This window comes from Lysinibacillus sp. TE18511 (assembly GCF_054062295.1).
Genome location: NZ_JBSSFD010000003.1, coordinates 173,015 through 214,031, shown reverse-complemented (window position 1 = coordinate 214,031; position 41,017 = coordinate 173,015). Strand labels below are relative to the sequence as shown.

Sequence of the window (41,017 nt, the reverse complement as noted above, 5' to 3'; positions counted from 1 at the left end):
CTTTCGCACAGATAAAACATTGTTGCTGACGCTTCGCTTTCGCACAGATAAAACATTGTTGCTGACGCTTCGCTTTCGCACAGATAAAACATTGTCGCTGACGCTTCGCTTTCGCACAAAGCAAAGCTTCCTGGGGGCGTCCGATGAGCCACTGATCCCCAAGGAGTCGCCCAGTCTCTACTCCAATCAACCCATATCAATTTCGCCTTGGCGTAATTGCGTCCGGATTTTGAATTGTACCCAGGCCTGCAAATGTTTTATGTGCGAAAGCGTAGTGCTAACGTAGCGGCAGCAACAGATGTTTTTTGTGCGAAAGCGTAGTGCTAACGTAGCGGCAGCAACAGATGTTTTTTGCGCGAAAGCGTAGCGACAGCAGCACCGATGCAGGTCAGTTAGCCGTTTTCGCAGGATGCGAAGATTTTAGGCTGACATCCTAAATTCATTCCTTTGAAAATCCGTGACATCCGCCAGAGGCTTTATCTTCATTCAGTAGGGGGTATGGAACCTATTGACAGGGAACCACATCCGTATTTATCTCACTACCTTCAGAGGTGGGAGTCTTCTACTGAATGAAGATAAAAGGCATACGTTTTAACAAATGTCATCCACAACTTTCGGTGATGAGCACTAAATATTCCTTTTCTCAAAGAATATTACTATTTTAATTAACTTTTATAATGCATGTCCTGAACCACCATCAATATTGACAGAAGTGCCAGTCACATAGCTCGCAGCATCTGATACTAAAAATGTAATGACATTTGCCGCTTCTTGAGTATCCCCTACACGTCCAAGTGGAATCGTTTGACCAACTTTACGAGAATAATCCTCCCACGAAAGCTCTGGTTCATGTTCTTTCCATTTCTTCTCTATTTGATCACTTCGAATAAGCCCAATACAAACAGAATTCACACGAATATTATCTTTACCTAAGTCTTTGCTCATAGCTTTCGTTAATGCAAGCCCGGCAGCACGACTTACAGTAGTAGGGAGTGAGTTTGCAGGTGGTGTTTTAGCCATTACCGCAGTCACATTAACTATTGCACCGCCACCAACCTTACGTAAATGAGGTGCAGCATATTTTGAACAATTGACAGCCCCAAACACTTTTAAATCTAAATCAGCTTGCCATAGCTCACTACTAACCGCTTCAAAAGGATTAGCTGAAGATGTACCTGCATTATTAATAAGAATATCAAGGCGACCAAAATGCGCTACTGCTCGTTCAATTAAGTACTTACAATCTTTTTCCTTTGTAATATCAGTCGGTACAATTAATACGTCCTCGCCTGTTTCGTTTTTAATACAGCCAGCAGCCACTTGTAGCTGTTTTTCACCACGGGCACAAAGTACAACCTTTGCCCCCTCTTTCACAAGCTGCATCGCTGTATAATAACCAATTCCCTTACTTGAACCTGTAATAACTGCTACTTTCCCCTTTAAGCCTAGTTCCATTGATATCACCTCAGTTTTTTGTTCAACTTCTCTTTTTTCATAAACATCGTTATCATTTTCGGACATCTAACAGTCAATCAGAGATTTATTTGGCACTTCACAAGTTCTATCTGACACCTTCACTAAGTCTATCCAGCATTTAATAGATTCCTAACCAAATAATATTTTTCGAAATATTCATTCGATATAATTACTTTATCAAAATTACAAGTAATATACAAAAAAACGGCTACAAAGCAAATGCTTTATAGCCGTCTTCATGAACTTTATTATTTTTTTGCTACAATATGGATAGGATTGCCAAGTAATACTTCAGCAGCTTCCATTGTAATTTCACCTAAAGTTGGGTGAGCATGGATTGTTAACGCAATATCTTCCGCAGTCATGCCGCCTTCAATTGCTAAGCCCATTTCAGCGATCATATCTGATGCACCAGCACCTACAATTTGAGCACCGATTAATAAGCCATCTTCTTTACGAGCAACAAGCTTCACGAAACCTTCTGTTTGGTTTAATGCAAGTGCACGACCATTTGCTGCGAATGGGAATTTCGCTGCAGTGTATTCAATGCCTTCAGCTTTCGCTTCATCTTCGTTATAACCAACTGTTGCCATTTCTGGATCTGTGAAGCATACAGCAGGAATAGCTAAATAATCAACGATTGATTTTTCACCAGCGATTGCTTCAGCAGCAACTTTACCTTCGTAAGATGCTTTATGAGCAAGCTGAGGACCTGCTACAATATCACCAATTGCATAGATGTTTGGAATATTTGTACGACATTGTTTGTCAACATTGATTAGACCACGTTCACCGAATTCAACACCGATTTCAGCAAGGCCCATTTCATCTGTATTTGGACGACGACCTACAGTCACTAATACATAGTCAGCTTCAACTTTTTTCTCTTCTCCGCCAACTTCATAAGTTACTACTACGCCGTTTTCTGTTTCTTCAACGCCTTTTGCAGATGCGTTTACTTCCATTTCAACGCCTTTCTTTTTAAGGCCTTTTTTCACGATTTGTGTCATTTGCTTTTCAAAGCCAGCTAAGATATCTTTTCCGCCTTCGATAATTGTTACTTGTGAGCCAAGATTTGCATAAGCTGAGCCTAACTCTGTACCAATATAGCCTCCACCGATAACAACTAATTTACCAGGAACTTCTTGTAAAGAAAGTGCGCCAGTAGAGTTTAGTACGCGATCAGAGAATTTAAATGTTGGAATTTCAACTGGGCGTGAACCCGTTGCGATAATTACATTGTTAAATGTGTAAGTTTGAGCAGATTCACCATTGATGATACGCACTGAATGAGCGTCAACGAAATAAGCCTCACCTTGTACAATTTCAACTTTATTACCTTTAAGTAAGCCTTCAACACCGCCAGTTAATTTTTTAACAACGCTGTCTTTAAATGCTTGTGCTTTTGAGAAGTCTAATTTCACGTCAGAAGCGATGATACCCATGTCATCTGAATGTTTAGCATGCTCAAAACGGTGACCTACTGAAATTAATGCTTTTGATGGGATACAACCTACGTTTAAGCACACACCACCAAGTACATTTTTTTCAACGATTGTTACTTTTTGGCCAGTTTGAGCTGCACGGATTGCTGCTACATATCCTCCAGGACCTGAACCAATGACAAGAGTATCTGTTTCGATTGGAAAATCTCCTACTACCATTTTTGTTACGCCTCCATTAATAATAATTCTGGTTCACTTAACAAACGCTTTAAGTGATTTAAAGCATTTTGCGCAGTGGCTCCATCAATCATACGATGATCAAAGCTCAATGATAATGCTAACACAGGTGCGGCTACAATTTCACCATTTTTTATTACAGGTTTTTCTGAAATTCGACCAATACCTAAAATCGCTACTTCAGGGTGATTAATTACCGGAGTAAACCATTGTCCCCCTGCTGAGCCGATATTCGTAATCGACATCGATGCACCCTTCATTTCATGTGGTGCAAGCTTGCCTTCACGTGCTTTTGTCGCTAACTCATTAATTTCATTAGATACTGCAAACACAGATTTACGATCTGCGTGCTTAATAACAGGTACTAGTAAGCCTTTTTCTGTATCTGCTGCAATACCAATATTGTAGTAATGCTTCTGAATAATTTCTTGTGTTGCATCATCTAATGAGCGGTTAAATTCTGGGAATTCGCGCAAAGTTGAAATAAGCGCTTTAACTACGTATGGTAAGTACGTTAATTTGACACCCTTCTCAGCAGCGATATCTTTGAATTTTTTGCGATGTGCTACAAGAGCAGTTACATCGACTTCATCCATTAGTGTAACATGTGGAGCTGTTTGTTTCGAGTGAACCATTGCTTTTGCAATCGCTTTTCGAATACCAGACATTTTCTCACGTGTTTCTGGGAATTCTCCCTCAAGAACAACTGGTGCTGCTTGTGTAGTTGTTTCTTGTTGAACAGCTTCTTCGTTAGCAACTGGTGCTGCTTCAGCCTCTACAGCGCCTCCACCATTTAGGAAATTCTCAATATCCAGTTTTAAAATACGGCCATTTTTACCTGTACCTTTAACTTCACGAATATTGACATCATTGTCTCGTGCAAATTTACGTACTGAAGGCATTGCAATGATACGTTTTGTATCGACAACTACATCTTCAGTCTTTACTGCCGTTTTTTCTGGAGCTTTTTCTTCCTCGACAGGTGCTTTTGCTACTGCTTGGCCAGACTCAGCTGTTGCTTGAACTTGAGCTTCTGTTTTCGCTTCAGCATGCTCATCGCCTTTTAGCTTTAAGTCTTCATAGCCAGGTGCATCAAAGCGGATTAAGACATCACCAACAACGGCTACAGTGCCTTCTCCTACTAAAACTTCCTCTACTGTTCCTTCAACTGGAGAAGGTATTTCTACTACTGCTTTATCGTTTTGTACTTCACAAAGAATATCGTCTTCTTTTACTGTATCTCCAGCTTTAACGAACCATTTCACGATTTCGCCTTCGTGAATGCCCTCGCCAATATCCGGTAATCTGAATTCAAATGCCATGTGTACCCATCCTTTCTATTTACTGTTTTAGGAGCTACATTAAAGAAGCTACATTAGAATGTTAAAACTTTTTTCGCTGTTGCCATTACATCTTTATAGTTCGGTAACCAAACACCTTCAGCTTGTGGGAATGGGTACACAGTATCTGGTGCAGCCACACGAAGTACAGGTGCTTCTAAGCTTAAAATTGCACGCTCTGTAATTTCAGCCACTACATTTGCAGCAATACCTGCTTGTTTTTGAGCTTCTTGTACAACGATTGCACGACCTGTTTTTTCAACTGATGCAATAATTGTTTCAATATCAATCGGTTGAATTGTACGTAAATCAATAACTTCAACAGAGTGACCTTCTTTTTCTAGCTCTTCTGCAGCCTTTAAGCTTTCATGAACCATTAACCCATAGGCAACAATTGTTAAATCTTTACCTTCACGTTTTACATCCGCTTTACCTAGTGGAATTTCGTATGCTTCCTCAGGTACCTCTTCACGGAATGAACGGTATAATTTTAAATGCTCTAAGAAAATGACTGGATTATCATTTCGAATAGATGAAATCAGTAAACCTTTAGCATCGTATGGTGTTGAAGGTACAACAACCGTTAAACCTGGTTGTGCTGTCATTAAGCTCTCTAAGCTATCAGAGTGCATTTCTGGTGTATGCACACCACCACCAAATGGAGAACGGATTGTCACTGGTGCATTATAGACGCCACCGCTACGATAGCTCATACGTGCTAATTGACCACTAATTGAATCCATTACTTCAAAAACGAAGCCAAAGAACTGAATTTCAGGAACTGGACGGAAACCTTCTAGAGAAAGACCGACTGCTAAGCCACCAATACCTGATTCTGCTAATGGTGTATCGAATACACGGTCAACACCAAATTCTTTTTGTAGGCCTTCAGTTGCGCGGAATACCCCACCGTTGACACCTACATCTTCCCCGAATACAAGAACATTTTCATCATTCTTTAATTCCGTGCGAAGTGCATCTGTAATTGCTTGAATCATCGTCATTTGTGCCATAGGTTATTTCGACTCCTTCTCTTTGTAGATTTCATACTGTTCTTTTAAATTAGATGGCATTTCGCCTTTATACATGTTTTCCATTAACTCTGTTACTTTTTGTTTTGGAGCTGCATCGGCTTTTTTGATCGCCTCTTTAATTTCTTCTTTTGCACGCTCGATTACAGCCTCTTCTTTTTTCTCATCCCATAGACCTTTCGCCTCTAGGTATTTACGGAAGCGTACAAGCGGGTCTTTTTGTGCCCATTCGCTATCTGTATCAGATGTACGGTAACGCGTTGGATCATCACCTGCCATTGTATGAGGGCCATAGCGATAGCATAGTGTTTCAATTAAAGTTGGACCTTCGCCATTCACTGCGCGCTCACGTGCATCACGTGTTGCTACGTAAACTGCAAGTGCATCCATTCCATCTACTAAAATACTTGGTAAGCCTGCTGCTACACCTTTTTGAGCGATTGTTTTCGCCGCTGTTTGTAATTCACGAGGTGTTGAAATCGCATATTGGTTATTTTGTACAATGAAGATTGCTGGTGATTTAAACGCACCTGCAAAGTTAATGCCTTCATAGAAATCCCCTTGCGATGAACCACCATCACCTGTATAAGTTACAGCTACTGCTTTTTTACCACGTTTTTGAATACCAAGTGCTACGCCTGCTGCTTGCACATATTGAGCACCGATAATGATTTGAGGAGGTAATACATTTACGCCTTCCGGAACCTGATTCCCCAAGAAATGACCACGTGAGAATAAAAATGCTTTTTCTAAAGGTAAGCCATGCCATACGATTTGCGGTACATCACGGTAACCTGGTAAAATCCAATCTTCTTTCTCTAATGCAAATTGTGAAGCGAGTTGTGAAGCTTCCTGACCAGCTGTTGGTGCATAGAAGCCTAATCGACCTTGACGGTTAAGTGAAATAGAGCGTTGGTCTAAAATACGTGTATAAACCATACGCGTCATTAATTCAACTAGCTCCTCGTCAGATAATTTTGGATCTGCCCCGTCATTTATAATTTCGCCTTCTTCATTCAAAATTTGAAACATTTCAAACTTATCTTCGATTTCAGTTAGCGTTTGTTTAGCATCAAAAATATTGTTGTTTTTCTTGCTCATTTGTCACATCTCCCTTTCAACTGTATTAAAATAAATCACCTTTTTAACTAGTACAACTTATTCTTTGCACTCAGTATACTGAATAAAATACGGTCGGTCAATCATATATTACGCGTACAAATAAAGATTTTTTCTGAAATAACTATTTAAGACCCCTGTCTTATTCTGTATCACAAAATGACACCGACTGTATTATAACAATATAGTTAGAGCGCACAATTATTAGGTTTCCCTACTTGATCACCAATAGTAGAATGCCCCAGTTCTAGACAATCTAATAGCTATAGAAAAATTTTTTAAGTATATTCAAATAAGGTCTTTTTTCATGTGATTGTATTAATACGTGATGTATACTTATAAGTAAAGCACTACAAAGTTGAAAGGAAGATTCACATATGATTTTAATGGATGATATTATTCGCGAAGGTCATCCGACTTTACGCACTAAAGCCGAGGAGGTTAAATTCCCTCTAACTGATGAAGCAAGACAACTTGCAGAAAACATGCTTCAATATTTAATAAACAGCCAAGATCCTGAAATTGCAGATAAATATGATTTACGTAGCGGTATTGGATTAGCAGCCAATCAAATAAATAGTCTACATCGAATGTTTGCTCTTCATTTAAAAGATGAGAATGGCGAACAATTAAGTTTTGTAGCAATAAACCCTAAAGTTGTAAGTCACTCTGTTGAAAACACATACCTTACAGGAGGCGAGGGTTGCCTTTCTGTTGATCGCAATGTCTCAGGCTATGTACCACGTCATGCTCGCGTTACAGTTAAATTTAAAACAGTCGACGGTGAAGAGAAAAAAATGAGACTTAAAGGCTTGCCTGCAATAGCCTTCCAACACGAATTAGACCACCTTAACGGCATCATGTTTTACGATCGCATAAATGAAAAAAATCCATTTGCAGAAATTCCAGACTCTAAACCATACGAGCGTGACTAAGAGTACATAAAGAAAACACCCATGCGGTTCATTTTACATCGCAGGGTCTATTTTCTTTTCGCAACCCGTTGCGATTTTTCAGCCATCTCTTTTCACTCTCCATTTAATTAAAGACTATGAATAAAATTATTGACATCGAATAATTTACTATGTAATTAAAATAAGCAACTAGTTGTAGTTATTTTCTCCAACTAGTTGCTTTTTTATTTTCTTCAATCATTTATACCTCGACATAATTGCGTCCGGATTCGGCTTTGCGCTTGCGAAAGCGAAGCGATAACAAGATGATGTTAGTCAATCAGCCATTGCCACAGGACGTGACGTTCTTAGGCTGAGTCCCTCTATTTCAGCAGATGATTAAACAAACGCTGAAAGAAGTTAAATAATGTTTAATTGACGCATAATTTTTGCAATACCGCCCTCATCTACATGATCAGCTACATGAGTAGCAACAGCCTTCACTCTCTCATGCCCATTCCCCATTGCTATGCTGGTACCGACAGCCTGAAGCATCTCTATATCATTAATGCCATCTCCGAAAGCAATAGCATCTTCCAATGTAAGTCCCATTCTTTCAAGCACCTTTTCAATGCCAGCAGCCTTTGAGCCACCCTTTGGTAAAATGTCACAAGAATAGCGATGCCAGCGTACAAATTGTACGTTTGGAAATGCTTCACGATACAAAAGTTCATCTTTTTCTTCCATAAATATAAGTGTTTGATAGACATTGTTCTGCATATAATAAGATGAGTCTAGCTTTGGATACGGGTATTTTAATGTATTTAAGCTTTCTGCCACCTTATGATCATTTCCAACAGATGCAATCATTTGCTTGTCATCTAAAAATACTACCGGTTCATTTCGCGCTTCACCAAAAGCAATAATTTCGGCTAGCTCATCTTTTTTAATACCATTTGTATAGACAACCTCACCTTTATAAACGACATATTGTCCATTAAAGGTAATATACGTATTAATATCTAGCTCCTCTAATAAGGATTGAATCATAAAAGGTGCTCGTCCTGTTGCAATTGCAAGCTCGTATCCTTTACGACGAGCTTCAAAAAGCGCCTCTTTCGCAGAAGTTGGCAATATTTTTTCACTGTTATAAAGCGTTCCATCAACGTCAAAAAATAAAATTTTCTTCATCATAATAGTCCCTTTCGTATGTATTCTGCAAAGGTTAATAACTTTACACATGCATAATTTTTCGTTATAATGATCCTAAGGAGTGATGTGCCATGCTGAAGAAACTAAAACGTAAATTGTTGAAGCAACTTCGCGGCATACTCGGAAAAAAATCAATTGCCTAACATTTGCCCTTCATTATTTGAAGGGCTTTTCTTTATTTTAGAGTAACTGCGTGATAATATAAAGGAAATGCATTTATTTGGCTATGTGCAACCACTGTCTCAATGATTTATTCAATTATGCCTTGTCGTAGTGCAAATTTGAAACATTGAGATACAAGAACTTCAAACGCCTTATTTCTTCCTCAGTATACTAGAAATTCGCTGTTTTTTCTTGTAGTACGTGCGTGGTATTAGGCAAAGGTGCAATAAAATTGTACGCAATAAAAGGAGAGCAAACTATGATTTACAAAGTTTATTATCAAGAAGATGCAAATGAAATTCCAGTTCGCGAAAACACTAAAAGTCTATATCTTGAAGCTGCTTCAGAGCGCGAAGTACGTGAAAAGCTAAAAGACCGAAACTATAACATCGAGTTCATTCAACTGCTTGAAGGTAACTATTTAACTTACGAACAAGCAAGTCCGAACTTCATCTTGGAGGAAATTTAACAAACATGAAGTTTGTTAAAAATGACCAAGCAGCTGTTTTCGCACTCGGCGGACTGGGCGAAATCGGCAAAAATACTTACGGCGTTCAATTTCAAGATGAAATTATCTTAATCGATGCCGGCATCAAATTCCCAGAAGATGACTTACTCGGCATTGACTATGTTATTCCAGATTATACGTATTTAGTACGTAACGTCGACAAAATCAAAGGATTATTTATTACACACGGACATGAGGATCACATCGGTGGTATTCCTTATTTATTACGTCAAGTAAATGTCCCTGTCTACGGTGGTAAGCTGGCACTTGGCTTATTACGTAATAAATTAGACGAACACGGCTTGCTACGTACAACAAAACTTATCGAAATTAAAGAAGAGGATGTTATTAAATTCAGAAAAACGTCTGTTAGCTTCTTTAGAACAACTCATAGTATTCCAGACGCTTACGGAATTGTCGTAAAAACACCACCTGGTAACATCGTGCATACAGGTGACTTTAAATTCGACTTTACACCAGTAGGCGAGCCAGCTAACTTAACAAAAATGGCTGAAATCGGACGTGATGGCGTACTGTGCTTACTTTCAGATAGTACAAATGCTGAAAAGCCAAACTTCACAATGTCAGAACGTACAGTTGGAAAAAGTATCGATGAAATTTTCCGTAAGGTTGATAGTCGTATTATCTTTGCAACTTTCGCGTCAAACATTCACCGTTTACAACAAGCAACAGACGCTGCCATAAAATACGGACGAAAAATCGCTGTCTTTGGTCGTTCAATGGATAACGCCATTACGATTGGTCGTGAACTTGGCTATATTAATGCACCGAAGGATACATTTATTGATGCCCAAAGCATTAATCGACTTCCAGCAAACGAAGTGATGATATTATGTACAGGCTCTCAAGGTGAACCAATGGCCGCACTTTCTCGTATTGCCAATGGTACACATCGCCAAATTCAAATTCAGCCTGGTGACACAGTTATCTTTTCTTCTTCACCAGTACCCGGAAATACAGTAAGTGTAAACAAAATTATCAACTTACTTTTCCGCGCAGGTGCTGAAGTTATTCATGGTGCACTAAATAATATCCATACTTCTGGTCACGGTTCTCAGGAAGAACAAAAATTGATGCTACGCTTAATGAAGCCTAAATTCTTTATGCCAATTCACGGTGAGTACCGCATGCTAAAAATGCATACTCATCTAGCAGAAGATTGTGATGTTCCACTTGAAAATTCATTCGTCATGGAGAATGGCGACGTGCTAGCATTAAGTCCTAATGAAGCACATGTAGCTGGTCGCATCCCTTCAGGAGACGTTTATATTGACGGTAATGGTATTGGAGATATCGGCAACATCGTGCTTCGCGATCGACGCATTCTTTCTGAAGAAGGTTTAGTTATTGTTGTTGTCAGTGTTGATATGGAAAATCAGAAAATCGTTTCCGGCCCAGACATTATTTCACGAGGCTTCGTTTACATGCGTGAGTCTGGTACGATGATTAATGAAGCACAAAAAATGCTAAATCGTCATTTAAACGCAACAATTCAAAGCAAAACTCCTCAATGGACTGAGCTCAAGAATGAAATTACTGACGTATTAGGACCATATCTATTTGAAAAAACAAAACGTCGACCTATGATTTTACCGATTATTATGGAGGTTTAGCCTCATCACTAAGAAGCTACGTAAATTACGTAGCTTCTTTTTTAATTGGTTTTAATCCTATTAAGAATACAGTTTTCAAAAAGCGCGTGTTCCAACAATACCCAAAGCAAACAGCAACGTATTTTATTTTAAAAATTTTGAAACCTCTTAGTAAACTTTTTCGTACATTGTAATAACAAAACAAAAAGGAGCGTCCTTATGCTAAGTAAAATCCTTCAGTCTTTACTTAATGGTTCATCTAATCGCCGTCATCATTCATCCAGTAGCCGTCAAAAGTTTTCCAAGCGTCATAATTATTACGGCCATAAACATTATAAACGTAGCCATCGCAAAAGCTCACGTAGCTTCTTTAGTTCAATGAGTTTCTTCAGTAGCTAATGTGGTGGAATCAATTATCCGAAAAACGTTTCGATCAAGAAGTTCAACAGTATATAACAGCGCAGCAAAATTTCTCTTTCGTTAAACTTCTCGGTTTCGGTTCGTACGGTCGGACATATTTAATAGAGGAAAAATCCACGAAAAAGCTTTTTGTTTTAAAATGCCTACGATTAAAACATCGACGCCATCAAAAAACGAAAAGTAAGTTTATGCAGGAAATCGAAATTCTTCAACGTTTATCAATGCCTAGTATTCCGTCTATTCAATCGACAGGTACTATTCAAGATATACCTTTTTTTATCATGGATTATATCAATGGCCAAACATTTGAACAGCTCATTTTTGATGAAGGCCAAACATTTACAATCTCTCAATCACTTTTTATCACCAAACAATTATTACAACAAATAGTTGTTTTACATGAAAATAGCATAGTACATCGAGATTTACGCATCCCCAATATTTTATTTGCCAATCAACAATTGTATATCATTGATTTCGGCCTTGCTACCTTTAAAAAAAATGTAGATTTCTCTTTAATCGATAACCCAAAGCAAGCTGAAAATCATATTAGTGATTTATATTTTGTTGGTCATTTTTTATTATTTTTACTGTACTCAAGCTACAAGCCTTCCACTAGCAAAGAAAAGCCTTGGCAAGAAGAATTAGCTCTACCGAATGACATCACGAATTTCCTTGAACGATTATTATGGATTCAAAAACCTTTTAACAGTTCAATGGAAGCCCTACAGTTACTCCCAATCAAAAAATGAATTGTTCACCCTGTTCGTGAACAATTCATTCCCTTTAGTTAAATCTTAAAATAATTTTTTAACACATAAGCAACCCATCTATGCTCTGGCTGTAAGCGTATATTTTCGATTAAACCTTTTACAATCGGTTTGCTATAGGTTAGATCGTCAATTTGAGATTTTATCAATTCAAGAGACTCGCGTTCAATAGACTCCTCTAAGCCAATTAGATGTTGTTCGATTAATTCTAACAAAGATTCCTTTGTCACTTCTTCATTACATGGTTTTGCTGTCAATTGAACAAGCTCTTCCGTGATAAACGGAATCGTTGTATGCCGTGCAATAATGTCCGTCTTTTCCGCTAAAGATTTAGCCAATTGATCTAAATCTAATGGTATATCAGAAAAACTAAAAAGTTCTGCATAACTCTTCATAAATCCTTTAATGCAGTACATAACATCATATTTTGTCTTGTGGAGTTCATCCCGATAAAGCTGTTCAAGCATATAGATGATCGACTTTGACATCTCGGCATCATAAGCACTTATTTTTTGAAACAATTCTTTTTTTGTAAGAAGGACTTTCTCATTAAAAAAAACGCGGGCAGATGCAGAATGGTTTTTAATTGCTTGAAAAATACTTTTGTAAAACTCAACTAATATAACATCTTTACTAAGCGAACCTCTGACTACTTGGTCAACATCGGTAACGAATTGCTGTAGATAATACTCTACCATCGAAACAAGAAGCTCGTCCTTTGTTTTAAAAGATAAATAAAATGCTCCTTTTGAAATTCCACATCGTTCTGTAATTTGCTGTACAGATGTAGATTCAAAGCCTTGTTCTGAGAATAACTCTAATGCTTTCTCCATAATTAGTTGCTTTTTTAACATACTTTTAATTCTCTCCTAATGTATTTCATTGACAAATGACCAATTAGTCATTAGTATAAATAATTGAAATTAGTAAGTCAATAAAGGGTAGGTGTAAAGGTGAAAGGTTTAGTTAATTTCGTATTGAAAAACAAATTGGCAGTGTGGCTATTAACAATTATCATCACTGTCTCTGGTATTTATTCAGGCACAAAAATGAAAATGGAATCTATACCTGATATTTCCATACCTTATTTAATTGTTATGGGTGTTTACCCTGGTGCAACCCCTGAACAGGTGATGAATGAACTTTCCATTCCATTTGAAAAATCAATTGAAAGTTTAGAAGATGTTAAGGCCGTTTACTCAACATCCTCTTCTAACGTAGCACAAGTTCAAGTTGAATACGACTACGGCATTGATATGGATGAGAAAAAGCGCCAATTAGAGTCCGCTTTAGATAATATAACATTACCTGAAGGTGCTCAAAAGCCTACAATTATGGCGATTAGCATGAATATGATGCCTGTTGTGGCATTATCAGTAAGTAGCTCTGAGGAAGATATTGTTGAATTAACTTCAACAGTAGAAGACATTTTACTTCCTAAAATTGAAAAAATTGATGGTGTTGCTTCTGCAACGATCAATGGTCAGCACATTAATGAAGTGTCATTTAAATATGACGAAAAGAAAATGGCTGCTCTTGGCTTAACAGAGGAATCTGTCAAGCAAATGATTCAAGCAAGCGATATGTCACTGTCACTTGGTTTATATCAATTTACTGTCGGTGAACAAGCGGTTTCGGTAGACGGGAAAGTTAAATCTGTAGATGAATTAAAAGACTTATTAATCCCAGTCACGCCTTCAGCTACAAACCCTTCCCCATTCGTTCGCTTAGGTGATATCGCAACGATTGAAGTAGAAGGTAAAGTACAATCTGTGTCACGTACAAATGGTAAAGATGCGATTGCCATTCAAATCGTTAAAGACCAAGATGCCAATACGGTAACAGTCGTGAATGCAGTAAAAGACTTAATTAAAGAAGAAGAAAAATTAATAGACGGTTTAAAAGTAGATATTTCACTTGACCAAGGTGCTCCGATTGAAGATTCAGTCTTCACAATGATTGAAAAAGCAGTATTCGGTGGTGCCATTGCCGTACTAATTATTTTACTATTCTTACGTGATTTCAAATCAACAATTATTTCGATTATCTCAATCCCAGTTTCAATATTCATGGCCTTGCTACTTTTAAACTGGATGGATATCACATTAAACATTATGACCCTCGGTGCGATTACCGTGGCGATTGGTCGTGTAATTGATGACTCCATTGTAGTTGTTGAAAATATATATCGACGCATCCATTTAAAAGAAGAAAAACTAACAGGTCGCGCCCTTATTCGCGAAGCCACAATTGAAATGTTCAAACCAATCCTTTCTTCTACATTAGTAACTGTAGCAGTTTTCGCTCCATTAATTTTTGTTAGTGGTATGGTTGGTGAACTATTCATGCCATTTGCATTAACGATGTCATTTGCTCTAGGCGCTTCCTTGATCGTGGCGATTACAATTGTTCCTGCTTTATCTCACTTCTTATTCCGTAAAAAATTATACGGTGAGAAAAAAGAAAGTCAGCATAAAGAAGTTGGTAAACTAGCTACTTGGTATAAAGGTGTACTAGAAAAGACATTAAACCATAAAATCATTACATCCGTAATAGCGATTGTAATGCTTGTTGGTTCTCTTGCTTTAACACCACTCATTGGCTTCAGTTTCATGGGCTCTCAAGAAGAAAAGGTTATGTACTTATCGTATACACCTGCTACAGGCGAGCTAATGAAAGATACAGAAACAAATGTTGCACAAGTAGAAAAAGAATTAATGAAACGCGAAGACATAGATATTTTACAAGTCTCTATCAATGATCCTAAGAATGTTGATCCTTCTGCAATGATGATGGGCGGCGGCGCTGGCGGTGCATTAATGTACCTCATCTTTGATCCAGATATGGAGGACTTCCCTAAGGCAAAAAAAGAAGTAGAAGACTATATAGCTAACATTGGTCAATCAGGAGAATGGAAATCTCAAAACTTCTCGTCAACCTCTACATCTTCAAATGAAGTAAGCTACTCATTATATAGCGAGGACTTAGATAAGCTTAGTGATGCAGTGAAACAAGTCGAAGGTGCATTAAAAGAAGTTGATGGCTTAGAAGACATAAAATCTAATAATGAAGATCCATATGTTGAGCATATTTTAAAAGTAGATCAAAAGAATGTTCTACAATATGGTTTAACTACCGCTCAAATCGTAATGGCCTTGAACGCAAATACATCATCAGAAGTTTTAACATCAGTCAAGTATGACGGTGAAGATATTGATGTCATTGTACAACGTGAAGCAAAGGCAGCAGCTACATCTCTTGATGATGTATTAGCTACTGAAATCAAGACAGCTTTAGGCACAACAATGACAATCGGTGAATTAGTAAAGGTAGAAGAAGGCACTACGCTTAACTCTTTAGCTCGCTCTAAAGGCGAATATTACGCAACCGTTTCTGGTACGATTACCGAAGACGATATTTCAAAAGCAACTTCTGCTGCTGATAAAAAGATGGATAAATTAGATTTACCTAAAGGTGTAACGACTGGGGTTTCAGGTGTGGCTGCAGATATGCAAGAAACATTTACACAGCTTGGAATTGCTATGTTAGCTGCAATCGCTATCGTTTACTTCATTCTAGTCGTAACATTCGGTGAAGGTTTAGCACCATTCGCCATTCTGTTCTCACTACCATTCGCAGTAATTGGTGCATTTGTTGGCTTGTTCGTCACAGGTCAAACAATTTCTGTTTCTGTTATGATGGGACTATTAATGCTGATTGGTATCGTTGTGACAAATGCCATCGTATTAGTAGACCGCATTATCCATATGGAACGCGACGGACTCGTTATGCGCGAGGCTATTTTAGAAGCAGGTGCCACTCGTTTACGCCCTATTCTAATGACGGCCATTGCAACAATCGGTGCGATGATCCCAATGGCACTCGGCGGTGGTGGCAGTGGTCTAATTTCAAAAGACCTAGCGATTACCGTAATCGGTGGTTTACTATCTTCAACATTGTTAACATTAGTAGTTGTACCAATCGTCTATGAAATGTTATCTAAAATGTTAAAGAAAAACCGAAAAGATTATGAAGAAAATTAATAATTACATGTAAAATAAGGGCTCTCCTTTGAAGGGGGCCCTTTTTTCTATATTTCGATGGAGCACGATCGTCATTTATACAAACTACATTATTTATAATTTTTATGACTCATCACCGTAACGTGGGTTGATTTCCGTTACGACTGGGCGTTTTGTTGCTGACGCTTCGCTTTCGCACAGAGCAAAGCTTCCTGGGGGCGTCCGATGAGCCGCTTGGGCCTACACGATGTAGGTCACGAAGGCGTTATCACAGGACGTGATGCTTTTAGCCTTCGTTCCTCTATCGCTAATCCCCAAGGAGTCGCCCAGTCTCCACTCCAATCAACTTATCCACATGACATACGTTTTATCAAAATGTCATCCAAACATTCGGTGATAAGTACTCATTTTTAATGCTACAATAATATAAAAATTCACGAATAATAGCTAAATAGATAGCCCCTTCTAAATATCTCACCTATCACTAGAGCAAACTTTTTTAACAATGTAAGTCCATAATAGTGCATTGCTTTGAATTTCCGCACTTTTTCATCATCTCAATAAAACCTTAACATATCCACATATTTCACCAAACAACGAAGCGTATGTTTAAAATCATCGAATTTATAAGTGAACGCTTTTGAATATAGATTACAAACTACTAAACGAGCTTCTCCCCTCTCACTATCAAATAAAAAGCTTAACAATAATTTACAAATATTGTTATAATAATATACACTAAAATGCTTTCACAAATAAAGGGGGAGTTTTATGAGCGACAACGTTTTTAAACAAACCATACCTGTTTTAAAAACTGCAAGACTAACATTAAGGCCGATTTCATTAAATGATTTAGAGGCAATGTTTAATTATGCTTCCAGCGAAAATGTAGCACGCTTTGTTACATGGGAGCCACATAAAAGTTTTGCCGATACAAAAGAGTTTATTGAATTAATTTTAAACGGGTATAAACAAGGCAAACACCTATTATGGGGCATTGAATATGAGCAGAAATTGATTGGCACGATCGACTTTGTTTCAATGAATGACCTGCATAAATTTGCGGAGATTGGCTACGTTCTTTCTGAAGAATATTGGAATCAAGGAATTACGACTGAGGCAGCAAAAAAATTAATTGACTATGGATTTAACGAATTAAAGTTAGCTCGAATCCAAGCACGGTGCTTTGAGGAAAATATCGGTTCCCAAAAAGTAATGGAAAAATCGGGTATGCTTTATGAGGGTCTGTTACGAAAAAGTATGTTTGTTAAGGGTAATCATCAAAATGTGAAAATGTATGCTATTATTGACAATGATTATTTTACAAAGATTGAGCCTTGCTGAAAATCCAACAAGGCTCTACTTATTTAGTTTACAATCAAGCCTCGTACAATAGTTATTTTCGCAATTGTATAAGTAGTACTTTTAATTCGACTTGTGATTCTTAAACGTTCAATAATTTTGACATGTAATACTCATCCATATATTCACCATCAACATATAGTGAATGTCTTTTAGTCCCTTCAACTTCAAATCCCATTTTTTTATATAAGGCTATGCCTGCAATATTATTCACCATTACTGTAAGTTCCAAGCGATGCATGCCCTTCTCTTTTGCCCAATTGTCTAAGTGGCCAAATAATGCAGTGCCAATTTTTCTTCCTCTAAAATCACTGTGGATACCTACGACAATATAGGCTCGATGTGAAAGTCTAGATGGTGTACTCCCTTGAACAATTAAATAACCGACCACTGTCTGATCTATTTCAGCTATAAATAATGCTGAATGATTGTTTTTGTAAATATTCTCAATAAATCTAGTAAATTGTTCAGCTTCTAACTGTCGTTCGCCTGGCGCGAATAACATAAAATTAGACTCTTCCGCATTTTTGATAACAGCCACGATCTGTTCAGCATCTTCTATTTTTGCTTCCCTTATAAACATTTTTATCGCACCCTTTCTATCTAAAATTTAGTGACATGTATCATGAAATCTTTCGTGTTCATTTGAATTGTTCCACCAATAGGGAATGTAAAGATCGGCTGTGTATGTCCAAAATCCACATCATAGATAACTGGAATTCTTCTTAAAGTTGGATGTTTATCTAACATAAAATGTAGTTGTTCCTCTGTCATTTTAGAAGCTCTTTGAAAGCGCCCTATCGCAATACCTTTAATATTAGTAGTAGCTTGTAATAATGAGGTAAAATCACGAGCAAATATTTCTGGAGTAACTAGTTCATCATCCTCTAAAAATAAAATACTATTCGATAAATCAGGCATATACGGGGTACCTTGAAGTAGATTTAATGTACATAAATTTCCGCCAAATAATTGCCCACTTGCTTCTCCTTCAGAATATACCTTCCAGCTAGCCGCTTCAAAATGACGATTATGTTGATCTAAATACCATGCATCATCGCTCCAAATGCTTGATGCTTTAATCGTATATGGCTTATTTTCCATTAAGCATTTTTGAAAATATGATAGCTGATAGTCTTGTGCTTGTTCCATAAGAAAGCTAGAAAAATGTGGCCCCGAATACGTAACAAATCCACATTTTTTTGTAATAGCGGTTGCTAAAGCTGTAATATCACTGAAACCACAAAGTATTTTTGGGTTATTTGCTATCATTTCATAATTTAGATAGGGTAATATTTCACTAGAATTGAAACCACCAATAACCGTTAAGACAGCCTTCACATGATTATCTTGGAAGGCATCATGAATATCAGAAACTCGATGCTCAATTGAGGAAGATTGTTGAAGATCACATTCAAAAATATGACGCCCATAGGATACAGTAAAGCCTAACTCTTCAAGTATTTTCTTTGTTTGTTCAACGCCTTCTTCTGTTATGATTGCTGCACTACGACTAGGTGCGATAACACGTATCTCATCGCCTACTATTAATTTATTCGGAATATGCAAACTTGCTCCCTCCCCCTAATTAGTTTCTTGGACACTCTCTGAAAAGTAACTTATTCCCGCATTCATCTCTCCACCTATAGGGGTGGGAGACTTCTGCTGAAAGAAGTTTGAATTTTCTCTATTATCACAAAGCTATTATGGAAAATCAAATGTAAAATTACATTTTTTAGCTAATTATCATAACGTGTGGATCGGAATACCACATTCATTTGTCGTTTATCGGGGTTGTTGTTTGAGGTTTTATCAGCGATTCTGGCTCTTTTATCAGCGATGTTTGAGGTTTTATCAGCGATTCTAGCTCTTTTATCAGCGATGTTTGAGGTTTTATCAGCGATTCTGGCTCTTTTATCAGCGTTTCAGCGTTCCTCCCAAGCGGAGCGAGACATCCTGGCAACTTATTTTCTCTTTTTGCCAATTAATCGCGTGATTTGTGCCATTGTAAACGGCAATGAAGATTTCTTTCTGATACGCTATATACTTCAGCACCCAAAAATCTGCATATTTTAATTGTTCATGACCGAATCTTTCCTGTATTTTTGCATACCTAATTTTTCAAGCAAACGACAAGAAGCAATATTGAGAGATTTATCGAAACAATTTTGAGATTTATCGAGACTTTTTAAGATTTATCGATACTTTTCAGTCATTTATCGATACTTTTCAGCGCTTTATCGCTCAACTTTTTAAAAATATCGACATCAAGAAAAAAACGTACCCTTTATTCAATACTCATAGGTACGCTCATTCTCTATATATAATATCGATGGATAGGACGTCCCACACTTCCATATTGTATATCCACCTTTAATAAACTTTGTTTTTCTAAAAAATCCAAGTAACGTCGAGCTGTTACACGGGCCGTTCCAATGAAGTTGGACACTTCTTCCGCTGATACTGCCTCGTTCCTTTCTTGAATATAGGCAAGTACCTTGTCTAAGGTTGCACGGTTAAAACCCTTTGGTAGCACGTCAATTAGTATTGCTCCAGTTACTGGAGGAGCAGCTACTTGCACAGGAATACGTTGCTGCATTAGATGATCAACATCATGTTGAGTTAAATCTTGCATGCCACTTATTTTCTTTTTATACGCCTGATAATCCTTTAAAGTTTGCTCAATTCGTTCAAACGTAAATGGCTTCATAATATAATCGTAGACACCTAAGTGTAAAATCCGTTGCACAGTTGGCATATCGTTCGCTGCAGTGACAGCAATAACATCAACAGGAAGATGTTCTTCGCGTATTTTCCCAAGCGTAATAATGCCATCCTGCTCAGGCATAAAAACATCCATAAAGACAAGCTCAGGTTTTAATTGCTTAATCTTCTCAATCCCCTCAATCCCATTGCTAGCATAGCCTATTAATGAAAATCCATTAATTTGTTCAATAAATTGCCTGTTCACTTCTCGTACCATCGGATCATCTTCAATTAATAACACTTTAAATACATCCATCTATTCTCCTCCTAACTCAAATAAGATTAAGAAACTTGTCCCTTTCATAAATTCACTTACTACCTCGATATCGCCATCGCCTTTCCTAACAATTTCATGTATTAAATGCAAGCCAATTCCGCGATTCTCACTTGCCTTCGTAGAAAATCCATTTTCAAACATACGCGCTTGCACCTCTTCAGACATCCCAATTCCATTATCAGAAACAGCAATTGCTAACACATTGTCATGCTCATCTACAGAAATCGCTACATATTTATCCTCCTTGGAAAGAACATTTAGCGCTTCAAAAGCATTTTCAATTAAATTCCCTAACAGGACAACAAAATCGTGATGATCTAATAGAGGTGGAAAACGTTTAAAATGACTTTTTCGATCAATTTCTACTTGTATACCTAATTCCTTGCCATAACTAACTTTACTTAGCAATAATCCTGAAATATTTTCATTATGAAAGCGTTCATTCAAAAACTTCGTTAACGAGGCTTCATTTTCGGTAGTAGCTGTAACATATTCAAGTGCTTGCTTCGTATGTCCCAATTGTAGAAGCCCTGCAATCGTATGAAGTTTATTTTTATGCTCATGTGTTTGTACGCGCAGTGCTTGAACAAAAGCTTTAACACCTGTTACCTCTTCCGCCAGCTTTTTCACTGCTGTTAAATCTTTAAACATGGCAACGGCACCGACTAGCTCACCATTTACAATAATCGGAACTCGATTACTCAAAATACTATGATGATTTATGTATAACTCTTGATTGTATACAGGCGTTGCCGTTTCAACAATTTCAGGCAATCGTGTGTCAGGCAAAACATCGTAAATCTTTTCACCGATACACTCCTCTATCTTTCTAGTAACACCTAATATATCAGCTGCTTTTTCATTAAAAATTGTAATATTCATTTCCTTATCAACCGCTATAATGCCTTCATGCATAGCATTGAACGTTTCTGTTCGTTCTACATACATTTTGGCAATCTCATGAGGTTCAAGCCCAAACATCTGCTTTTTAATATGTCGACCAAGTGTGTATGCCCCCCAAATACTAAAAACAAGTGATATGAGAATAGTAATAACGATGTCACGTTCATAATTTTGCAATATTTCTTTAAAAGTTGGCAGTGAGTACCCTACAACAACAATGCCAACTTGTTCTTTTTTATCATCAATGATAGGGACAAAAGCCCGAATCATGACACCGGCTTCTCCTTGCGCCTTCGATACATAATAATGCTCACTAAAGGCAGCGTTTAAATCCTGTGATTCACTACGTTTCCCTATTTCTTTACGGACTGGGTGTGATAGTTTAATACGATCCATATTCATCACAACAATATACTCTGCTTTATTAACAACACGAATACCATCTACAATTTTATTGACATTTTTCGCCGCTTCTTTAATATTGTCATTTTTCAAATGTATACTAATCTCTGGCACATTCGATACAGTCCCTGCAACGAGCATAGCACGCTGACCATAATCCTTTTCTTGCTCAGTTAATAGATTACCAAGCACAAAAATGCCACCAAGTAAAAAGGAGAATGCAATGATTAAAAATGTCACTAACAGTATTTTGCCGTTTACGGGCATTTTCATCATTTAAAGATTCATTCCTTTCCCATCTGCATTTGCACTAAAATACACACTTCTACTAATGATTGATATGCTTTTAAGATTATCTTCAAAAAATTCTTTTGACAACACTTTTAGTTGACATAAGTAAGAGAAAATCATGAACTTAATGAACAATATTACAAAAAAGTGCTATAAAACGGAATTTTCAATCATTTATTATTTTTGTATTATAACAATAATAAATTGTTTTAATAGTACCATAACAGTAAAAATAATTGAGAACACTACATTTCTTTTAATTTACTGAAAAAATATACTTAATGAACGATATGTTTCTTATTTTCTAAATCTCTTTTTTTAAAAAGGATTCGCTATGATAATTCTAGTGAAAACGATATCAAAAAGAAAATTTAGAAACGAGGTAGCATAAAATGAAATTACTGAAAAATTTGACTGTTCAGGTTATAGCTGCGATCATTTTAGGGATTATTGTCGGAGCTATCTTCCCTGAGTTTGGTGCAAGTCTTAAAATTTTAGCAGACTTATTCATTAAATTAATTAAAATGTTAATCGCTCCAATCATCTTCTTAACGGTTGTAATCGGAATCGGGAGTATGGGAGATATGAAAAAGGTAGGGAAAATCGGAGGTAAGGCGCTGCTGTACTTCGAGATTGTCTCTACTATTGCCTTAGCGATCGGGATTGCTGTTGCAATGATTGTTAGCCCAGGTACAGGATTAGATACATCAGGTGCTGCCGAAACTGACATTTCAAAATATACTACGGCTGCCTCAGAGACTGAGCAAGGCTTAGGTGCTTTCATCTCTAGCATTATTCCTGAAAACGTAGTAGGTGCGCTTGCAACAGGACAATTACTTCCAGTGTTATTCTCTGCAATATTGTTCGGTTTAGCGGCTGCTTCTATTGGTGCACCTGCAAAACCTGTCATTACATTTTTTGAACAAGTGGCAGAAATTTTCTTCAAAATCGTAAGTATGGTAATGAAAATATCACCAATTGGTGCATTTGGTGCAATGGCCTATACGATTGGTAATTTTGGGTTGAAATCGTTAAGCAACTTAGGTCTATTAATGGCGGCGGTATATATTACAATGTTCTTATTCGTAGTCATTGTTTTAGGCACAATTGCAAAATTCTTCGGCTTTAACATTTTCAAATTCATCGCTTATATTAAAGAGGAAATTTTCTTAGTAATCGGTACATCATCATCTGAATCTGCTTTACCTTCGATGATGCGTAAGTTGGAAAATTTCGGTTGTTCAAAGCAAGTAGTTGGATTAGTAGTACCAACAGGTTATTCCTTCAATCTTGATGGCACTTCCATCTATCTATCAATGGCTGCACTATTCATTGCACAAGCATACGGAATGGAATTGACATGGGTTCAAATCATTACACTTCTTGGGATTTTAATGATTACATCTAAAGGTGCAGCTGGTGTAACAGGATCTGGTTTTATCACATTAGCAGCGACACTTGCTGCCTTCCCAATAATTCCAGTAGAAGGGATTGCGCTACTAATTGGTGTTGATCGCTTCATGTCCGAAGCACGTGCCGTAACAAACTTAATTGGTAACGGTGTAGCTTGTGTAGTCGTTTCAAAATCCGAAAAAGAGTTTGACGTAGAAATGCAAGAACGTGCACTTCAAGGAAAAACTACTATTGTTTCCTAGGCGCCTCCCCACTTGTGCCAGTGGGATCAAGGCGACCTCAAGGATGTAGCGTTTGAAGCCTAGACGATGCTCTAGGTCATCAACAGGTAAAAAATCTATAGTTCCCTTCACAATAAGAAAAGGTAGTGAAGACAGCTTGGTTGCTGTATCACTACCCTTTTTTATTTTCCATATTGTTCAAGCAAGCGCTGCGTATTTGCTGATTGTTCAAGTGCTTTTTTCTCTTTTGTCCAGTATATTAAATATTGCTGATCTCCAACATTAAAAACCATCTGTTGTAATTCTTCACTTAGCTCCGAGCTAATCGCTACCTTTAAAATATCCACCTCATATAAAGGCTCACCTTTAATTTCGTAGACGATATGATAGACTGGCTTTTCTTCAAATATCGCTCTTTCTTTTTGGCTTAGTTTTTTGACATGGCTTAGAGGATTTTTTTCACTATAAGCTGTTGCATCTTGATCTGTCGTCCTATATAAGGATTGCTCTCCTTTTAATAGCTCAATGGCATCAATTTCTGTTGCCTGATCTAAAATATGTGAAATAGCCTCTTCCTCATTTTTCTCACGAAACTGCAAAGTAAAAGCCCCAATAAGTATAATCGCAGCAAATATGACTAATTTCCATCTTCGTTTATTCATTTTTCATTACCCATTCAATACCTTTTTGACAAAGCGATTAATATCTACATCAGCACCAATGACAAGCATAATATCTCCTAGCAAAATTTTATCACTCGCCTGCGGAGATACGATAATATCTGCACCACGCTTAATGCCTACAATATTAATCCCGTACTTTGCACGAATATCTAAATCCATAACCGAGTAACCTGCAATCGTATCGTTGGCCTTAATCTCCATAATTGAATGTTCATCTGAAAGCTCTAAATAATCAAGCACTGTATTGGACAACATATTATTGGCAATACGTATCCCCATATCACGCTCAGGATGAACGACAAAATCGGCACCTATTTTGCGTAGTACTTTTTCATGGTAGTCATTCTGAGCTTTTACAGTTATCTGCTGAACACCGATTTCTTTTAAAATTATGGTCGTCAAAATACTAGCCTGAATATTTTCACCAATCGCTACGATAACGTGCTCAAAATTACGAATACCTAATGAATTTAAAACCGATTCATCCGTCGAATCTGCGATAACGGCCTGTGTGGCAATAGAAGCAAACTCGTCCACCCGCTCTGAGGAATGATCGATCGCCATAACTTGTGCGCCTTGACTCATTAATTCGCGAACAATGCTTCCTCCGAAACGTCCAAGTCCAATGACAGCAAACTCTTTTTTCATCATTAAAAACCCCTCCGAAAATTACTATACCATTATTGTAACTTATTCTCTGCTATATGTATCGTCAAAGCCAACGACTATTCGTCAAGAAATGACATCTTTAAAGGGATGCTCGGGTTGATTCACTTTTCGCTCAGGTGACATCTGGATCCGAGCAGCTTGGTCCCTTTTTCGCTCAGATCACGTTTGGATCCGAGCGGGTCACATCACAACCGTAATGGTAAGTGAATTTGTATTTTCACATAAAAAAGACGAGGAATTATTGATCCCCGCCTTTTAATCATATTATTTAAGCGTTGCGCATTTCATCTAAAACGCGATTCACACGCTTTTCAAGCATTTTCATACCGCTACCACCAGCTTGCATGTGACGAAGCTGACCATCTTTATCGAAGACAAAATACGCAGGTACGTATTGATTTTCAAATGCATCTGTTAGCTTCAATTCGCTATCGACAAAGATTGGTTGTACGATATCATGCTCAGCTGCTACAGATTTGATTGTCTCTAAATCTGTATCTTCCTCAGAGCGTGGCATATGCACAGCGATAACATTTAACTCGTCTTTATATTGATCACGGAAATTGTTCACATCTGGCATTGCTTCTTTACATAAATGGCAACTAACTGACCAAAAATGAATTAAAGTTGGTTTTTCGCCTACAACGTCCGCTTTTGTTACTTCACCGTTTAGCCAAGTAGTTGCACCTACAAGTTCTGGCATTTGTTCACGAAGTTTCATAAAACATTCTCCTTTTTCCTTTTTCTAGGACTATCATCAAAACGTGTGGTTGATTTCCGTTCCGGCTGGGCGCTTTGTAGCTGTCGCTTTGCTTTCGCTACATGAAAACATTTGTTGCTGCCGCTACGTTAGCACTACGCTTTCGCACAGAGCAAAGCTTCCTGGGGGCGTCCGATGAGCCGCTTTTGTTGTTGCTGCCGCTTCGCTTTCGCACAGATAAAACATTGTTGCTGCCGCTTCGCTTTCGCACAGATAAAACATTGTTGCTGTCGCTACGTTAGCACTGCGCTTTCGCACAGAAAACATCCGCTTCGCTGCAGGGTCTCGGGCCAACAGATGTTTTTTGCGCGAAAGCGTAGCGGCAGCAGCACCGATGTTGGTCACGAAGGCGTTATCACAGGACGTGATGGTTTTAGCCTTCGTTCCCCTATCGCTAATCCCCAAGGAGTCGCCCAGCCTCCACTCCAATCAACTTATTTACATAGTAGACGTTTTAACAAAAGTCATCCACAATTTTTGGTGATGAACCTTTTTCTATATCAAGTTTAAAAAATCCCCACAAACTTGCTGTGGGGACTCTTTATTTTTGAATGATCAATTTCGCCAAGCCTCGAATTCAGTTCAATGCCTGACATAAAAACTCTACTTAAATTATAGAGTTGCTTGACCTGGACGCCAGTTTGCTGGGCAAAGACCACCAGTTTGTAAAGCTTGAAGTACACGTAAAGTTTCGTCTACATCACGGCCGATGTTGTTATCGAATACAGTTTGGTATTTTAATTCGCCTTCTGGGTTGATGATGAATAAGCCGCGTAGTGCGATACCTTCTTCTTCAATTAATACACCATAATCTTTTGAAATTTGGTGATTTGTATCTGCTGCTAATGGATATTTTAACTCACCAAGACCATTTTTAGTGCGGTCAGTGTTAATCCAAGCTAAGTGTGTGTGGATTGTATCAGTAGAAACACCGATTACTTCTGCATCTAAGTCTTCGAACTCATCGTAACGATCGCTCATTGCAGTGATTTCTGTTGGACATACGAAAGTGAAGTCCATTGGATAGAAGAATAAAACTGTCCATTTGTCTTGTGCTTTCATGTCTTCTAATGATACTTTGCCAAAAGATTTGTCTGGAAGTACTGCTTCCATTGTAAAGTTAGGTGCTTGTTTACCTACCATGCGTTCTGCCATAATAAATCCCTCCGATTAAATATGTAGTGTATATATTCCATCCGCACCAGCGAACTCGTCTTCTACGATAGCAGAGTAATCGTAGTTTTTCAAACAAGTAAGCTTCACTAAAGTACAAGTTTGAAATTATCTGACAAATTTTCGTCAATTTCCCAAGTGGAATGGCTACTACAGCCTATTTATTAGCTATTATTAACAATTTTATTCTAGAATCAACAAAATTTTTGTACGCGTCATTTATGTATAATTTCTAACAATTTTATCTACTTTTTTTCATAAAAAACAATTGCAAATTCGTCATTATTATGTATAATTGTAATGGTTTTAGTAAACTAAAAGTTTCGTTAAAGTAAACTTCATATTTCAAAAGTTTATGATTGCTAAACTTCTTCTAGGAGGGAAAAGATGCAAATAGGAGCAAAAATTAAAGCGCTTCGTTTAAAAAAAGGTCTTACCCAAGAGGAACTTGGAGAACGTACAGATTTAAGTAAGGGGTATATTTCACAATTAGAACGTGATCTTAATTCTCCTTCCATTGAAACGCTATTTTCAATATTAGAGGTTTTAGGGTCAACACCAAAGGAATTTTTCGATGATGAAGCACCTGAACAAAAGGTTGTATATACAGAAGAAGATCAATCCACTTATACGGACGAAGAAAAAAAATATGAAATCCAATGGCTTATTCCGACATCAAACGAAAAAGAGATGGAGCCAATATTCTTGACACTTGCTGCTGATGGCGAGTTCAAACAGTTTGAGCCATCGCTCTCAGAAACATTTATTTATGTTGTGAAAGGGCGCATTCGACTCGTTTTGGGGAATGAACAGTATATAGCAAGCGAAGGCAATGCTCTCTATTTTGATGCGGCAGATCATCACCAAATTTTTAACGCACATGCTGCAGAAACAAAAATTTTACTTGTCGCAACGGATTCATATTTATAGCTTAAGGAGGCGCATCTATGACAACGAATTCAATTATCCGCTTTGAAAATGTTTCAAAGTCCTATAATGACGGCACGGTCGTCTTAAAAAACATTAACTTGGAGCTAGAAAAAGGGAAATTCTACACATTACTAGGTCCTTCTGGTTGTGGTAAAACAACAATTTTACGTATTATTGCTGGTTTTACAGAACCGACAACAGGAGATATCTATTTTCACGATAAAAAAATCAACTTAGTGCCAGCAAATGAGCGCCAAGTAAACACAGTTTTTCAGGATTATGCACTGTTTCCTCATCTAGATGTTTTTGAAAATGTCGCATTTGGACTTCGCATTAAAAAACTTCCTGAAAGTGAAATTAAAGATCGTGTTGCTGAGGCATTAAAATTCGTAAACCTAGCAGGCTATGGTAATCGTGAAATTTCTGAGATGTCTGGTGGTCAACGTCAACGTGTTGCTATTGCTCGTGCGATTGTCAATGATCCTGAAGTAATTTTACTAGATGAGCCTCTTTCCGCATTAGATTTAAAGCTACGTACAGAAATGCAGTATGAGCTACGAGAATTACAGCAACGACTTGGGAAAACATTTGTGTTTGTTACACATGACCAAGAAGAAGCGCTTGCCATGAGTGATGAGATATTTGTCTTAAGCGAAGGTGAAATTCAACAATCAGGTACACCAGTAGATATTTATGATGAGCCAATTAACCGCTTCGTTGCTGATTTTATTGGAGAATCAAATATTGTTCCTGGCGTCATGATTGAAGATTTTAAAGTAGAATTTGCCGGTAAAGTTTTTGAATGTGTCGACCAAGGGATGAAGCCAAACGAAAAAATTGATATTGTCATTCGCCCAGAGGATTTAGAAATGACAACAATCGAAAAAGGCAAACTTGTTGTAAAAGTTGATACTCAATTGTTCCGCGGGGTGCATTATGAATTATCCACGTACGACAAAGAAGGAAATGAGTGGCTCGTGCATTCATTGAAAAAAGCTGAAGTAGGGACAGAAATTGGCTTAGACTTTGATCCAGAAGCCATTCATGTTATGCGTTTAAATGAGACAGAAGAAGAGTTCGATAAACGTTTAGAAGCGTATGGAGACGACGAAGATGCAAACTAAGACATCTAAATCAGCTTTATTTCCATATGTTTTATGGATTGCATTGTTTGTTATCGCCCCGATTGCACTTGTTGTTTACTATTCCCTACTAGATATACATGGCAATTTCACGCTCGATAACTATAAAGCGTTCTTTACTTCTGTTTATTTAAAAATGACATTAAGCTCATTCTGGTATGCGTTTTTAATTACGTTCTTTACATTACTTATTTCGTATCCAACAGCCTATTTTTTAACTAAAACAAAACATAAGCAGCTTTGGCTTTTACTAATTATTATTCCTTCTTGGATTAATCTTTTGTTAAAAACATATGCTTTTATCGGGATTTTCGGCTTGTACGGCCCGATCAATGCATTTATCAAAGTGTTTGGTTTTGATCCGAAGCAAATGTTATTTACTGACATTAGTTTTGTGTTTGTATCCGTTTATATTTTTATTCCATTTATGATTTTACCGATTTTCAACTCATTAGATCGTTTAAATCCAACTCTTGTCTACGCGGCACGTGATTTAGGAGCATCTGCCTTTACTACATTCCGTCGCGTTGTGTTGCCTCTAACAATGGACGGTGTAAAATCAGGTATTCAAGTTGTATTTATCCCTGCATTATCACTCTTCATGATTACTCGTTTAATTGCAGGAAACCGTGTCATTACACTTGGTACAGCTATTGAACAACAATTCCTTGTTACCCAAAACTGGGGAATGGGTTCAACAATTGCCGTTTTCTTAATTTTATTCATGGTAATTATTATGTTAATTACGGGGCAAAAGGATAAAGGAGGTCGCGTACGATGAAAAAACTATCAGCATCAGCAAAAGTGTATTTAGCGATTGTTTTTATCGTCTTGTATGCACCTATCTTCTATTTAATCTTTTATTCATTTAATAGTGGCGGATCAATGAATAATTTTGAGTCCTTTACGTTAGAACATTATAAAGCTGTCTTTGAGGATTCTCGTCTACTCGTTATTCTAATTAATACAGTGATTGTGGCATTACTTTCGGCATTGATCTCTACAATCATTGGGACGCTAGGAGCCATTGGCATTGTCACTGTTAAGAATTCAAGAATGCGTAATACATTACTTTCTTTAAACAATGTATTAATTGTTAGCCCAGACGTCATTATTGGTGCAAGCTTTTTAATTTTATTTACAATGATTGGTGTTAAACTAGGCTTTGCTTCTGTGTTATTAGCACATGTAGCATTTAGTGTTCCAATTGTTGTATTGATGGTCTTACCTAAACTGTTAGAAATGAATAAATCATTAATCGACGCTGCATTAGATTTAGGGGCGACGAAAAAAGATGTCATGATGCGTGTTATTTTACCGTATATTAAGCCTGGTATTTTTGCAGGGTTCTTCCTTGCCTTAACGTATTCTCTAGATGATTTCGCGGTAACGTTTTTCGTGACAGGTAACGGTTTCAGCACATTATCTGTTGAAATTTACTCTATGGCTCGCGCCGGCATTTCCTTAACTATTAATGCACTTTCTGGTTTAGTATTCTTTGTTACGGTGATCGTCGTAATTGGCTATTATTTCATCACAAGCCGCACTAGTAAAAGAACGGAGGGCCAACAATGAAGCAATTAATTCAAGCTACTATCGCTATACTTGTCGTTTCCGCCCTTTTATTTTACGCTGCTGATGCCTTGAGTGCTGGTGGTGGAAAAAGTGGGAAAAATACATTAACGATCTTTAACTGGGGAGAATATATTGATCCTGATTTGCTAAAGCAATTTGAAAAAGAAACAGGTATTCATGTCATTTACGAGACGTTTGATTCCAATGAAGCGATGATGACAAAAATTAAACAAGGTGGTACGGCTTACGATATTGCAATACCTTCTGAATATATGATTGAAAAAATGAAGGAAGAAAACTTACTTATTCCTTTAGATAAAACAAAAATCCCGAATATAAAAAATATCGATCCTTATTTTTTAGACTTACCATTTGATGAAGACAACACATATTCCGTACCATATTTCTGGGGCACAGTTGGCGTTGTCTATAATCCTAAGCTTGTTGGCAATCTGGACTTCTCATCTTGGGATGACTTATGGGACCCTTCGTTAAAACGTAAAGTCTTTTTAGTAGACGGCGCACGTGAGGTAATCGGTATGGGCTTAAACAATCTTGGTTACTCACTTAACACTTTAAATGACCATGAGCTACGTGAAGCTACTGATAAACTCATTACGTTAGCACCAAATGTCAAAGCCATTATCGGGGATGAAATTACACCGCTAATGATTAAAAATGAAGCAGTTGTGGCACTCACTTGGTCTGGTCAAGCAGCTGACATGATGTCCGAGAACGAAGAGCTAAACTTTGCTGTACCAGAAGAAGGTTCGAACTTATGGTTTGATAATATGGTCATTCCAAAAACTTCGAAAAATATAGATGGTGCACATGCCTTCATTAACTTTATGCTGAAAGCCGAAACAGGCGCTAAAAATGCTGATTTCGTAGGCTACTCTACTCCAAATATTGCAGCAATGAAATTAATGGATCCGGAAGTTGTATCTGATGAGCGTTTCTATCCTTCTGAAGAACAACGTAAAACATTAGAAGTTTATAAAAACTTAGGCCCTGATTATTTAGGTAAATACAATGAACTGTTTTTAGAATTTAAAATGAGTATTCGATAACCTCTATCAATTATGCCTCGGCATAATTGCGTCAGGAATCGACTTTGTGCTTAGGCCTGCACGAGGGCCGACACGATGTCGGTCATTTCGGTAATGCCACAGGACGTGGCGTTTTTACCGATGCAAGTCAGTGTTAAAGCTGTTCTCACGTTACTAACGTCGAGAACAGCTTTTTGCTAGTTTAGATGAGAATAAATGCCCGACAGTTTTGCCGAAAAGTTCGCTATTCCCCCATCAGTGTTTGCTTCAAGGCTTGGCAGTCAGTTGACTTTGAACGGTCAGGAAACTACAAATACCTTCCAAGGCTAAAGCAGTGAGGGTGATCAGTAGCCAATTCCCTTATTTCAGACTTCTAGTCAATAGCAAAGGTACAAGCCTTGTGGTAGACTGTAGTATATTTGATTAAAGAAGGGGGTATTCGATGACCCAGCAGAAGTCCAATAAGGCGGCTTTGTATATTTTAATGTTTAATATGTTTATCGCAATGGGGAGTATTGGAATTATTATTCCTGTTATGCCTGAGTATTTAAAACTATTTGGTGCCGCCGGACAAATTCTTGGCATGTTGATTGCAACGTTCGCCTTGGCTCAATTCGTATTTTCTCCAATTGCTGGGAATCTTTCGGATCAATATGGACGGAAAAATCTCATTATTTTCGGTCTTATAGTTACAGGACTTGCCCAAATTGGTTTCGGGCTTTCTACAGATGTGTGGATGCTCTTCTTGGCACGCTTTTTAGGTGGCGTTGGCTCTGCATTTGTTGCCCCACCTATCATGGCTTTTGTGGCAGATGTTACAACGTATGAAGAACGTGGTAAAGGAATGGGCATGCTAGGTGCATCAATGTCTCTAGGCTTTATGATTGGACCAGGTATCGGTGGATTCCTATCAAAAGTTAGTTTACATTTCCCATTCTATACTGCTGGAGTTGCAGCGATCTTAGCAGCTATTTTATCGTTGTTTTTATTACCTTCCAAGAAACCAAATACAGCGCAAAAAATGCAGAAGCAAGACAACCTTGCAAAGCAAATGGTTCGTTCAGTTCAAATGCCTTACTTTGTAATGCTCGTTATCATGCTTGTATTCTCATTCGGAATTGCTAACTTCCAAACAACATTATCGTTATTTGTTACAGAAAAGTTCAATTACACACCTACTGATATCGCTATTATCTTAGTTGTAGGTGGTGCTTTTGGTGTTGTTGTACAAATGTTTGTGATTACACCACTGTTTAATCGCTTCGGCGAAATGAAAGTAGTGTTAGTCAATTTATTTATTGCCGCCGTATCAATTTTCTTAATTTTGTTTGTGTCTGGCTTTGCGCTTATTTTAGTTGTAGCGACAATCTTCTCTACAGCTACGACATTGATTCGCCCAGCTGTCAACACATTGATTTCGAAGCTTGCTGAGACGGAACAAGGCTTTGCGGCTGGTCTGAACAATGCATATATGAGCCTTGGTAATATGATTGGTCCTGCATTAGCAGGTATATTATTCGATTGGAATATGAACAGTCCTTATATTTTCGGAGCTATTATTTTAATGGCTTGCTTCTTCCTTGCCCTTATTTGGACGATGAAAAAAGCACCACACCTGTTGCATCCTGATACAAAATAGGCAGAAAAATCATTGACTATTTTTGGTAGAATGCTACATTATTATGTAATAAGATAGAATTAAATTAAATTTTTTTATTACCACTAGGGGAGTCTTTAAAAGGCTGAGACGTATATTATCATATACGGACCCTTTGAACCTGATCTAGTTCACACTAGCGGAGGGAAGTGGCGACACTTGCTTTTTAATATGTAAATGCAAGGCCGCTTCCTATTGTTTTTTAGGAAGCGGCTTTTTTTGTAAGTTTACTTTAAGAATGCTCGCCAATCTAGCAACATTATTTCCAAGGTTACTGGTGGGACTCATGGTTTTAGCGGCGATGTTCTCTTGGTTACCGGCGCATCTCGCGGTTTTAGCGGCGCCATTCTCTTGATTACCGGCGCAACTCGCGGTTTTAGCGGCGCCATTCTCTTGATTACCGGCGCAACTCGCGGTTTTAGCGGCGCTGTTCTCTTGGTTACCGGCGCATCTCGCGGTTTTAGCGGCGCTGTTCTCGGTTTTACCGGCTCAACTCACAGTTTTAGCGGCGCTGTTCTCGGTTTTACCGGCGGGACTTCAAATTTACTGGTATTAACAATTAAATTCATATTTCAAAGGAGTAGAAATTATGTCAATCCGAAAATTAACAATCATGGCCTTATTAGTAGCAATTGCCGTAGCAGGTTCTACCTTCGTTTCAATACCAACTGGAATTGCGCGTGCCTATCCAGTACAGCATGCCATTAATGTTATTGGCGCTATCATTCTTGGACCAGTGCCAACCGTTATGGTCGCCTTTATCACAGCAATTATTCGTATTTTAACAGGCACAGGTTCATTATTAGCTATACCTGGCAGCGTCATTGGTGCTTTGTGTGCAGCTCTTGCCTATAAATACAGCGGCAAGATGTGGCTAGCTGGTGTCGGTGAAATATTCGGGACAGGAATTATTGCCTCACTCATTGCAGTGCCCTACGCACATTTATTAATGGGGACATCCGTGGCAGCATTATTTTTTATGCCAGCCTTTCTAACATCAAGTACGATTGGTGCTATCTTAGGCCTTGTCGTAGCTAGCAATTTGCGTAAGACTATATTTGTAACTAACCTTAACACTCTGCTTAAATAATATTTATGGCAATTTAAAAACGTTACTTCCTTAATGGCAATTAATTAAGAAAGTAACGTTTTAATTCAACTAAATTCACCCATACTTTAGCGGCAATCCCATTTCATGAGCAATTAATAAAAAGTCTTTTTTACTTATTTCAAAATGACCAAATCTGAATTTATAACCATATTTCGATTTATCTTCTACAAATTCTAAATAATCTAAGATCCTTTTTATTGGAACAGACTTTGCATCTTTATAAAAGTCTATATCTCTTCTAAAAGGAATAAAATTTTCTGTCATTTGGAACTCGTATATTCGCTCGTCTTTTATTCTTCCAATTGCGGTAAAGGCTCTTACAGGTTCATTACCATCTAAACTGTTTTTAGGAGAATAATATATAATCCAGTCTCCTTTTTTCATTCGTTTCAAAGGTCTTTCTTTACCATGGCACAACTGGCCGAATCCTCCCTCAACCCCTTTTTGCACATGATTAAGAGATACCACGCCAATCCAATATTTCGGTTCTCTTTCAGTCGTAGGATATAGTGACATAGCTTCCACCTCCTTTTATTTTGGCGAACGATTTTCATATACTTTTTTCAATATGTGTTTCAATTGCTCTTGTTCTTCCAATAAAAGTACGTCTAAAACATCATTCTCAGAAATTGAAAGGATCTTCAATAATTCTTCTGCCACATTTTCTCCCTGTTCTGTAAGGCATATTAGATTCTCTCTTCTATTTTCTTGATTTTTCTCTCTATAAACATATTTTCTTTCTTCTAGATCATCGATAAAAAAGCGGACACTGTTTTTATCTATTTTTAAAATCTGCCCTATTTGAATTTGGCTAAGTTTTTTTTCTTTTACAAGAATCATTATTCCAACTTCTCTGGATTTCAATTGATATTTTTCGCTAATATATGTCTCGAGATTTTCCTCTAGAGCCTCCGCTAACTTAAAACTTAGAAAACCAAAAGAATTCATAATATTGGTCATGTTAACTCCTCCAAAATATATAATAGTATTTAAAAATAATAGTAATATTTTATTACTATTATTAATTATTACATTAAATCCCATTAATAACAAGATTAATTTCGCTTTTCATGATTTTACAAGCAAAAAAAACGACAGCTCATTGCTAAAAAAAGCAACGAACCATCGTTTTAAATTATTAAGGTCGTTTTTTCATGCCCTTTAATAGCTGGGCAACGTTTGTGTCTTCTGCCTGTATTGTTTTTTCTTCTACAGTCTGCTCTTTCTTCCTTGGCCTTGTTAGGAAGCTCCATCCAAAGCGTCGAATGGTAATATCGATGAAGAATAGTAGCATACCTGCTAATAGAAGCCATGTTGCAATATTTTGACGTTCCGCACCTTTTTTACTAAACTCACGGAATACTTCGTTTGGCTCTTTCAAAATGGAGCCGCCTGTTTGCTTCGTCAATTCTTCTACTAGCTTATCATTCACTGGACGTAATTCATATTCAGCACTATAAGGAACACTTAAGCCAGCCTGGTAAATAGTCTTTTCTTCATCTGCAATACGGAAGAAAATCAGACCTGGTTCTGCTTGTACGACTGCTCGAACTTGTGATGCTGAAATTGTTTCAAGCTGTGTTTCAAGTTCTTCACCAGCTTCATTAACAGCAACAATATCTAAAAACGCCGCTTCATTTGTTGGATCCGTGATAACAAACGAGCCGTCTGACTCAAGGCGAACATCATAGGCAACATCGTTATAGCTTGGTAGCATTTGTGAAATAAGCGTTTGCCAAAATGTGCCCCAATTCTGCCATCTTGCCCAGTCTCCTGTCCATTTTCCTGTCGAATCAGAAGTAAAGGCAAATGTTTTGCCAAGACCATATTGCCACTGTGCTAGCACTGGATCTTCCTTCTCACTTTCCGCAATAACAGTAGCTCCCTGTTTTGCTGTCGTACCAATATAAGCATTCATTTGAGGTACACCATTCGTAAATAACGTATTCCATCCAGATGCATTAAATATAGTTGGATAGAATGGGTTATCCTCAATATATGTGCGTGAAATCATTGCCGTTTCACGAGATAAAATAGATGGAATCGTTTGCTCATCAACAACATCGTAGAAACGTCCACTTCCCATCTCACTAAGTGCTTCCAGTAAATTTGCATCTGCATCCTGACCAATTGCCACCGTCGATAGCGTAATGCCTTTCTCTTTGCCTTCTGCAATTAAATCCTCATAATTCCCCGACTGTGACTGACCATCCGTTAAGAGAATAATATGCTTACGTTGCAGCTTTAAATCAGCTAGGTTTTCATAGGCTTTAGCAAGTGATCCATATATTTCTGTACCACCACCTGGCGTTACAGCTAAAATCGTGTCCACAGCTTCTTCCTTTTTGCCAAGTGGTCCTGTCTCAATAATTTCCCAAGGTCGGTCATCAAAAGCAATAAACCCGAGCGTATCCTCATCTCGTAGCATTTCGACTGAGCGAGCGGCCGCCTCCTTAGCAAGCTCTAACTTCGCTCCAGACATACTTCCTGAGCGATCAAGTACAATCACAAGCCCTAATGACGGTAATTGCTCCTTACCTTTAATCTCCATTTCCACAGGTAGCAAAGTTTCGATTGGCGTTTTAAAATAGCCGCCCAAGCCAAAGCTATTTTCACCACCGACCATTGTAAAGCCGACACCAAAGTTTTTTACCGCTTGTTCAATGACATTCATTTTCGCCTCGCCTACTAAATGCCCTGGCACATTATCAAAAATGATGGCATTGTATTGTAAATAACTAGAAAGTTCATTTGGCAAACTTTTAGCATCTACAACATCATAGTCGATTGATTGGTTGCCAAGTGCTGCAGCGATTGGTGAAGCTGTGTCATAACCATTGACAATTAATAAATGTGGTTCACTTTGCACCATCGTGACACTTGTTAATTTATTATTTTCAAAAATCGCATCTTGATCAACTTGAACCATTGCCTCATATTTCACAAGTCCTTCTGCAGTTGCCGCATGTTTATACGTAAACACATTGGAACCTTCCGCAAGCTCCACTGCCTCACGATGAATAAGCTCATCATTTTCGTATAATAATAGCTCACCTTGCCCCGCCGCAGTAGCATTAATTTCAGTGACTAACTGCTGCTGCTCACCTACATAAGAAACTTGTGGGGTTACAAAACTTTTAAGTGATACATCGTTCATAACAGATTTATTAAACGGCACTACATCGACACTTATATTTGACCCTTTGAACTTTGATGCAAACTCTAGGGCATCTCCTTTTGTTTCATTACCATCAGTTAAGAGTACAAGTCGTGTTGCCTTTTTCGGATCTACTATACCCGAAGCGAGCTGCAGACTTTGTTCAATATTTGTTTGATCGGTCGCCTTTATGGCTGTAAACTTCGGCACTTCCTTTAAAGAATTAGATAAAATGGCTTCTGTTTGCAGTGTCGATGAAAAAGAATAAATCCCTGCAAGTTGTTCATCTTTTTTCGACTGCAAACTTTCGTCTATAAATTGAACCATTTCATCTTCTGTACCATTCATCGAAGCAGAACGGTCAACTAAATATACGATTTGTTCTTCCTTTACAGGTAATAAAATATAAGGTCCAGCAAGCGCAAAGACTAAGCAGAATATCGCCACAATACGAATACCTAGTACGACAATATGACTCTTTTTGAGTCGCTGACGCTCACGCCAATAGGTCCATCCAAAATACATAAGCAATGGAAGTAAAAGCAACAATACTAATGGCATATCAATTCGTAAATCCACGACGTCGTTGCACCTCCCACTCTAAAACAAGTAATACTAAAATAATAAGGATAAGCCAAGGCACCAACGAAGTTTTCGATATTTCTTCCTTACCATTGTCCTGAAGCTCTCCAAGCGTATAGCTTGTCCCTTTTTCAATGACACGTTCTTGAGCTTGAAGCTGTACGATGAAGCGCTTTTCTTCATTATTTGAGCGTGCGGTATAGATTCCCGGCTTTATTGGAGCTGTTAATAAACCATTTGTAATAGACGATAAAAACTCATCATCCTGCGAATAAACACTCCAATCACCTTGCGCTAAAGCAACTGCTCGTTGCTCATTTGGTGCAAAAATACCGAGTGAACCAATTGATTCTGAAAGCTGCTGTTCAGCACTCCATAAAAATAATGGGAAAGAGGGATGTAGCGGCCAATCTGTATCAGCAATATCCGCTAAAATAACAATATCTCCTTCTGGTGAACGTTGTATAAATGGCTGATCACCCACTGATGCAATCGTTTTATAGCCATCGAATCCTGGATATACAGCACTAATATAAATATCTTTTAGCTCACTAAAAGCAAACAATGCATCACTTGTTATTGTTACTTCTCCGTTTGCTTCAACCTTTTTAACATCATCACGTCCAAATAATACAATCGGCTTATCCATCTTTTCGAGTAGCGCCGTTTGATTTGTCACAACTGTGGCATCTTGATTGTCCGCTACTTGTAAAGACGGAACAATTTTCACACCGCTATTAATCGTTTGAAAACCTTTTTGAATGAGTTGATGCATACTTTGATCGACAACTACTTTTGAAGTGGCTGTTTGTAGCAATACAGTTTGTGAATTATCGACTACGTAATCATCATTAGCAGTTATCTTGGCAGTTAAAGTATTTTCTAATGGTAAGTCTTTAAATGTTTTCGTTACAGCTTCATTCGGTGGTAATGTAACACTTTCTGTAGTTATCTCATTCCCCTTCACAGTCTGTAGGGAAAGTGTCACCTTTTGCTCTCGATCAGTATCATTTTGTAACTGCACAAGCGCCATCGTAGATTGACCATCTGTAGTAGCAGCAAACCGTGTAATTGCGATATTTGTTAAATCCTTAGCAGACCCTTTTACTAACCACTTCACCGTATCCTTTTCCATCGGTAAATGCTTTTTATCAAGTGCATCTGTAAAAACGTAAATAGATGTTGGTGTATCACCAACAAAAGCCTGTGCCACATCAAGAGCCTTATTCATCTGATCCGTTTCATAGGTTACTTGCAACTCTTGAATAGCTTTTTCAATAACTTTGGTATTCGTTTCTTGCTGTAAAATAGCTTTCGGTGTATTCCCTGTTGTGATGAGCGTTACAGGTCTTCCATCAAGCTGATTGACCAAAGAGAGCATTTCCTTCTTATGTGTGTCAAATGTTGACTGCTCTGTCCCCGCTAGCATCGTAGCAGACGTGTCCACAATGAAAATCGTTTGTGCTCCAGCAATGGTTGATTTTTTCACATAAGGATTCATTAGTGCAAGTACAAGTAAAATCAGTGCAAGCAGTTGCAAATAAAGCAGTGCATTTTTTTGTAAATGCTTTAAGTATGGTGATACACGTGTTTCTTGCATAATTTCCGACCAAAATAATGTCGAGGACACAGTTTGATCGGTATATTTTTTTCGAAAGAAATAATATAGTAGGACAATGACCGGGATGATGGCCGTCCAGCTAAAAAGTATTTGACTAAAGCCCAATACGGCTCACCTCACCTAATCCAATGTGCTTTTAATAATTGTTGAAAGATGGCATGCTGCAATCCATCTTCTACTTTAAGCTGTAATTTTCGAACACCGAAGCGCCGACAGATCGCCTCAAATTCCTCTTCATGTAATAAACGTCTTGCCAGGTATGTGTCCAGAACCTTTGAAGACATCGTAACATTCACATCTCTGCCAGTTTCACGATCGAGTAAGCGTACATCCCCAGTATATTCGGGTGATATTTCTTCCTGCGTAGCAATTTGCAAAATGCGCACATCCCCAGCAAATCGTGGTAGCCTTTTCAAGAGTTGCTCCCACTCCTCAATCGGCTCAAGCCCATCAGTGATAATAAATAGCACTGTACTATCCTTAGGCAATACTTTTAAAGCACCCTGTGCGAAGCTACTTGTATAAGCCGCTTCCTCAATCTCTGTTACCACCTGTAAAAAGGCACGACGATACATAGCACCTTTACGGCGAAATGGTGGCTTGACGTCATCCTGTATAAAAGAAAACGATAAACGATCATCGCGACCAAGCACCATTAGGCCAAGTGAGGCAACAATTTGCCGGGCGAAAGTCCATTTCGTTTGTTCACCCATAGATTTAGTCGTGTCTAGCAGAATGTGTACACGCATCTCTTGTTCATCTAAAAAACGTTTAATGAAGTACTTATCCGTTCTTGCAAAGACGTTCCAATCGACCTGACGCACATCATCACCTAAATGATATTCTCGGAAATCTGAGAAATCGAGCGATGCCCCGAAGCGTTGCGAACGGTGCGAGCCCTTATGCTGCCCACGTAATTTGGAGGCCGTCGCCACTTGGAAGCGACTGATTTTCGCTAACCAATCCTCGGGCAATAATAATTTTTGCGTCACCTGCTAACACCTTGTTGTACCTTATCTAAAATT

General features: G+C 37.9%; 38 protein-coding genes and 1 riboswitch (1 of these 39 only partly in view). Of the genes, 15 read left to right on the top strand and 23 right to left on the bottom strand.

Features of this window, described 5'->3' with window-relative positions:
• The 6 genes from ACVWXS_RS03775 to pdhA form a co-directional block, all read right to left on the bottom strand.
• Nucleotides 1-200 (bottom strand): hypothetical protein (locus ACVWXS_RS03775; protein ID WP_456956150.1); only part of this gene is annotated, 200 nt, incomplete at its 3' end.
• 472 nt (nt 201-672) lie between these two features.
• Entirely contained in the window at nt 673-1,455 is a 783-nt protein-coding gene (locus tag ACVWXS_RS03770) for an SDR family NAD(P)-dependent oxidoreductase (protein ID WP_456956171.1), read from the bottom strand.
• Nucleotides 1,456-1,724: 269 nt separating this feature from the next.
• On the bottom strand, nt 1,725-3,140 hold the full coding sequence (gene lpdA, locus ACVWXS_RS03765) for a dihydrolipoyl dehydrogenase (RefSeq protein WP_053483451.1): 1,416 nt from the start codon (nt 3,138-3,140) through the stop codon (nt 1,725-1,727).
• A 5-nt stretch (nt 3,141-3,145) separates the two neighbouring features.
• Nucleotides 3,146-4,480, bottom strand: coding sequence for a dihydrolipoamide acetyltransferase family protein (locus ACVWXS_RS03760; protein WP_368636871.1), 1,335 nt, complete (start codon nt 4,478-4,480; stop codon nt 3,146-3,148).
• Between the two features lie 53 nt (nt 4,481-4,533).
• Nucleotides 4,534-5,511: an alpha-ketoacid dehydrogenase subunit beta gene (locus ACVWXS_RS03755; protein ID WP_368636872.1), complete on the bottom strand. Its 978-nt coding sequence runs from the start codon at nt 5,509-5,511 to the stop codon at nt 4,534-4,536.
• Nucleotides 5,512-5,514: 3 nt separating this feature from the next.
• Nucleotides 5,515-6,630, bottom strand: a complete 1,116-nt coding sequence (gene pdhA / locus ACVWXS_RS03750; protein WP_368636873.1) for a pyruvate dehydrogenase (acetyl-transferring) E1 component subunit alpha — start codon at nt 6,628-6,630, stop codon at nt 5,515-5,517.
• A 395-nt stretch (nt 6,631-7,025) separates the two neighbouring features.
• On the opposite strand from pdhA, the gene def reads away from it, so the two are divergent.
• On the top strand, nt 7,026-7,583 hold the full coding sequence (gene def, locus ACVWXS_RS03745) for a peptide deformylase (protein WP_423492208.1): 558 nt from the start codon (nt 7,026-7,028) through the stop codon (nt 7,581-7,583).
• Nucleotides 7,584-7,961: 378 nt separating this feature from the next.
• Here the strand turns inward: def and ACVWXS_RS03740 are convergent, their stop codons facing one another.
• Nucleotides 7,962-8,732, bottom strand: coding sequence for a Cof-type HAD-IIB family hydrolase (locus ACVWXS_RS03740; protein ID WP_456956146.1), 771 nt, complete (start codon nt 8,730-8,732; stop codon nt 7,962-7,964).
• Between the two features lie 442 nt (nt 8,733-9,174).
• Here ACVWXS_RS03740 and ACVWXS_RS03735 point away from each other — a divergent pair, with 442 nt between their 5' ends.
• From ACVWXS_RS03735 to ACVWXS_RS03725, 3 genes are all read left to right on the top strand, one after another.
• Nucleotides 9,175-9,384 (top strand): DNA-dependent RNA polymerase subunit epsilon, encoded by a 210-nt coding sequence (locus ACVWXS_RS03735; protein ID WP_068983311.1) that lies wholly within the window; start codon nt 9,175-9,177, stop codon nt 9,382-9,384.
• Nucleotides 9,385-9,389: 5 nt separating this feature from the next.
• Nucleotides 9,390-11,057 carry a ribonuclease J1 gene (gene rnjA, locus ACVWXS_RS03730; RefSeq protein ID WP_456956144.1) on the top strand — a complete coding sequence of 556 codons (1,668 nt, stop codon included), beginning with the start codon at nt 9,390-9,392 and terminating at the stop codon, nt 11,055-11,057.
• Nucleotides 11,058-11,434: 377 nt separating this feature from the next.
• Nucleotides 11,435-12,208 carry a protein kinase domain-containing protein gene (locus ACVWXS_RS03725; RefSeq protein WP_456956142.1) on the top strand — a complete coding sequence of 258 codons (774 nt, stop codon included), beginning with the start codon at nt 11,435-11,437 and terminating at the stop codon, nt 12,206-12,208.
• A gap of 38 nt (nt 12,209-12,246) precedes the next feature.
• Here ACVWXS_RS03725 and ACVWXS_RS03720 read toward each other — a convergent pair whose 3' ends face one another.
• Nucleotides 12,247-13,080: a TetR/AcrR family transcriptional regulator gene (locus ACVWXS_RS03720; RefSeq protein ID WP_456956140.1), complete on the bottom strand. Its 834-nt coding sequence runs from the start codon at nt 13,078-13,080 to the stop codon at nt 12,247-12,249.
• 99 nt (nt 13,081-13,179) lie between these two features.
• On the opposite strand from ACVWXS_RS03720, the gene ACVWXS_RS03715 reads away from it, so the two are divergent.
• Together ACVWXS_RS03715 and ACVWXS_RS03710 are read left to right on the top strand one after the other, a co-directional pair.
• Nucleotides 13,180-16,269, top strand: coding sequence for an efflux RND transporter permease subunit (locus ACVWXS_RS03715; protein ID WP_456956138.1), 3,090 nt, complete (start codon nt 13,180-13,182; stop codon nt 16,267-16,269).
• Nucleotides 16,270-17,019: 750 nt separating this feature from the next.
• The gene (locus ACVWXS_RS03710) at nt 17,020-17,592 is read left to right on the top strand and encodes a GNAT family N-acetyltransferase (RefSeq protein WP_456956136.1); all 573 of its coding nucleotides are present in this window, start codon (nt 17,020-17,022) and stop codon (nt 17,590-17,592) included.
• Between the two features lie 100 nt (nt 17,593-17,692).
• On the opposite strand, the gene ACVWXS_RS03705 is transcribed toward ACVWXS_RS03710, so the two are convergent.
• Nucleotides 17,693-18,193, bottom strand: coding sequence for an N-acetyltransferase family protein (locus ACVWXS_RS03705; protein ID WP_456956134.1), 501 nt, complete (start codon nt 18,191-18,193; stop codon nt 17,693-17,695).
• Nucleotides 18,194-18,213: 20 nt separating this feature from the next.
• The gene (locus ACVWXS_RS03700; RefSeq protein ID WP_456956132.1) at nt 18,214-19,179 is read right to left on the bottom strand and encodes a S66 family peptidase; all 966 of its coding nucleotides are present in this window, start codon (nt 19,177-19,179) and stop codon (nt 18,214-18,216) included.
• Nucleotides 19,180-19,407: 228 nt separating this feature from the next.
• Here ACVWXS_RS03700 and ACVWXS_RS03695 point away from each other — a divergent pair, with 228 nt between their 5' ends.
• On the top strand, nt 19,408-19,686 hold the full coding sequence (locus ACVWXS_RS03695; RefSeq protein ID WP_456956130.1) for a hypothetical protein: 279 nt from the start codon (nt 19,408-19,410) through the stop codon (nt 19,684-19,686).
• A gap of 241 nt (nt 19,687-19,927) precedes the next feature.
• Here ACVWXS_RS03695 and ACVWXS_RS03690 read toward each other — a convergent pair whose 3' ends face one another.
• Nucleotides 19,928-20,632: a response regulator gene (locus ACVWXS_RS03690; RefSeq protein WP_456956128.1), complete on the bottom strand. Its 705-nt coding sequence runs from the start codon at nt 20,630-20,632 to the stop codon at nt 19,928-19,930.
• Nucleotides 20,633-22,234 carry an ATP-binding protein gene (locus tag ACVWXS_RS03685; RefSeq protein WP_456956126.1) on the bottom strand — a complete coding sequence of 534 codons (1,602 nt, stop codon included), beginning with the start codon at nt 22,232-22,234 and terminating at the stop codon, nt 20,633-20,635.
• A gap of 407 nt (nt 22,235-22,641) precedes the next feature.
• Here ACVWXS_RS03685 and ACVWXS_RS03680 point away from each other — a divergent pair, with 407 nt between their 5' ends.
• Complete coding sequence (locus ACVWXS_RS03680; protein WP_368636885.1) at nt 22,642-23,904, top strand: dicarboxylate/amino acid:cation symporter; 1,263 nt, start codon at nt 22,642-22,644, stop codon at nt 23,902-23,904.
• A gap of 161 nt (nt 23,905-24,065) precedes the next feature.
• On the opposite strand, the gene ACVWXS_RS03675 is transcribed toward ACVWXS_RS03680, so the two are convergent.
• The 5 genes from ACVWXS_RS03675 to ACVWXS_RS03655 form a co-directional block, all read right to left on the bottom strand.
• The gene (locus ACVWXS_RS03675) at nt 24,066-24,545 is read right to left on the bottom strand and encodes a hypothetical protein (protein WP_456956123.1); all 480 of its coding nucleotides are present in this window, start codon (nt 24,543-24,545) and stop codon (nt 24,066-24,068) included.
• A 6-nt stretch (nt 24,546-24,551) separates the two neighbouring features.
• The gene (locus ACVWXS_RS03670) at nt 24,552-25,214 is read right to left on the bottom strand and encodes a potassium channel family protein (protein ID WP_068983505.1); all 663 of its coding nucleotides are present in this window, start codon (nt 25,212-25,214) and stop codon (nt 24,552-24,554) included.
• A gap of 289 nt (nt 25,215-25,503) precedes the next feature.
• Nucleotides 25,504-25,956 (bottom strand): TlpA family protein disulfide reductase, encoded by a 453-nt coding sequence (locus ACVWXS_RS03665; protein WP_368636887.1) that lies wholly within the window; start codon nt 25,954-25,956, stop codon nt 25,504-25,506.
• A 123-nt stretch (nt 25,957-26,079) separates the two neighbouring features.
• Entirely contained in the window at nt 26,080-26,424 is a 345-nt protein-coding gene (locus ACVWXS_RS03660) for a hypothetical protein (protein WP_456956121.1), read from the bottom strand.
• 183 nt (nt 26,425-26,607) lie between these two features.
• Entirely contained in the window at nt 26,608-27,150 is a 543-nt protein-coding gene (locus ACVWXS_RS03655; protein ID WP_368636888.1) for a peroxiredoxin, read from the bottom strand.
• Between the two features lie 405 nt (nt 27,151-27,555).
• Here ACVWXS_RS03655 and ACVWXS_RS03650 point away from each other — a divergent pair, with 405 nt between their 5' ends.
• The 7 genes from ACVWXS_RS03650 (at nt 27,556) to thiW (ending at nt 34,611) form a co-directional block, all read left to right on the top strand.
• A complete protein-coding gene (locus ACVWXS_RS03650; protein WP_368636889.1) occupies nt 27,556-28,098 on the top strand; it encodes a helix-turn-helix domain-containing protein in 543 nt (180 codons plus the stop codon).
• Between the two features lie 17 nt (nt 28,099-28,115).
• Nucleotides 28,116-29,222: an ABC transporter ATP-binding protein gene (locus ACVWXS_RS03645; RefSeq protein WP_402983943.1), complete on the top strand. Its 1,107-nt coding sequence runs from the start codon at nt 28,116-28,118 to the stop codon at nt 29,220-29,222.
• Nucleotides 29,212-30,021 (top strand): ABC transporter permease, encoded by an 810-nt coding sequence (locus tag ACVWXS_RS03640; RefSeq protein WP_456956118.1) that lies wholly within the window; start codon nt 29,212-29,214, stop codon nt 30,019-30,021. Before ACVWXS_RS03645 ends, ACVWXS_RS03640 begins: the two co-directional genes overlap by 11 nt.
• Complete coding sequence (locus ACVWXS_RS03635; RefSeq protein WP_368636891.1) at nt 30,018-30,815, top strand: ABC transporter permease; 798 nt, start codon at nt 30,018-30,020, stop codon at nt 30,813-30,815. Before ACVWXS_RS03640 ends, ACVWXS_RS03635 begins: the two co-directional genes overlap by 4 nt.
• Nucleotides 30,812-31,885 (top strand): ABC transporter substrate-binding protein, encoded by a 1,074-nt coding sequence (locus tag ACVWXS_RS03630; RefSeq protein WP_423492340.1) that lies wholly within the window; start codon nt 30,812-30,814, stop codon nt 31,883-31,885. Before ACVWXS_RS03635 ends, ACVWXS_RS03630 begins: the two co-directional genes overlap by 4 nt.
• Before the next feature lie 421 nt (nt 31,886-32,306).
• A complete protein-coding gene (locus tag ACVWXS_RS03625; protein WP_456956115.1) occupies nt 32,307-33,503 on the top strand; it encodes an MFS transporter in 1,197 nt (398 codons plus the stop codon).
• 75 nt (nt 33,504-33,578) lie between these two features.
• Nucleotides 33,579-33,686: riboswitch (TPP riboswitch) on the top strand.
• Between the two features lie 424 nt (nt 33,687-34,110).
• Nucleotides 34,111-34,611: an energy coupling factor transporter S component ThiW gene (gene thiW, locus ACVWXS_RS03620; RefSeq protein WP_456956113.1), complete on the top strand. Its 501-nt coding sequence runs from the start codon at nt 34,111-34,113 to the stop codon at nt 34,609-34,611.
• 75 nt (nt 34,612-34,686) lie between these two features.
• Here the strand turns inward: thiW and ACVWXS_RS03615 are convergent, their stop codons facing one another.
• From ACVWXS_RS03615 to ACVWXS_RS03590, 6 genes are all read right to left on the bottom strand, one after another.
• A complete protein-coding gene (locus ACVWXS_RS03615) occupies nt 34,687-35,148 on the bottom strand; it encodes an EVE domain-containing protein (protein WP_068983334.1) in 462 nt (153 codons plus the stop codon).
• A 15-nt stretch (nt 35,149-35,163) separates the two neighbouring features.
• Nucleotides 35,164-35,592 (bottom strand): MarR family winged helix-turn-helix transcriptional regulator, encoded by a 429-nt coding sequence (locus ACVWXS_RS03610; protein WP_456956110.1) that lies wholly within the window; start codon nt 35,590-35,592, stop codon nt 35,164-35,166.
• A 178-nt stretch (nt 35,593-35,770) separates the two neighbouring features.
• On the bottom strand, nt 35,771-38,368 hold the full coding sequence (locus ACVWXS_RS03605) for a VWA domain-containing protein (protein WP_456956108.1): 2,598 nt from the start codon (nt 38,366-38,368) through the stop codon (nt 35,771-35,773).
• Complete coding sequence (locus ACVWXS_RS03600) at nt 38,352-40,097, bottom strand: vWA domain-containing protein (RefSeq protein WP_456956106.1); 1,746 nt, start codon at nt 40,095-40,097, stop codon at nt 38,352-38,354. Before ACVWXS_RS03600 ends, ACVWXS_RS03605 begins: the two co-directional genes overlap by 17 nt.
• 11 nt (nt 40,098-40,108) lie before the next feature.
• Nucleotides 40,109-40,984, bottom strand: coding sequence for a DUF58 domain-containing protein (locus tag ACVWXS_RS03595; protein ID WP_456956104.1), 876 nt, complete (start codon nt 40,982-40,984; stop codon nt 40,109-40,111).
• A protein-coding gene (locus tag ACVWXS_RS03590) for an AAA family ATPase (protein ID WP_368636900.1) crosses the window boundary here: on the bottom strand, nt 40,981-41,017 show its end. The gene runs 959 nt beyond the window's last position; 37 of the gene's 996 nt are visible here — the last part of the coding sequence; its start codon lies off the right edge, out of view — the gene reads right to left on this strand; it ends in the stop codon at nt 40,981-40,983. Before ACVWXS_RS03590 ends, ACVWXS_RS03595 begins: the two co-directional genes overlap by 4 nt.

What these genes read in the sequence shown, in the direction of transcription:
- ACVWXS_RS03770 (WP_456956171.1), bottom strand. Translation starts at nt 1,455, where the DNA reads ATGGAACTAGGCTTAAAGGGGAAAGTAGCAGTTATTACAGGTTCAAGT.
- lpdA (WP_053483451.1), bottom strand. Translation starts at nt 3,140, where the DNA reads ATGGTAGTAGGAGATTTTCCAATCGAAACAGATACTCTTGTCATTGGT.
- ACVWXS_RS03760 (WP_368636871.1), bottom strand. Translation starts at nt 4,480, where the DNA reads ATGGCATTTGAATTCAGATTACCGGATATTGGCGAGGGCATTCACGAA.
- ACVWXS_RS03755 (WP_368636872.1), bottom strand. Translation starts at nt 5,511, where the DNA reads ATGGCACAAATGACGATGATTCAAGCAATTACAGATGCACTTCGCACG.
- pdhA (WP_368636873.1), bottom strand. Translation starts at nt 6,630, where the DNA reads ATGAGCAAGAAAAACAACAATATTTTTGATGCTAAACAAACGCTAACT.
- def (WP_423492208.1), top strand. Translation starts at nt 7,026, where the DNA reads ATGATTTTAATGGATGATATTATTCGCGAAGGTCATCCGACTTTACGC.
- ACVWXS_RS03740 (WP_456956146.1), bottom strand. Translation starts at nt 8,732, where the DNA reads ATGAAGAAAATTTTATTTTTTGACGTTGATGGAACGCTTTATAACAGT.
- ACVWXS_RS03735 (WP_068983311.1), top strand. Translation starts at nt 9,175, where the DNA reads ATGATTTACAAAGTTTATTATCAAGAAGATGCAAATGAAATTCCAGTT.
- rnjA (WP_456956144.1), top strand. Translation starts at nt 9,390, where the DNA reads ATGAAGTTTGTTAAAAATGACCAAGCAGCTGTTTTCGCACTCGGCGGA.
- ACVWXS_RS03725 (WP_456956142.1), top strand. Translation starts at nt 11,435, where the DNA reads ATGTGGTGGAATCAATTATCCGAAAAACGTTTCGATCAAGAAGTTCAA.
- ACVWXS_RS03720 (WP_456956140.1), bottom strand. Translation starts at nt 13,080, where the DNA reads ATGTTAAAAAAGCAACTAATTATGGAGAAAGCATTAGAGTTATTCTCA.
- ACVWXS_RS03710 (WP_456956136.1), top strand. Translation starts at nt 17,020, where the DNA reads ATGAGCGACAACGTTTTTAAACAAACCATACCTGTTTTAAAAACTGCA.
- ACVWXS_RS03705 (WP_456956134.1), bottom strand. Translation starts at nt 18,193, where the DNA reads ATGTTTATAAGGGAAGCAAAAATAGAAGATGCTGAACAGATCGTGGCT.
- ACVWXS_RS03690 (WP_456956128.1), bottom strand. Translation starts at nt 20,632, where the DNA reads ATGGATGTATTTAAAGTGTTATTAATTGAAGATGATCCGATGGTACGA.
- ACVWXS_RS03685 (WP_456956126.1), bottom strand. Translation starts at nt 22,234, where the DNA reads ATGATGAAAATGCCCGTAAACGGCAAAATACTGTTAGTGACATTTTTA.
- ACVWXS_RS03680 (WP_368636885.1), top strand. Translation starts at nt 22,642, where the DNA reads ATGAAATTACTGAAAAATTTGACTGTTCAGGTTATAGCTGCGATCATT.
- ACVWXS_RS03675 (WP_456956123.1), bottom strand. Translation starts at nt 24,545, where the DNA reads ATGAATAAACGAAGATGGAAATTAGTCATATTTGCTGCGATTATACTT.
- ACVWXS_RS03670 (WP_068983505.1), bottom strand. Translation starts at nt 25,214, where the DNA reads ATGAAAAAAGAGTTTGCTGTCATTGGACTTGGACGTTTCGGAGGAAGC.
- ACVWXS_RS03665 (WP_368636887.1), bottom strand. Translation starts at nt 25,956, where the DNA reads ATGAAACTTCGTGAACAAATGCCAGAACTTGTAGGTGCAACTACTTGG.
- ACVWXS_RS03655 (WP_368636888.1), bottom strand. Translation starts at nt 27,150, where the DNA reads ATGGCAGAACGCATGGTAGGTAAACAAGCACCTAACTTTACAATGGAA.
- ACVWXS_RS03650 (WP_368636889.1), top strand. Translation starts at nt 27,556, where the DNA reads ATGCAAATAGGAGCAAAAATTAAAGCGCTTCGTTTAAAAAAAGGTCTT.
- ACVWXS_RS03645 (WP_402983943.1), top strand. Translation starts at nt 28,116, where the DNA reads ATGACAACGAATTCAATTATCCGCTTTGAAAATGTTTCAAAGTCCTAT.
- ACVWXS_RS03640 (WP_456956118.1), top strand. Translation starts at nt 29,212, where the DNA reads ATGCAAACTAAGACATCTAAATCAGCTTTATTTCCATATGTTTTATGG.
- ACVWXS_RS03635 (WP_368636891.1), top strand. Translation starts at nt 30,018, where the DNA reads ATGAAAAAACTATCAGCATCAGCAAAAGTGTATTTAGCGATTGTTTTT.
- ACVWXS_RS03630 (WP_423492340.1), top strand. Translation starts at nt 30,812, where the DNA reads ATGAAGCAATTAATTCAAGCTACTATCGCTATACTTGTCGTTTCCGCC.
- ACVWXS_RS03625 (WP_456956115.1), top strand. Translation starts at nt 32,307, where the DNA reads ATGACCCAGCAGAAGTCCAATAAGGCGGCTTTGTATATTTTAATGTTT.
- thiW (WP_456956113.1), top strand. Translation starts at nt 34,111, where the DNA reads ATGTCAATCCGAAAATTAACAATCATGGCCTTATTAGTAGCAATTGCC.
- ACVWXS_RS03615 (WP_068983334.1), bottom strand. Translation starts at nt 35,148, where the DNA reads ATGTCACTATATCCTACGACTGAAAGAGAACCGAAATATTGGATTGGC.
- ACVWXS_RS03610 (WP_456956110.1), bottom strand. Translation starts at nt 35,592, where the DNA reads ATGACCAATATTATGAATTCTTTTGGTTTTCTAAGTTTTAAGTTAGCG.